Origin of the sequence: Streptomyces sp. NPDC050546 (assembly GCF_044457425.1) — a bacterium.
Classification (GTDB): Bacteria; Actinomycetota; Actinomycetes; order Streptomycetales; family Streptomycetaceae; genus Streptomyces.
On sequence record NZ_JBITGX010000003.1, the window covers coordinates 54613 to 109178 of the forward strand.

Genomic DNA, 54566 nt, shown 5'->3' on the forward strand with positions numbered 1-54566 from the left:
CTCCCTGCCTCGCCGCAGGTGCCCTGCCCCCTGGAGGCGGTTGAGGGCCGTGCCGAGGGCGCACTGTCCGTACGGGAGCTGTTTGGCCAGCGTCTTTACGGAGATGTCGGCGCCGTCGGGGAGTCGGTCGAGGTAGGCGGCGATGGCGGCTTCGCGGGGTGGGAGGTGGGCGAAGTCGTCGTTCGTACGGGGGTGTTGGTCGGGGGTGGTGCGTTTGCCGTAGCCCGGGTTCGCCATGGGGTGCGCGGACGGGGAGGCAGCACTAAAGTTGGCTTCAGCCATGGGATCGCTGTCCGATCTCGATGGTTAAGCCCCCGCAGGTGTTGGTAGCACCGGGCGGGGGCTGTTACTTGTCCAGGAACGGTAGAGGCATATGACTGTCCGTGGCAAGCCGAACGCATCGCGTCAACTCGCCGGGTGGGAGGGTGGGTTGAGGCCCTCCACCCGTTCCTTGAAAAGAGGGCTCGAAGCTCGGATCCCGAAGCTCAGGCCGTTTCGTCCTTGAGGTTCGCGACGAACAACGCCCAGGCTCCGGCCCGGAACACGAGCTTCGGGCCGTGGGGGGTCTTGGAGTCGCGGACGGGGATGACATCGGGGAATGCCTGCGTGACCTCCAGGCAGTTGTCGCCGGTGCCGCCGCTGTAGCTGGACTTGTACCACTCAGGCATGTTCCTCATGGTCGTAATCCTGCGCCATCGCTTCGAGGACGGCCAGAGACTTCCCAGGCGAGAGTGCCGAAGCTGTGAGGAGTTCGAAGTAGAGCCGGTAACGCGTGACGGTGGCGGGGTCGTCCTCCAGCCGTCCGGTGTCGACTCCTTCGAGGTAGACGAGCGGAGGGGCGTCGTCGAAGTCCATCAACCTGACGCACCCCTGCATCCCCGGGTGGGCTCCCGCGTCGAAGGGCAGGACCTGAACGATGACGTGGTTCTGGCGGATCAGGCCGATGAGGTGGCGTAGCGCCCCTGCCATCACCTCTGGCCCGCCCGTTACGCGGCGTAGTGCGGCCTCGTCAATCACCGTCCACAACAGAGGCCTTGTTGGATCGCCGAGGATCCGTGCCCGCTCCATCCGGCCTGTCACCAGTTCCTCGATGGCCTCTGCTGCCGCTGAGGGCAGGTAAGCGCGGCTGACGGCCCGAGCGTAGGCGGGTGTCTGGAGCAATCCGGGGATCAGCATCGAGGCGTACTCCCTGATGGCCCTAGCCTGCGTCTCCACCTCTGCGGCTTCCGCGAAGTGCTCGCGATACTTCGACTTCGCCGTCGCCCCACAGTTCCGCTGGAAGAAGTCCTCCGTCCCCAACGCCTCGTCCAGCAGCCGCGCGTACTCCCGCTGCAACCTGCGCGTACCCGCCTCCAACTGCCCGATGAACGACCCGCTCACGAACAGCCGCTGCCCCAGGTCCTCCTGGCTCAGGCCGGCCTTCTCGCGGGCGTGGCGGAGTTCGGCGCCCAGGAGGGCCCGAGGGGAGGAGGACGGGTCGAGGTCCCTGGATCCGGGCATGGGCAACTCCCTGTCGTACAGATCGGGTTGTTGGACCGCCGTGTCTGGCCAGGTTAGAGGCGCGTCGGACACGCTGTGTGGTGAATCACAAACTCAGCGTGGAGGTAGGGAAAGGTGCGTTCGACGGAAGAGATCGTGGAGTCGCTGCGGGACGCGCTCAAGGGGGTCGGTGTCGTGCTGCCGTCCCTGGGCGTGGACCCGGTGACGGGCGCGAGTGACGAGCCGTTCGCGTTGGTCGACCTGGGCCGGTGCAACGTACGGACGGCCGAGCATCTGACCGACGTACTGCGGTCGCTGCCCGCGCGGGAGACACTGCGGGCGCGGGTGAGGCAGGTCAACCGGGAGCCGAAGTCGAGGTGAGGTGCGTCGGCTCAGCCGTTGCGGGCCTCCGCGGCCGAGGCGATGTCGTCGAGATCCTTCTCGATGACCTTGCGTACGGCCCGCGCCCCCAGGCCGCCCAGAAGCCTGGCGAGGAGCCCCCGGGCACCGCGGCCCGGCTCCGCGCCGAACGTCATCCGCACCGTGGTCGCCGACGGGTCGTCTGCCCGCAGCTGCCACTCCGAGATGTAGTGGGTGCCCTGCGAGTCGGCCTCCACGACATAGCGTTCGGGTGCCTCGCAGGCGGTGACCCACATCTCCTCGGTGGCCTCCTTGCCGAACATCCTCCGGGTCTCCCGCCACCGCGTGCCGACCCCGAAGCTGCCGTCGGTGATGACCTCGACCCTTGTGACCCCGCTGAGCACGCGTTCCATGCCTCCGAGGTCCGTCAGGGCCTCCCACACGGCACGCTGCCCGGCGGCGATCCGCCGCTCCACGACCACGCTTCTGCTGCTCATGCCTCCATGAAAGCACCGGGGACCGACAATCGGCCGGTGGTCCGGTGGCAGCACACCCTTAGCGGCGGCACGCTTCCAGCGCCGCCCGCAGATGGCCGTCGGATTCCTCCAGCAGGCGGGCCGCCGTCGGGCCGTCGACACCGGCCAGGAGGGTGAGGATCGCGTTCTTGACCTCGCCGTCGGTGGCGGCGAGGGCGTCCTCGATCTCCTTGTCCTCGGCGCCGGTGGCGAGGGCGACGATGCGGTGGGAGCGGGCGCGGAGCTTGTCGTTCGAGGCGCGGACGTCGACCATCAGGTTCCCGTACGTCTTGCCCAGGCGGATCATCGTGATCGTCGAGACCATGTTGAGGACGAGCTTCTGGGCCGTGCCGGCCTTGAGGCGGGTGGAGCCGGTGAGGAGTTCGGGGCCCACGACGATCTCGATGCCGTGGTCGGCGGTGGATGTGAGGGGGCTGCCGGGGTTGCAGGCGAGGCCGACGGTGAGGGCGCCGCGGGTGCGGGCGTACTCGACGGCGCCGATGGCGTACGGCGTGCGGCCGGAGGCCGAGATGCCGACCACCGTGTCGTCCGGGGTGAGGTTGAGGGGCTCCAGGTCGGTCCGGGCCAGTTCGCGGGAGTCCTCCGCGCCCTCGACCGAGGTGACCATGGCCGCCGGGCCGCCCGCGATCAGGCCGACGACCCGGGTCGGGTCGGTGTTGAACGTGGGCGGGCACTCGGAGGCGTCCAGGATGCCCAGTCGGCCCGCCGTGCCCGCGCCCGCGTAGACGAGGCGGCCGCTCCGGGCCATCCGCTCCGCGACCGCGTCGATCGCGGCGGCGATCTGCGGCAGCCGCGCCGCGACCGCCCCGGCCACGGTGGCGTCCTCGCCGTTCATCAGCCGCGCGATGTCGAGCGTGGGCAGCCGGTCGATGTCCGCCAGCTCCGGCCGGAAGGCCTCGGTGGTCAGGGACTCCAGCTCGGTTCTGAGGTCCCGGGGGTCGGAGGTGGAGGTCATGACGGCTCTTTCCGTGCTTCCCGTGTCTCGTCGGTGCGGTTCAGGTTCGGATTCAGGGGCGATGCCGGTGGGCCAGCGCCTCGTACGACGCCGAGAGCGCAGGTGCCGCCGTCTCGTACGTCCGCTGCGCCACTCCTATGAACAGGCAGTCCACCACAAGGAGCTGGCCGGTCCGCGACGACATCGCCGCCGGACGCAGTTCGCTCTCCCGCGCGGTGGACGTGGTGAGGACGTGATCGGCGTACTGCGTCACCGGCCCGTCCGGGCGGCCCGTGATCGCCACGGTCGTCGCGCCGCGCTCGAAGGCGACCCGCAGCGGCTCGATGACGTCCCCGGTCGACCCCGAGTGCGTGATGGCGACCGCCACGTCACCGGCCCGCAGCTGCACCGCGTTCGTCACGGCCAGATGCGGGTCGCTGTGGGCGTGGGCCAGCAGCCCTATGCGCAGCAGCTTCTGCGTGAGGTCCTGGGCGACCAGACCGGACGCCCCGACGCCGTACACATCGGTGCGGCGGGCCGCGACCAGCGCGGTGACGGCGGCGCCCAGCTGGACGGTGTCGAGGCCGGCGGCGGTGTCGGCGAGGGTCTGCTGTTCGTCGTAGGCGAGCTTGGCGACCACGTCGGCGATCGGGTCGTCGACCGCGATGTCCGTCGTGATGGCGGGGGCCCGGCCGGACTGCTGCTGGGCGGCGAGGCCGGCGAGGGCGAGGCGCAGGTCCCGGTAACCCGGATAGCCGAGCAGCCGGGCGGTGCGTACGACGGTCGCCTCGCTGGTGCCGGTGAGTTCGGCGAGGCCGGTGACCGTGAGGGCCGCGCAGCCGGCCGGATCGCCCGCCACGGCCTCGGCGACGCGCTGCATGGAACGCGTCATCGACGGGGCCAGCGTGCGGACTTTGGCCGCGAGGGCGGCGGGGGCGGGCGGGGTGCCGAGGGTGCCGACCATGGCACTCGGGCCGCCCGTGCTTCCGGTGCCGGCCGTGCCGCCGTTCTCCCCGGCGAAAATTTCCTTCACTCTACGGGTCACCACTGAAAGATATTTTCGGCTCGGTGCCGGGGTCAAGAGTGCGCACAATGGGGGGCATGGAGCCCATCACCCCCCTGGAGCAGACGCTGCACGCCGCGCGTGCCCTGGTACTGGCCGACCTCGTCGCGGGACGCGTCGCCGAGGCCGATGTCGTGTCCCTGGTCGAGGAGGCCGTCACACAGCGGCGGTGGTGGGTCGAGCAGTGGCCGGAGGGCGCGCCGTACGTGGCCGGTCTGGTCGCGCAGGACGTACAGGACGCTTTGCTGGAGCGGTACGGCCGCTGGCCGCTGTGCCCGGTGTGCGGCACCGGCGACCCGCACGCGCTGGACGTGGACCCGGTGCTGGGGGCCGACCCGCACTGGGTGTGCGGCGAGGCGGGCGTGAAGGTCGCGGCGGTGGGGTCGCTGAGTGAGGCCCTCGGCGGGGCGTCCGCGTGAGGCCCTGGTGACGATCTACATCGACCCGCCGGCCTGGCCCGGGCACGGCCGGATGTGGTCCCACCTGATCAGCGACGTCTCGTACGACGAACTGCACACCTTCGCCGAACGCCTCGGCGTGCCCCGGCGGGCCTTCGAACGCGACCACTACGACATCCCCGCCCAGCGGTACGCCGACGCGGTGGGCGCCGGGGCCGTGGAGGTCAGCAGCCGCGAGGTGGTGCGGCTGCTGCACGGGGCGGGGCTGCGGCGGCCCAAGGGTCTTTACCGCTCGCCGGGTTCACCCGGCTCGTAGGTCAATCACCTCGTACGTCATTCACCTCGCAGGTCATTCACCTCGTAGGTCGGTCATCTCGTAGGTGACCTGCTCGGTGTCCTCCGCGACGGCCGTGAATCCGGCGCGGGTGAGGACGTTCCGCGAGGGCGTGTTGCCCCGCTCGACGTTGGCGACGACGGTCCGTACGCCGTCCTGGGCCAGGGCCCAGGCCGACAGCGCGCGCAGCGCCTCGGTGGCGTAGCCGTGCCCACGGGCCGTTTCGACCAGGTCGTAGCCGATCTCGACCCGCCCCGCCTCGTCGGGAACGGCGTGGAACCCCATGGCGCCGAGCGCCTGGTCGTCCTCGCGGCGGACCAGCACGTACATGGTCCACTCCGGGCGGTGCACCCCGTCCTCGTACTGCTTGAACATCAGCCCGGCGCCGACCCGGGTGCCCTCGGCCGGGCTCCCTCCGAGCCACTCGAAGCAGCCGCCGTCACCGACCGTGGCAAGGTCGTGGGCCACTGCCGGGGTGACGCCTTCAAGGCTGAGCCGTTCGGTACCGATCACCAGGTTGTTGTTCCACCGCCACTCGGTGACGGGCGCCCGCCCCGGCAGCTCACCCCGGCCGGTGGCCCACAGCAGGGTCTGCCAGGAGGTCGGGCCGGGCTGGACCTGCGGGAAGATCCGCCTGAGGACGAAGTCGCACAGCTCGGAGTCCGCCTCGTACGCCACGCCCAGTCCCTCGGCGATGTCATGCGTGTGCAGCAGCACCTCGGCCACGCCCATCGCCGCGAACCCCTCACGGTTCGCGTCGCGGAACGGATACGGATGGAAGGCCCGCACCTGACGTGGCGTCGTCCGGATCGCGGCGGCGAGCAGGGCCCCCATAGTCCTGATCACCCGCACCGCGCCCGCGTTGCCGGCCCCCTCCTCCAGCGACAGCTCGAACGGCGTGTACCCATCGGGCTCCCGCCCCGCCAACTGCCCCGCGTAAGCGATGAGATCCTCGGCGATGTGCACGGCCGTCTCCCGACAGCTCCACGCGAGCCGCCCGGCCGGTGTCCCCTCCCAGTCCCGGTCGGTGACTTCCCCCAGCAGGCCGACGCACTCGCCGACGGCCTGCTCCACCTGTTCCGCGCCCGTTGTCCACATGGTGGGGAGGTTACGAGGGGGTGGGGGGTTGGGGCGACGTGATTTCCGGGTCGGGGAACCAGTCCTCGATCTCGTGACGCATGCCGAGTTCGGTGGCTTTGAGGGCGGTTTCGCGGAGGGTCTTGGCGGCGGAGAGGGCTACTACGGCCAGGGTGACGAGGGTGAGTGGGGGGTCGTCGGGTTGGGGGGTGACGGGCCAGGCTGTCGTGCCGGTGAGCGTGTGGAGCAGGACTTCTTCGAGTTGGAGTTCTCTGACGTCGTTTTCTGACAGAGGGGCGACGTCGTAGCCGAAGTCGGTGAGGGCCTTGGCTCGGCCGCCCACGGCCTTGAGGGCGGCGGGAGATACCTGGCCGTAGGTGGCGGGGTCGGCGTACGGGCGGTGTCTCAGGACGATGCTGTCGATGTCCTCGGCATGGGAAAGGGCCTCGGCCGTGACCGAGCAGGGGTAGCCCCATCTGGCGAGGATGGAGACGGCCTCGGGCAAGGGGACACCCGCCTGCCGTGCTCCGTAAGCCACGTCGAACACGCTCAAGGGACCGTTCGTGTGCAGCATGAGACTGCCATTGACGAGAGCGGTCTCAGCCGGTGAGGGCAACTGCCCTTCCTCGTCGGGGACGGACGCCACCGCGTAGCCCAGTTCCTCCAGCCGCGCCGCGACGTCGGCGACGGGCCTGTGGAGATGGCGCGCCACAGCCGTCATGTAGAGGATTGATACTTCCCGGTCCACCCAAGGACGTTGGGTGTTGTGCACAAGGAGCGACCGGTCGTCCTCGGTCAGTTCGGGGCCGTCCGTGGCGTCGGGGGGCAGTCGGAAGCCCAGCTCGGACAGGAACTCCGAGGCGCGGAGCACCGTCGCATCCGTCCCATGGGCCACCGAGACCAGTTGCGCCCGGGAGATCCGCAGAGCCTCCTCGGGGGACGGCGCGCCGGCGCACGACGACCACAAGCTCGTGAGGATGCCCCGCTCCTCCTCGGTCCAGTGCTCACGGACCGGCAGGTCATCCGGCACGGTGAAGCCCAGCTCCCGCAGACGCCGCGCGGCTTGCGCCGTGGAACAGGCACGGCGCGCGGCGCTGACACAGACCTGGGGCCCCGATAGCGCCGAGCCGGGAGCCAGCCAGCCCGACGGGTAGCCCATCGGTCGCAGCAGCGGAAGATCCTCGAATTCGGCGGCGGCGCAGTCGGCCAAGGGCTCGACCTGGTACCCGAGAGCGGCCAACCGGTCGGCGACCTCCGCGGGCGGGCGCTCCGCCCTGAGGCTCAGCGCGAAGATCTCGCCGACGCCCAGCGGCTGGGCGGGGTCGTGCCAATCGACGAGGAGACCGAGAAGCAACGCGGGATGCCGGCCGAACCGCTCAGTCGTCCAGTCCTGGTACGCCCTGTCCCAACGCCTTCGCCTGCCTCTGGTGAGCAGCGACAGGTCGGAGGGCCGGGCGCACAACTCGTCGGACGGGCACGGCTCCGGCAGTGACACCGGGCCGCCGAGACCCGCGCGGTACAGCGCCCGCAGGCGCCAACGCAGCACACTCGGCGGCATGGTGGCGAAGAAACGGGCATCCTGGACCGACTGTGGTTCCGGTGTGTAGCTGCCGGTCACCAGCGGGATCAGGTCGATGTCGGGAAGGAAGTAACCGACTCCACGGAAAGGCATCGAGGCGTTCCCGATCCACCATGGCAGATCGGCCAGTTGGGCGTGCTGAGCCACGAGGTCGCCGAACCACATCGCGACCGAGCTGGCCTGCGTCAGCCATGGGTGGGTCGGGAGGGGAAGATCCGGGAGTGTCAGACTCGGCGCCGCGGCAGTGAGGACAGCCCTTACGTGATCGCCGTCGAAAGAACGCACCTTCTTGCGGTCGACGGTGAGGACCGGCGCATGCTCACCATGCAGATTCAGGACGATGCCGTAAGGAAACTGGTGCACCATCTGGAATGAAGGTTCGGGTTCGGTCAACAGGCCGTCGGACAGGATGATGCCCGGGCGGTCGATCCACCAGAGGTCGGGTGAGCCGGACGCGAGGCAGACAGGGTCCTTGACGCGAGGCCCCGGCTTCAGCCTCGACATCTCGATCTCAAGCCCCGTACGGGACAACTCCCCCGGCACCCATCCGAACTCCCGAGACCCATGCACCGCCGAAGTCCGATACGGCGCCACCCACAGCAACCGCTGCAACGCCTCCACGCACGACACATGCTTCCCCTGCCGCGACAGCAACAGCCGCACGGTCGTCCCCGGCTCGGACCCTTCCCCCAGGTCCTCCACCCGGAACAGATTCCCCGGCCCCGCGATCGTCACCTGCAACAACCGCCCGGGCCGCCCGTCCCGCCCCATGCGGCAGGTGCGGACCACGATCTCGTCGGCCAGCATGAAGTAGCTCAGGACGCCGATGCCGAAACGGGAGTTGGGGTAGAGGCGGAGCTTGGGTTCCGGGAGTTCGCTCCAGGCGACCTGTTCCTCGATGTACTCGGGCAGGTCGACGAAGCGGGTGCCGCCCTGGGAGAAGACGCTGCCGAGTTCGGTGAGGCCCATGCCGATGCCGTTGTCGCGGCACTCCAGGTAGGGGCGGCCGTCCGAGCCCACGCCCTGGACGAACTCGATCCGGCCCTCCCAGGGCACCGTCGATCGGCCTGTGCGCTGGAGGTACTGCGTGCGGCAGTCCCGGTAGCGCAGCGCGTCCAGCGCGTTCTGGTACAGCTCGCGGACCGCCAGCTCGCGGTCGCCGTAGAGCTGTTCGCCCATGAGGAGTTCCTGGACGCGGTCCTCGGCGAGCTGGAAGCGGATGCCGTCGGAGAGCTGGTCGGGGGTGTTGCCGTCGAGGCGGACCCGGCTGCCGTCGGCGTAGGGCGGCAGGGATCTGAGCGGGGCCAGGGCGTTGTCGTCCCGGTTGATCTCGCGCAGGAGGGTGTCGACGCGGGTGGCGTGTTCCCGCAGGGCGATCTGGACGGCCGGGTGGGTGCAGACCGCGTTCAGGGAGCGGCCGACTCCGGAGTGGCGCCAGTCGGAGCGGCGCACGGTCGTCCTGAGTTCGCCGAGGTCGACGCTGTCGTAGATGCCGAGGTGCTCCACGACGATCTCGGGCAGGTCGACGGGGTCGACGGCCATCGCGTAGGCCGCCTTGAGCAGGGCGGATACCAGGGGCGGGCGCACCTCGTGCTCGTCGCCGGTGGTGGCGGCGATGACGTCGTGGTCGTCGAGGGCGCCGGAAGGGCGGCCGACGGCGGCCCGGCGGACGGAGAACGGGGCCGTGCGGTGTTCCTTCAGCAGCCGCATCAGACGGTCCGCGGAGAGGGCGTCGGTCACCCACGGCGGCTGATCGGAGCCGCCGGTCACCTCGCCGAGGAGGGACTTGAGTTTCTCCGCCGCGTACAGCTCCGGCTGCTGGATCAGCCAGCGGTGGAAGAGCCACCAGCGGATGCGCTGCACGGAGTCGCGGGCCGCGGTCTGATCGTGCAGGGTGCGCAGTCGGCGCTTGAGGCGTGGGAAGCCCTGGCCGAACTTGCGGAAGCGGGTGTGGTCGGGGCCGGTGGCGCACTGGTCCGTGGCGAGTACGCCGACGCGCTGTGCGGCCTCCTGGGTCCAGAAGGCCTGCTCGACCAGGGGCAGCAGGACCGCCAATGCGGCCTCGGTCGGGGACAGAGCGACGTTGTCGGCCAGCCGGCTGGTGAGGAAGTCCAGTCTGACGTGGGTGCGCCGGGCCAGTTCGGCGTCGTGCCAGGGGTCGTCGCGCAGGGCGTGGGCCGCGCTCTCGTACGCCGCGGCCAGCCGGGACGCCAGGGCGGCACAGGTCTCCTGGAGGTGCCGGCGGGCGGGGCCGTCGGGCGTGCGCTGCCAGATCGGGTGCTGTTCGGCGGAACGGATCCACGGGTGCGCCTCGGTGCGCCGGTCGGGGCCGGGCAGCAGCGGGAAGTCCTCGCCGCCGGGGGTGGCCGCGGTCTCCGTGACGACGGTGACCTCCTGCACGGGCCGTGTCTTGCCGTAGGCGCGGTGGAGTTCCCCGACCCGCTTCTGCACCCGCGCCGCGAACTCGCGCAGGCGCAGGGCGTGCGGGTCCGCCGCGATGGTGTCCGCGAGGGCGCGGGAGAAGAGGCTGAAGGACTCGCCCGGCTGCGTGCCGGGGTCGAAGCCAGGCCGGACCGTCTCCTTCTCGCCCACGAACAGGGCCAGTTGGGGCGCCTTGCAGGCGTGCACGTACGCCACCTTGCGGCGCAGCGCGTCGGCGACCTTGCGCCGGGGCCAGGGCTGGACGCCGGGCAGCGCCGCCATGGTGTCGCGGTCGATGCCCTCGCGGCAGGCGTCGACGAGGAAGACGACATGGCCGGCGGGGGAGTCCTCCAGCTCCCGTTCCCAGCCGATCTCGATGCAGCTGTCAGCGAAGACCCCGACGTCGAAGGTGGCGTCCTCGGGGATCAGGAAGTCCTTGCCCTCGAAGTGCTGGCCGTGTCCGCTGAGCAGGATCAGCAGGGTGTCGCCCCGGCCGGCGTCGCGCAGGAAGGCGCGGATGCGGCCGTTGACCGTGTTCGGTGTGATGCCGCGCTTGCTCTCGACGATCTCCGCTGCCTGGAAGCCGCGTTCGATGAGCACGTCCCGGATCCGCTGAAGGTCGTCGCGGACGAAGGGCAGGTTCTGGATGTGCTGGTCGTCGTACTCGCTCGCTCCGATGAGCAGGGCCTTGTGCTGGACCTTGTGCTGGGGCATGCGCGGCGGGTCAGGCGGGGCAGGCCGTCTTGGCTGTACTGCTTCCGTTCGCCGCGCTGCCGCTCATGCCGTCCCCCTGACCCTCGGCCGTTCGTCCGACAACTTTAGTTCACAAAGGGGTTGTTGCGTCCCCTCGGGAAGTCCCCTGGAAGCCTCGGAAGTCTCTGGAGGGCGCTAGGAAGGCCGCTTGAAGACCAGTGTCAGTCCGCGGGTGCCCTGCACCTGGCCGGTGCCGAGGAGCTGGACGCCGCCGCTCGCGGTGACCTGGAAGGACAGCTGGGCCTCGGCGAGCGGCAGGGTGCCGCCCCGGGCCGCGGCGTCCTCGAACAGCTGCTGGAGGGCGTCGACGGTCTCGGCGAGGTTCTTGCGGAGGGGGCCGAGCGGGACGGACCGCAGGGCCGGTTCGCCGCCGCCGTTGCCGAACAGGCCCATCGAGTCGTCGTCGCCCTCCTCGGCGACGGTGACCCAGAACGGCAGGCTCGGCTCGATGACCTCGGGCTCGGTGGTGTTGTCCATGCGTGTGCCCCTCCCTGTGGTGCGGTGGGGCCAACCCTAGGACCCGGGGGCCGCTCCGGAGGGCGATTCCTCCAGCAGCTCCAGCTCCGACCGCAGGTTGTAGCGGGCCGTCGCCTCCCACTCCTTCGCTCCGTGCGGGGTCCTGAACAGCCTCGGCAGGGCGAGGAGTTGGCGGAGGATGGTGGCGCGGCCGGTGCGGAAGGCGTCGTTCGGGACGAAGTGGTACTCCTCGCGGACGGCGGTGGTGTAGGCCGCGTACGCCGACGGGGGCGAGGCGAGGATCGCCAGGTCGGCGTCGCACAGGACCTGGCCGTCGGCGTCGTCGTCGGCGGGGTCGTGGGTGACGGTGAGGCGGACCAGACGGGCCACCTCGGCGGTCCTGGCGGCGGGGACACCGGCCTCCGCGAGGGCGCGTTCGGCGAGGCGGGCGGAGCGTTCCTCGTTCTCGGAGCGGTCGGGCAGGTAGACCGCGTCGTGGAACCAGGCGGCCAGCCGCACCACGTCCGGGTCGTGCGCGTGCCGCTCCAGTGCGTCGACGTGGTCGAGGACCGCCGTGAGGTGCGCGACCGTGTGATAGCGACGCTGGGGCTCCTGCCAGCGGGTGAGCAGGTTGTCGGCGTACGGCGCCGGGTCGGGGCCGTCGGTGGCCGGGCCCCGGGCGGCTTCCAGGGTGCGGGTGAAGCGGGTGCGCAGGGTGTGCAGGGTGCGCGGGGTGTCGGGATCGGCCATGGCGTCATTCTCCCGCCGACCCGGGGTTGGGATCTAGCGTGGGTTCCATGACGACTCCTGCTGATGTGCACGACGTACGGGACCCCGAGCAGCCCGGCCGGCTGCTCACGATCGAGCGTGACGCGCTGATCCCGCTGCTGCGGGGCAGGGCCGAGGAGGACTTCGCACGGCCCGTGGCCGCGTGTCCCGGCTGGACGGTGCGGGATGTGCTGGCGCACTGCTCGTCCGCACTGACGCGGGTGGCGGAGAGCCGGTTCGAGGAGGGTGTGTTCTCGCCGGAGTCGAACGACCGCGACATCGCGGAGCGGGAGGGGTGGAGCAACGCGCAGGTCGTGGCGGAGCTGGAGCGCGGGATGAGCGAGGCCGGACCCGTGATCGCCGGGGCGGACGGGAAGCTGGACGGTCTCGCGCTCGGGGAGTGGGTGCACGCCGGGGACGTGCGCGAGGCGCTCGGGGAGCCGGGGGCGTACGGCGGGGCCGGGCTGCCGGACGCGCTCGCGCTGCTCGCCCGGCTCACCCGTGAGCGGGGGCATGTGCCGCTGCACGCCGACCTCGACGACCTGGACGAGCCGCTGCGGCTGGGCGAGAGCGACGGGGAGCGGCCCCCGGGGCGTTTCATCGGGGACGGGCCGACCCTCGTACGGCTGTACGCGGGGCGGCCGGTCGACGGGGCGCCCGCGTTCGAGCTGGCGGGGGTGGAGGCGAAGGAGCTGAACATCTTCGGCTGAGGCGCCTCACCGGGGCGTGGGAGGCGGCGGGGATGGGCAGCGTAGTCTTTGATTGGACTAGACCTGTCGCAGAACGCCGATCCCATGCCGACGAAGGGACCCCATGAGCAAGCGTGCAGTCCTGGAGGTGATCGCCCTCGGGGTCGAGGACGCGGTCGCCGCCCAGGCGGGAGGCGCTGACCGCCTCGAGCTGGTCACCGACATGGCGGCCGACGGGCTCACCCCGTCGGCCGGGACCGTCGCCGGGATCCGCAGGGCCGTCGACCTGTCGCTGCGGGTGATGCTCCGGCTCGCCGACGGTTTCGCGGCGGGGGACGCCGACCGCCTGGTCCGGGTGGCGGGCGAGTTGCGGGAGGCCGGGGCCGAGGAGTTCGTGCTCGGGTTCCTCGGCCCGGACGGCGGCGTGGACCTGGCGGCGGTGGAGCGGGTCGTCGCGGTGCTGGACGGCTGCCCCTGGACCTTCCACCGGGCGATCGACCGGGCCGCCGACCGGGACGCCCTGCGCAAGCAGCTGGACGGGATGCCCGGGCTCGACACGTATCTCACCGCCGGATCGGCCGACGGGGTCGACGACGGGCTTCCCGTGCTGCTCGCCGAGGCGGCCCGCCGAGGAGAGCCGGGGTACGAGCAGCACCTGCTGGTGGGGGGCGGGCTGCGGCTCGACCACGTGCCGACGCTGCTGGCGGCCGGGGTCGACGGCTTCCACATCGGCGGGGCGGCCCGGCCGGAGGGCTGGGAGGCGCCGGTGTCGGCGGAGGCCGTAGCGCGGTGGCGGACCGCCCTGGACGCCGCCCGCGCGTGACCCTCCCGGCAGGACACGGGGAAGCAGGGGATCCGCCCGTGCGTTGAGCCGTTGCATGAGCCTGCGCTTCTCACTGATGGGTCCGGTACGAGCCTGGCGCGACGAAGAGGAGGTCGCACTGGGGCCGCGCCAGCAGCGGGCGGTGCTGGCGGCGTTGCTGCTGAACAACGGCATCCGGCTGAGCAACGACCAGTTGATCGGCATGGTCTGGGACGACCCGACGCCGAGCGCGGTGATGGCACTGCGGACGTACGTGTACAAGCTCCGCAAGACGCTCCCGGAGCTGAACCTGACGTCCAGGGACGGCGGGTACACGGTCCGCGCTGAGATCGTCGACGACTGCCGCGGCGAACCCCTGGAAGGCCTCCGGAGCGCCTACTTCGATGCGCAGCGTATGCGGCTCGGCGACCACCGGCTCAAGGCGCGGGAGGACTGCCTCGAACGCGAACTCGACGTGCTGGAGCTGCAGAAACACGTCGCCGCCTTCCCGCTCAGGGAACGACCGCGCGCCCTCCTGATGCGCGCGCTCTATCTGGAGGGCAGGCAGGGCGAGGCACTCGACCACTTCCACCAGGTGCGCGCACTCCTCATCGAGGAGCTCGGCCTCGAACCAGGGCCGGAGCTGCGCAGGGTGCACGCGCAGATCCTCGACGGCGACCTCACCCCGCCGCGCAGGCCGGAGCAGCTGGTGCCGGATCTGGTCGACTTCACCGGTCGCGCCGAGGAGATCGCGCAGGCTCTGAGGACGTTGCCGGGCACCGTCGGCATCACCGGTATGCGGGGCAGCGGCAAGACCGCGCTGGCCACCCGGATCGGCCACCTCGTCAAAGGGCGCTTCCCGGACGGGCAGATCTTCGTCAGGGGCAGGGACGTCGCCGACGAGCTGTTGCGCGCGGTCGGCGTGGAGAACCCCGTCGGCGACAGAGCCGCGCTGTGGCGGGAGAAGGCGCGCGGCAAGCGGTTCCTGGTCGTGGTCGACGACGTGCAGGACGCGGCGAGCGTGCGCGATCTCGCCACGCCCGGCTCGGCGATGATTCTCACGAGCGTCCGCCGGTTGCACGAGCTGCCGGGGGTGACCTGGCTGAAGATCGCCGGGCTGGCCGAGCCGGAGGCGCGGGAGTTCCTGCGCAAGACCGTCGGCCCGCTGCGCGCGGACGCGGAACCCGAGCAGGCCGAGATGCTGCTGGAACACCTTTCGCGACTGCCGCACCCGATCAGGGTGATGGGCGGCAAGCTCAGCGCGCGTCCGCACTGGACGATCGAGATGGCCTTGCGGCAGATGGAGCGGGACCGCAGGCTCGCCGACGTGATCCCGTCCGACTGCGCCGCGATGATGGCCCCGTTGATCGCGGCCGAGCAGCAGCTGAGCGATCCGGAACGCCGAATGCTCATGTGCTTCGCGAGCCAGGGCGTCGAGGTGATCGACAGTCAGAAGGCGGCGGAGCTGTCCGGGGCCGACGCCGGTGAGATCGAGCTGGTGCTGGAGTCACTCGTGGGCGTGCACCTGATCGAGCCGCTCGTACTCGGCCGTTACCGGCTGCCGAGGTTCGTGCGCCTCTGCTTCGGGCTGCGCACGGCGGCCTCCTCGCGACCTGAACAGGCCGTACCTGACCAGGCCGTATATGCGGAAATTATGCTCTGACGATCTGGCGCGGCCACGTTGGCAGACATGACAACCAAGGAACTTCAGGGCAAGAAGGCACTCGTCACCGGCGCCACGTCGGGCATCGGCCGCGCGATCGCGGTCAAGCTCGCGGAGGCGGGAGCCACCGTCTACGTGACCGGGCGCCGGGCCGAGCTCGGCAAGGAGACCGTCGAGCTGATCGAGCAGGCGGGCGGGACGGGCCACTTCGTCGTCGCTGACGTCGCGGACATCGACGACGTCCGCAAGCTCGCCGAGGAGGTCGGCGAAGTGGACGTGCTCGTGAACAACGCGGGCGTCTTCCCGTTCTCGACGACCCTCGAGCAGCCGCTCGACAGCTACGAGCAGGTGTTTGACATCAATGTCCGTGCGACCTACTTCCTGACGGCCGCGCTCGTGCCGGCCATGGTGGCCAGGAAGAGGGGTGCGATCGTCAACGTCTCGTCGGTCGCCGGGCAGGTCGGCACCCCGGTCGGCTCCGTCTACAACGCCTCCAAGGCCGCGATGGACGCGCTGACCCGGTCGTGGGCCGTCGAGTTCGGCGGGGCGGGCGTTCGCGTCAACTCCGTGGCGCCCGGCCCGATCCGTACCGACATGGCCGTCGAGACGGTGGGCGAGATGTTCGAGGAGTTCAGCCGGAACACCCCGCTCACCCGCGCCGGCGAGCCCGAGGAGATCGCCGAGGCCGTGGTGTTCCTGGCCTCCGACAAGGCCAGTTACATCACCGGCGCGGTGCTCGCCGCCGACGGGGGCTACGTCGCGACCTGAGCGGTCACGCCAGTTGTGGCGGCAGCGGCGCCGCGTGCGTGACGATCAGACCCGACACCGCTCGCGTCAGCGCCACGTACAGGCGCCGCAGCCCCGTCCGTTCGTCCGGCTCGCCGTCGACCACCGCCCGTGGCTCGTCCAGGACCACGTAGTCGTACTCCAGACCCTTCGCGAGCGAGGCCGGGACCAGGGTCAGCCGGGTCTCCCGGGTCGTCTCCTCGCCCGGGCCGAGGTACGGGATACCGGCCTTCGCCAAGGCCCTTGCCAGCTCCGGGATCCGGGCGTCCGCCGCGATCAGGCCGGTCGAGCCCTCGTTGCGCAGTAGTTCGCGGCAGGCCTCGACCACGTCGGTGGTCCCGGCGACCTCCCGGACCTCGAAGTGGCCCGGGTTCTCGCGGATCGACACCACCGGGGTGAGACCCGGGGCGATGTGCGGCAGCAGCCGGGAGGCGTAGGTGATGACGTCCGTCGGCACGCGGAAACCGGCCGTCAGCTCCTCCACCACCGCGTCCTGCTTGCCCAGGTGGGTCAGCGCCTCCTCCCAGCCGCGGGTCGCCCAGGGCGTGGTGCCCTGGGCCAGGTCGCCGAGGACGGTCGCGCTGCCAGTGGTGCAGCGGCGGCCGACCGCCCGGTACTGCATGGGGGAGAGGTCCTGCGCCTCGTCGAGGATGACATGCCCGAGGGAGTGCGTGCGCTGGATCAGGTCGGTGGCCTCGTCGATGAGGACGGCGTCGGCCGCCGCCCACTTGGCCGCCTTGACGCTGCGCGCCGGTCGCGCCCACAGGATCGCCTTCTGCTCCTCCTCGCCGAGGATCCCCGCCGCGTGTTCGGCGAGGAAGTCCGCGTCCGACAGCAGGCGCAGCACCAGCTTCGCCGGATCGACGGCGGGCCACACCGTCTTCACGGCCGCCTTGACCGCGCTGTTGCGGGCCACCGCGTCCTGCACCCGGTCGTCCGGCGCCTCGCCCGAGCGCTCCATCTGCACCAGCACGGCGTGCGCGATGCGCTGCGGCAGGGCCTCGCGGGCGGCACCGTAGCGGATGTCGCGGTCGAGCAACTCTCGGACGATGTCCTCCAGTTCGTACTGCGCGACACGCCAGCGGCGGGAGCCTCGTACGACGACGACCGGCTCGGTGGGCAGGGTGACGTGCGCGTAGAGGGCCTTGCGCAGTACCTGGGCCATGCGGGCGTCGCCCTTGACGACCGCGGCCGTCGCGTCGTCCGTGCCCTTGATCTCGACGTGCGCCACCAGGTCCTCGACGGTGGCCTGCTGGACGGTCAGCTCGCCCAGCGCGGGCAGGACCTGCTCGATGTAGTGCAGGAAGGACCGGTTGGGTCCGATGACCAGGGTGCCGGTACGGGCGAGGCGCTCGCGGTGGGCGTAGAGGAGGTAGGCGACCCGGTGCAGGCCGACGGCGGTCTTTCCGGTGCCCGGGCCGCCCTGCACACACACCGAGCCGGAGAGCCCGGAGCGCACGATCTCGTCCTGCTCGGGCTGGATCGTCGCGACGATGTCCCGCATCGGGCCGACACGCGGGCGTTCGATCTCCTGCTGGAGCAGTCTGCTGGTCTTCACCGCCTCGGCCGGGTCCGAGAGGTGCTCGTCCTCGTACGCCGTGATGTCGCCGCGGGTGTACCCGAAGCGGCGGCGCAGCGCGATGTCCTGCGGGTCCTTCTTGGTGGCCCGGTAGAACGGCTGCGAGACCGGCGCGCGCCAGTCGATCACCATTGGGTCGCCGTCGGCGTCGTGCACATGCCGCCGCCCGATGTAGAAGCGTTCTCCGTCCGCGCCCTCGGCCTGCTCGGCGCCCGGGGTGTGCAGATAGTCGAGCCGCCCGAAGAACAGCGGGGTGTCGCTGAGGTCGGCCAGGGCCTTGACGCGCTCCTCGATCTGGCGGGCCAGCACCTCGGCGTTGACCCAGTTCGCGGTGACGTCGGTGATGTCGAGGGCCTCGACGTCCTCGCGCATGGCACGCAGGGCGGAACGGGACGAGGCGAGGTGGGAGCGCTCACGGGAGATCGGGTCGTCGACGGGCGTGGACAAGGGGGTGCCTCCGGAGGACCTGCTGAAGAGATGGCGGTGAGATGCGGACCGGTTTCCGTCCGGTCCACGGCACTCCGTGAGGGAGGCGGGCAAGAAGCGGAGATCTTAGAGGAGCGGGGGAGACGCCCGCCAACGCTTTTTCCGCCCCCCTCTCCCTCATCCCCTAGGGGATGAGGCCCTCCTTCCTGAGGGGCAGGAGTCGGTCCGCAGGCGTACGAGCGGAGTACGCGGGTTCGGTCCCGAGACCGACGCGGGCCTTATGGGCGAAACCGCACCATGGAGACATGAGCGCAGCAACCCTCTCTCCTGCCCCCGCACCGGGCCGGCCGCCGGGTGCCACCGCCGTGACCGGCAGCCACCGCCACCGCCTCGGCGACGCCCTGCGCGCCGTCAAGGTCTTCGCGGGCGCCGCCTTCGACGTGATCGTCCTCGGCCAGTACGGCGAGGAGGTCGGCGTGGTCCGCCGCAAGTGAGCCGACGGACCTGCCGCAAGTGAGCCGGCGGACCCGCCGTTCTCAGCTCTCGGCGAGCAGCTCGTCCGCGTCCACGATCCGGTACGCGTACCCCTGCTCCGCCAGGAAGCGCTGCCGGTGGGCCGCGAAGTCCTGGTCGATGGTGTCCCGGGCGACCACGGAGTAGAAGTGGGCCTGGTGGCCGTCCGACTTGGGGCGCAGCACCCGGCCGAGACGCTGGGCCTCCTCCTGGCGGGAGCCGAAGGTGCCCGACACCTGGATCGCGACCGTCGCCTCCGGCAGGTCGATCGAGAAGTTCGCGACCTTGGAGACCACCAGCACGCTGATCTCGCCCTCGCGGAAGGCGTCGAAGAGCTTCTCGCGCTGCGCGTTCGACGTCTCGCCCTTGATCACGGGCGCCCCGAGATGTTCGCCCAGCTCGTCGAGCTGGTCGATGTACTGGCCGATCACGAGGATCTGCTGCCCGGCGAAGCGGCGGACGATCGCCTCCGTGACCTTCCGCTTGGTCGCGGTCGTGGCGCAGAAGCGGTACTTCTCCTCCGTCTCGGCCGTGGCGTACGCGAGCCGCTCGGAGTCCGTCAGATTGACCCGGACCTCGACGCAGTCGGCGGGCGCGATATAGCCCTGCGCCTCGATCTCTTTCCACGGCGCGTCGAACCGCTTGGGCCCGATCAGGGAGAACACGTCCGACTCGCGGCCGTCCTCACGGACCAGGGTGGCCGTCAGGCCGAGCCGCCGCCGCGCCTGGAGATCCGCCGTGAACTTGAAGACCGGCGCCGGCAGCAGATGGACCTCGTCGTAGACGACCAGGCCCCAGTCCCGTGAGTCGAACAGCTCCAGGTGCGGATAGACGCCCTTCCGCTTGGTCGTCAGCACCTGGTACGTGGCGATCGTGACGGGCCGGATCTCCTTGCGCGTCCCGCTGTACTCGCCGATCTCCTCCTCGGTGAGGGAGGTCCGCTTCACCAGCTCGTGCTTCCACTGCCGCGCGGAGACGGTGTTCGTGACGAGGATCAGCGTCGTGGACTTCGCCTGCGCCATCGCCCCGGCCCCGACCAGCGTCTTCCCGGCGCCGCAGGGCAGGACGACGACTCCGGAGCCGCCGTGCCAGAAGTTCTCGACGGCCTGCTTCTGGTACGGCCGCAGCGCCCAGCCGTCCTCGGCCAGCTCGATCGAGTGCGCCTCGCCGTCGACGTACCCGGCGAGGTCCTCGGCCGGCCAGCCCAGCTTCAGCAGGGTCTGCTTGATCTGCCCGCGCTCGGAGGGGTGCACGGCGACGGTGTCCGGGTCGATCCGGGCGCCGACCAGCGGCGTGATCCGCTTCGAGCGCAGGATCTCCTCCAGCACCGGCCGGTCGGTGGTCGTCAGGACCAGGCCGTGCGCCGGGTGCTTGGACAGGGTGAGCCGGCCGTAGCGGTCCATCGTCTCGGCGATGTCGACGAGCAGCGCGTGCGGCACCGGATAGCGGCTGTACTCCACCAGCGCGTCCACGACCTGCTCGGCGTCATGGCCCGCCGCGCGCGCGTTCCACAGGCCCAGCGGGGTCACCCGGTAGGTGTGGATGTGCTCGGGCGCCCGCTCCAGCTCCGCGAAGGGGGCGATGACACGACGGCAGTCGTCGGCCCGCTCGTGGTCGACTTCCAGGAGCAGGGTCTTGTCGGACTGGACGATCAGCGGACCATTCACACGCGGCACCCTTTCTGCGGCCAAACGTCCAGTGTGCCTGATCGACGCCCCCCGAGGGTGTGATCTGCGCTGCTGGAACGACGCCGGTCCTACAGAATGCCTTTTCATCCCAACGTGTGGTGTGAATTCAGTTTTTCCGCGGTGGCCCCGAAGAATGGCGAACCGTGCAGAATACGCCGACGACCACGCTCGGATACGCCCTGTTCGCCACCCGCTGGCTCCAGGCCCCGCTGTACTTCGGGCTGGTGGCCGCCCAGGGCGTCTACGTCTACAAGTTCTTCAAGGAACTCTGGACCTTAATCCTCATGTGCGTGAGCGGGCACGCCACTGAGACATATGTGATGCTCGCCGTGCTCAAGCTCGTCGACGTCGTCATGATCGCCAACTTGCTGATCATGGTGATCGTCGGCGGCTACGAGACCTTCGTCTCGCGCATCGGCCTCCAGGGCCACCGCGACCAGCCGGAATGGCTCTCGCACGTCAACTCCAACGTACTGAAGGTCAAGCTCGCCACCGCGATCGTGGGCATCTCCTCCGTGCATCTGCTCCAGATGTTCGTGGACGTCCACCACACCTCCCATCACGCCCTGCTGTGGGGGACGGTGATCCACATGGCGTTCATCGCCTCGGCGGCGATCCTCGCGTACATGTCGGGCCCGATGGCCGCGCAGAGCGACCGCGGACACACCGACCGCGGACACACCGACCGCGGACACACCGACCATGCGCCGGCCGGGCACCCGCAGGCCGTGCTGCCGCGGCCGGGCCAGGAGACCCCGGCGGTCACGCTGCCCTCACCCCGGCAGCCGGAGCCGGACCCCGTGTCGGAACAGGACGCCGACGCCGAGGCCCGGATCCGGGCGGCAGGCTTCCCGGCCCGCAAGCAGCTGGAGGACTTCGACCAGCAGCACCCCCGGGGCTTCGACCGGGAGACCGTGGCCCGGCTCGGCAAGGCGGACTTCGTCGCCGCCCGGCGCAACGTGGTCTTCGTCGGCCCGACCGGCACCGGCAAGACGCACCTGGCGGTCGCCCTGGGCGTGCGGGCCTGCCAGGCCGGGCACCGGGTGCTGTTCGCGACCGCCGCCGAGTGGGCCGCGCGGCTGTCCGACGCCCGGGCCGCCGGCCGGCTCGACGCGGAGCTGGCCGCCCTCGACGAACACCCCCTCCTGATCGTCGACGAGATCGGCTACACGCCCTTCGACGGGGCCACCGCCGCCCTGTTCTTCCGGCTGGTCGCGCACCGCTACGAGCGTGGCTCGCTGATCGTGACCAGCGACCGCCCGCTCGGCCGCTGGGACGAGGTCTTCGGTACCTCCGCACCCGCGATGGCGGACCGCCTCGCCCATCACGCCGAGGTGGTCCGGCTGGAGGGCGACAGTTACCGGACGCGCCGCGCTACCGCAGCGTGGACAGACTGATGGTGTTGACCAGCGGGCCCTCGACGGAGACGCCCTCGCCCACCAGGGACTCGGCGTGGGCCGCCGGGATCGGCAGCGGCAGCGCGGGCGGTGCCGCCGCGGCCGAGGGCGCGAGCACGGCCACGAGGGCGGCGGCGGAGAGTACGACGGCGGGAAGCTTTTCACGCATGGCGGCAGGGCCTTTCACGGGCTGAGCGGTGAGGGACACAGCACCGCGGGCCGGCCCGGAACGCGGGGCCGGCCCCGGCAGGTGCGCGGAGGCGGATCAGATCTGCGGCGTCTCGAGGACAAGGCCGGCGACATCGATGCCGACCGCCGCGGCCGGGGTGGCGAGACCACCGAACATCATCAGGACGGCGGTGGCCAGGACGGCGGTGACTCGACGTACAGCGCGCATGCTGGGACTTCCTTTCGGCAGTGCTCACAGGAACACCCGGTGGCTGCCCCCGGGCACAGCGCGTGATGCGGCACGCCCGGCAAGGTCGCCCATGGGTGGGACATCCCCGGCGTGGCGTGCATGAACGGCGGCGTGCACCCGAACGGGTGAGAAACGACCCCGCCCAGGAGGGGTCAGCCGGAGTCGTCCGCCAGCTCCGCGACCCCGGTGATCCGGTGCAGCGGATACGTACGGACCTCGTCCGCCGTGTGGTCGTACGCCGTGACGAAGCCGCCCTCGACGCGGACGGGCGCGATGACCCGCTGGCTGGCGGTGCCCTCGGCGTTGACGTAGCCGATCCACAGGGCCTCGCCGGTCAGGACGGCGGCCTGCATGGTGGCGAGGGTCTCGGCGGAACCGGTGCGGGGCAGCTCGCCGTTGACCGCCGGAGCGGCGCCGGGCTTGCGCGGGGCGGTGGAGGCCAGGTCGCCGGCCCGGATGGCGCGCAGCGCCGCCGCGAGGAGGACGTCGTCGGGCACCGGCGGGCCGTCCGGCACCGGCTCGGGCGCCGTACGGGGCGGGGTGCGGTGGGCGAGGGCGCGGGTGATCAGCACATCGCCCTCGGCGGACTCGGCGGCCGGCGCGAACCCCATCGACCGCAGCCCTTCGAGGAGCCCCGCGGGGTCGGCCTGCGCGGCCAGCACGGTCGGGGCGAGCCGGCGCAGGCCCAGCCCCGCGGCCCGCTTGTCGGCGAGGATCTCGTTGAGCACCGCGTCGTCGTCGCAGCGCACATACGCCGAGGCCGCGCCGACCCGCAGCTGGCCGTGCCGCCGGGCCACGTCGTCGATCAGGTAGGCGAGCGGCTGCGGCACCGGCGTACGGGAGTGGGCGGTGAGGAAGGCGTGCAGGTCGGAGGCGGCCTGCCCGGCGTCGAGCGCGCGCCGCACCGACCCGGGCGTGAACCGGTAGACGGTGGCTCCGCCCTTGGACTCGACGTCCGCCAGCACCCCGAGCATGTCGGCGAGCGGGCGCCGCAGGGGCCCGGGCGCCACCGCCGTCAGGTCGGCCTGGAGCAGCACGTGGTCCAGCGGCTCGGGCAGCTGGGGCGTCAGGAGCCGGGCCGCGGCGGCGGAGGCGACGGCCTGTTCGGCGGGGGAGAGGGGCGCGACCGGGACGGGGCGATGGTGGTGATGGTGGACGGGGAGCTTGTCTCCCGGACCCGCCGAAAGCCCCGCTGACGGACCCGCCGATCCGGAGGGCTCCGCCTCGGGGTGCTTCACGGCCGCCGCAGGCCCCAGCAGGGCCCGGCCATGCCCCGACAGCGCGCCCCGGCCGGTGACGCCCAGCAGCTCCGCCTCGGACAGCGCCCACCGGGCGAGGCGCGCACGCGGGTCGTCCTCGAGCCGGGCGCCGCGCAGGGGGCGCTCCCAGCGCAGCCGGGCGAGCACCGACTCGGCGTCCGGCGCGGCCCCCTCCGGCAGCCCGGCCAGCAGCGCCAGCACCCGGTGCCGTACCTCGGGCGCCGCCGAACGGTCCAGGCCCGGCCCGAGCGCCGACAACGTACGGTCCTTCGCGTCCCGCCCGCCCACCAGACCGGCCGTCCGGGTCGCCGCGAGCCATGCCGTGGCCAGCCGCGACCAGCGCTCGGCGGCGGGCGCCTCCAGCCACTCGTCGTAGGCCGGGGTCGCCGCGTACCGCTCGTCGGCCTCACCGTCCGAGGCGATCAGGCCCGCCGCGTAGGCCAGTTCCACCCAGAACGCGGCGACCGGCTCGGGCGCGTCGAGGGCGACGGCGGTCCGCTTCAGGTCCCGCACGCTCAGCCCGCCGGCCCGCAGCACCGCGGGCCCGCCCTCGTCCCAGTCCTTCAGCAGCTCCTCGACGGTCGCCAGCGCGGTGTACGCCTGCCCGGCCGCCGTACTGTCCACAACCTGTGGACGGTGCACGGCGGCGGCCTCGACCACCGGCGGCACCGGCTCCGGCGTCCGGTGCGCAAGACCCCGCCGCAGATGCAGGGCGACCTCGCGCGGCAGGACGACCGTCCCCGGCGCCGTCGGCAGCAGCAGCCCCCGGTCCAGCAGCCAGCGCAGCCGCGCCGCCGGGTCCGGGGTGACCTGCCCGTACGGCGGCCCCCACACCAGGCGTTCGAGCACGTCCAGCGAGTCGGCCGGGGCGTCGGCGAGCAGCGCGGTCATCCGGGCCCGGTCCGTGAACAGGCCGGTGAGGGCGGTCACAGCGGAGACCGAGTCATGGGTCGAGGCCAGCCCGGCGGCCATGACGATCTCCTGGATCCGCCCCGGGGACATCCCGGCGGTGGCCTCCTGGACGGTCGGGCCGAGACCGGTCGGCGAGGGGTGCTGCGGCGCGGGTGCCAGCAGCTCACGTGCCGTACGGACCAGCCGCAGCCGGTCGTCGCCGCCCCAGACCAGGGCCTGCTCGCGCAGGATGTCCACGGCGTGCGGCAGGGCGGCGACGACGGCCGGGTCGCCGTCGTCCCCGGCGGTGAGCCCGAGCAGTTCGTCGTAGGTCGCCGGGTCCGCCGCCACGGCCAGCGCCTCCGCCGTCTGCAGCGCGAACCGGTCCAGCCGCTCCAGGGCGCGCACGACCGAGGCACGGGTGCCGGCCCGGGTCGCGAGCTGCGTGATGTCGGTCGGCACGGGCGTGATGAGATCCGGGCGGCCGCGCAGCAGCGCGCCCAGCGCGGCATCGCCCCGCGCGCGGAGCGCTTCGGCGAGGGAGCGGGGGGCCGGGGACCTGTCCTCGGTGCTCATCCGGTCCACGGTAGCGGGTGGTCGTCGTCGGCTGCGGGCAGTCGGGTGCGCGGCCGCTCCTGGGGGGCTGCGCCCCCAGCCCCCCCCTTCGGCCTGGACGGCCTCGTCCTCGAACGCCGGACGGGCCGGGTCGGGGAGGCCAGTGGCGTTTGGCCGACCCGCCGGTCCTCGCGATACCGTCGTCCGACGGCGTCAGCCAACGCACCCGCCCCGGAGGGGACTTCGTGGGGATTGAGAGCGACCAGGTCGTTTACGAGTATCTGAGCCGTGTCGGCGACGTGGCCCAGCAGCGGCAGTTGTCCTCGGCCACCCGGATGCGCCTGGTCGCGGACCTGCGGGGCGAGATCGACCGGAGCCGCGCGAAATCCACCGTCGACTCACCCGCCGCCGTCCGCCGCATCCTGACCCGCCTGGGCAGCCCCGACGAGGTCGTGGCGGCGGCAGCGGAGGGCACCGGCGGCGCGCAGCGGAGCGCCGCCCCCGCTCCCCCTTCCGTCCCCGTGCAGCGCGACGCCGAGCCGGAGGAGCGGGCGAAGGGGGTGCTGCGGCGCGTCGTCCCGCGGCCCCGCCCGGCCCGGCCCGCCGACGAGCCGCACCCGGCGCCCGCCGAGGGCCCGGCCCCGCCGCACCTGGCCGCCGGGCACGAGCTCGGGGACAGCGTCGTCCAGCCCGACTGGTGGCGGGTGGACAGCAGCCCGTTCGGCGTGGGCGAGGAGGTGCCCGGCTTCGTGGGCGGCGTGGAACTGCCGGACCTGCTGAAGCCGCCGCAGCCGAGGAAGCCGGAGCCGGAGAAGCGGGCGGCCGAGGAGGCCGAGCCTGCCGTCGAGGCCGTCGAGGAAGCGGCCGGGACCGGCGCCCGTCGCCGCCTCCCCCGGCTGCCGGGCGGCAGCTGGAGCAACCCGCTGCTCCTCGCCGCCGCTGCCCTGCTCGTCGCGGGCGCGGTGCTCGGCAACTGGTTCGTGCTGCTCCTCGGCTGGCTCATCGCGTACGCCTCGCGCCGTCTGACCCAGGCGGAGACGAAGTGGGCGGTCATGGTCCTGCCCGGGCTCGCTCTCACGTCGGGTCTGGTGTGGCTCTGGGGCAGGATGAACGGCCGCTGGGGCACACCGATCGCCGAGGGGCACATGAACGACGCCGTCTCCGAGACCTGGCCCTGGGTGGTCCGGGGCGCGGCGGTGGCGTCGGCGCTCTTCCTGGTCTGGCGCTCCCAGCGTCAGAAGTAACCGGCACCCCGGGGACGTCTGCCCGTCACCCGCCCTGGGCACAATGGCCCATATGGCACTCACCGTCGGTTTCGACCTGGACATGACCCTCATCGACTCCCGTCCCGGCATCCGCGCCTGCTACCTGGCGCTGTCCGAGCGGACGGGTACGTACATCGACGCCGATCTGGCGGTCACCCGGCTCGGGCCGCCGCTGGCCGAGGAGCTGGTCAACTGGTTCCCGGCCGAGGAGGTCGCGGACATGGCCGATCTGTACCGGGAGATGTACCCGTCGATCGCCATCGCCGCGACCCCGGCGATGACCGGCGCCGGTGAGGCCATCACGGCCGTACGGGAGGCCGGCGGCCGCGCGATAGTGGTCACCGCCAAGTACGAGCCCAACGCCAAGCTGCACCTCGCCCACCTCGGCATCGAGCCCGACGCGGTGATCGGCGATCTGTGGGCCGAACAGAAGGCGGAGGCACTGCGCGAGCACGACGCGGGCGTCTATGTCGGCGACCACGTCGGAGACGTGCGCGGCGCCCGGACGGCCGGCTCGCTGTCCGTCGCGGTGGCCACCGGCCCCTGCTCCCCGGAGGAACTGCGCGCGGCGGGCGCGGACGTCGTCCTCGGGGACCTGACCGAATTCCCCGGGTGGCTTTCGGACTACCGCCCCGCACGCGCCTGACGCCGGCCGGCCGCCACGGAACGCAGTACTCCCGCGCCGGCCATCAGGAATCCGACCGCCATGAGCATGCTCAATCCGAACATGTACGTCGGAAAGGGCGTCGTCCCGAGGAACAGCGGGGCGACCGTGACCAGTGTGGCCACGGCACCGATGAAGAAGACGATGGCACCGGCACGGACCAGACGGTCACCGGGCGCGGCGGAATTCGTTTGGGTTTTGTCAGGCACCGGACCAGGGTAGTTCCCAGCCCGAAGGAACAAGCCGGTGACGTCTTGTCACCGGCCTGAAGAGCATTAGCCTTGGTACCGGCGGGTCCGTGCGGCCCGCCCGAGTGCTATCAAGAGCCGTTTCCAGAAGCAGTTTTCCGACGAGTACGAGGACGAGGACAGACGTGCCTACCGGCAAGGTCAAGTGGTTCAACAGCGAGAAGGGCTTCGGCTTTCTCTCCCGCGACGACGGCGGTGACGTCTTCGTCCATTCCTCGGTCCTCCCCGCCGGAGTCGAGACGCTCAAGCCCGGTCAGCGAGTGGAGTTCGGCGTGGTCGCCGGGCAGCGCGGCGACCAGGCACTGTCCCTGACGATTCTGGACCCGACCCCCTCGGTCGCCGCCGCGACGCGCAAGAAGCCGGACGAACTCGCCTCGATCGTCCAGGACCTCACGACCCTGCTGGAGAACATCACCCCGATGCTGGAGCGGGGCCGCTATCCCGAGCGGACCTCCGGCAAGAAGATCGCCGGACTGCTGCGGGCGGTCGCCGACCAGCTGGACGTCTGAGACTCTCGGGGGTCCTCAGGGAAAGCGCAGCGCGTTCGGGCCGAGGGGCGGTACCAGTCCCTCGGCCGCCGCGCGTGTCAGCAGTCCGCGTACGGCGGCGTAGCCGTCCTCGCCGAGGCCGGCCGTGAACTCGTTGACGTACAGCCCGATGTGCTGGTCGGCGACGGCCGGGTCCATCTCCTGGGCGTGCTCCATGACGTACGGCCGGGACACCTCGGGGTCGTCCCAGGCGGCGCGCACGGATGTCCGGATGGAGTCGGCGAGCAGCCGCAGCTTCTGCTCGCCCAGCGACCGCTTGGCGATGATCGCGCCCAGCGGGATCGGCAGCCCGGTGGTGTGCTCCCAGTGCTCGCCCATGTCGGCGAGCTTGTGCAGGCCGTAGCCGGCGTAGGTGAAGCGCGCCTCGTGGATCACGAGTCCCGCGTCGACCTTCCCGTCCCGCACGGCCGGCATGATCTCGTGGAACGGCATGACGACGATCTCGCCGACCCCGTCGGCCAGGGTGTCGGCGGCCCACAGCCGGAACAGCAGATACGCGGTGGACTTCTCACTGGGCACGGCGACGGTACGCCCGGTGAGGTCGACGTCCGCCTCCCGCGTCAGCACCAGCGGCCCGCAGCCCCGCCCCAGGGCGCCGCCGCAGGGCAGCAGCGCGTACTCGTCGAGGACGTACGGCAGCACCGCGTACGACACCTTCAGTACGTCGAACTCGCCGCGCTCGGCCATGCCGTTGGTGACGTCGATGTCGGCGAAGGTCACGTCGAGGGCGGGGGCGCCGGGGACGCGGCCGTGGGCCAGGGCGTCGAAGACGAAGGTGTCGTTCGGGCAGGGGGAGTACGCGATCTGCAACTGGTCACTGGTCATGCCGGTTCCAACTCTCCAGTACGGGCACGAGCTTCCCGAAACCCTCGGTCAGCGCGGCCAGCGCGTCGGGGATGCGCCAGGCGGCACGGTCACGCGGCCCGACGGGATTGGAGACCGCCCGGATCTCCAGCACGGGCACCCCGTGCGCCCCTGCGGCCTCGGCGACACCGAAGCCCTCCATGGCCTCGGCGAGAGCGGTGGGGTGCCGCTCGCGCAGCGCGGTGGCCCTGGCGGCCGTCCCGGTCACGGTGGACACGGTGAGCACGGCCCCGGTACGCGCCCCGGCGGCGTCGGCGACCCGCCGTACGAGTTCCCCGGGCGGCAGGTGACGTACGGTCCCGAACCCGAGCTCGGTGACCGGCACGAACCCGTCGGGCGTCTCGGCCCCCAGATCGGCCGCGACGATCTCGTCGGCGACGACGAGCGCCCCCACGGGCGCCTCCGGCTGGAAGCCGCCACCGATCCCGGCGGAGACGACGAGGTCGTACGGCGTGCCCCGGAGGGAGGCGGCGGTGAGAGCGGAGGCGACGGACGCGGCGGCGAGAGCGGGCCCGACACCGACGTCGATCACGTCGATACAGCCGCGCACGATCGTGCCGCTGCCGCTGCCGTGGGCAGTCGTTCCGCTGGGGCGGAACGGGTGGGCACGGCCCGCGGCGCCGAGCGCCTCGCTATCGGACGCCGGCGAATACCCACCAAAGGCCCGGGCCACCGCGTCCCTCTCCACAGGAACAGCGGTGGCGATCAGCACCCTGCCAAGCCCAGCGGCAGCGATTACGCGTCCTTCTCCAGCTTGAAGTTCCACAGGCCGGACGTGTCCTTCTCGCCCTCCTTGATGGACACCAGCGTCGAGTCGCCCTGCGCGCCGTACTGGGCGTTGAAGAACACGCTGCCCGGGATGGTGCGGTACGTCTTCGTGCTGTTGTCGGTCAGCGGCTGACCGTTCATCAGGATCGTCCAGCCCTTGTCGGCGATCTCCGGGTCGACGCCGAAGCGCACGGTCTCGTCCGGGTCGACCGAGATGGACTTGATGCCCTTGTCCTTCAGGCACTGCGTGAGGTCGGCGGGCTTCAGGGCGTCGCCCTCGCCGCCACAGGTGGCCTCGGAGTTCACCGAGTCGCTGCCCACGGTGACCGTGGCCATCGGCGTCGGCTTGTCACAGGCCGACAGGACGAGCAGTCCGGCGGATACGACACCGGCGACAGCGACGGCGCGGCGGCGTCGCACTACGGATTGCAACGTGTTCATGGGCGAAGGTTATCGGGCACACGACCGGGAGTGCCCACGCGGGGTACGGCGTGCCCCACGGCTACGCCACGCGCGCCCGCGTCGCACCGCCGCGCCGGGCCGAGGCGATCAGCCCCCGTACGGTCGTCAGCCACCCCGTGCCGATGATCGCCGCGCCCACCGCCAGCCCGACCGGGCCGTTGAGCGGCAGCACGATGCCGACCGCCCCGCCGAGCACCCAGGACATCTGCAGCAGGGTCTCGGACCGGGCGAAGGCCGAGGTGCGGACCAGTTCGGGCACGTCCCGCTGGATCAGCGCGTCCAGGGACAGCTTGGCCAGGGCCTGCGCGAAGCCCGCCATCGCCGCCAGGCAGGCCACCAGGACCGCGCTGAAGAACACCGAGGCCAGTACCGCCACGCCCACCACACACGCCACCACCGTCACGATGATGATCTCCGGTGCCCGGGAGCGCAGCCATGCCCCGACCGCCGTGCCGAGCGCGTTGCCCACGCCCGCCGAGACGCCGACGATCCCCAGGGACACGGCGGCGCTCTGGCCCGAGACCGGGTGCTCGCGGAGCAGGAAGGCCAGGAAGAAGATCAGGAAGCCGGTGAGGCAGCGGATGGAGGCGTTGGCGGCCAGGGCGTGGGTGACGGCCGGGCCGACCGTGCGCAGCCCGGGGCGCTTGACGGGCCGACGGTGCGGGCCGTGCAGATGCTGTTCGTCCGCGGCCAGCAGCGCGGTGTCCTCGCCCTTGGCGGAGTCGACCTTGGGCGGCAGAGTGAACGACAGGATCGTCCCCGCCACGAAGAGCACGAAGGCGCCGTAGAGCGGCCAGCGCGGCCCGATCTGCTGGAGCCCGGCGCCGATCGGGGCGGCGATGCCGGTGGCGAGGAGCCCGCCGAGGGTGACGCGCGAGTTGGCCTTCACCAGGGAGAAACGAGGTGGCAGCAGCCGGGGCACGACGGCGCTTCTGACCACCCCGTACGCCTTCGACGAGACCAGGACGCCGAGCGCGGCCGGGTACAGCTCGATACCGCCGGTGACGACGGCCCCGGACAGGACGATCGCGAGCAGCGCCCGGGCCAGCATCGCGCCGGCCATGGCCGCCCGGCGGCCGTGCGGGATGCGGTCGAGGAGGGGGCCGATCACCGGTGCGAGCAGCGTGAAGGGCGCCATGGTGATGGCGAGGTACAGGGCGACGCGGCCGCGGGCCTCGTCGGTGGGGACGGAGAAGAAGACGGTCGAGGCGAGGGCGACGGTGACCATGACATCGCCGGCGCCGTTCACGCCGTGCAGCTCGATCAGCTTGCCGAGGCCGGACTCGCCGGCGCCGTGCGCGTGGGTGGCCTTGCGGATGCCGCGGGCGGTTCCGGTCACCGGGAAGTGCAGGGCACGGCCGACCGCGCGGAGGGAGCCGCGCATACGGCCCGGTCCGCTCAGTCGGCTGCTTCCCTTGACGGGCGTCTTCGCGGCTGCCACGACGTCATAGTGCCCCGAGAAGGCTGTGGGTAGTGCCATTACCGCTTGTATAGGGCCTGTGGGGTGACTGTCGGATGACTGCCCGGTCGTCGGGTCATGGGACCGTCGGTGTACGTGAAGAGGGGCGGAAGGGTAGCGTGCGTATCTCAGCCATCCCGCAAAATGGATGAAGGATGTCGACGCGGTCCCCTGGTCCGCTCCGTCCGCCCCCGCGCCGGGAGTGGCGCACTCGTGAGACGGCGTATGGAGAGAAGCGATACCTGTGAGCGCAGCGACAACGCGAAGCCGCACCCCTGACCGTCTGTGCGCCGAGGCCGTCGACCTCGCGCGCGCCGCAGCCGAGGAGGCCGCGGCGCCAGGGATCGTCGGCGAGCACGTGGGGACGGTCTCCGAGGGGGACCGCGTTGTCACGCACTTCTTCGAGTGCCGGGAGCTGGGGTACCGGGGCTGGCGCTGGGCCGTGACCGTGGCCCGGGCGTCCCGGGCGAAGATCGTCACGGTGGACGAGGCGGCGCTGCTGCCCGGCCCGGACGCGGTGCTCGCGCCCGAGTGGGTGCCGTGGAGCGAGCGGCTGCGCCCCGGCGACATGGGGCCGGGCGATCTGCTTCCCACGGACGCCGAGGACCTGCGTCTGGAGCCCGGCTACTCGGGCGAGGACGAGCCGGCACCGAATTCCCCCGTGTCGCACGAGATGGCCGACCTGGTGGAGGCCGAGGACGCGGACGTCACCGCGGGACCCCCCTCCGGCTTCCTCCCGGTCACCCCGACCCGCGGCTCCATCACCGGAGTGGCGGAGGAGCTCGGCATGCGCCGGGCCCGCGTCCTGTCCCGCTACGGCCTGTACACCGCGGCCGACCGCTGGGAGGAGGCGTTCGGCCCCAAGACGCCCATGGCCCAGTCGGCCCCGGCGGCCTGCGTCACCTGCGGCTTCCTCGCCCCCATCGGCGGCTCCCTCGGCCAGGCCTTCGGCGTCTGCGCCAACGAGTTCTCCCCGGCCGATGGCCGCCTCGTCTCCCTCACCTACGGCTGCGGCGGCCACTCCGAGGCCGCTGTCATGCCCCGCCCCCCGCAGCCGCCCTCCCCGGTCATCGACGAGACCCGGGTCGACCCGTTCCCGCTGCGCCCGGCGCCGGACTCGGGCTCGGTCGCGGCGACGGCGGACGAGAGCGCGGAGGAACTGGGCCACTCGTAGCGGCCTGGTCCCGGAGCCGGTAGCGCCGGGCGGGCACGCACCCCCCGCTCCACAGGCGGTACCTTCGTCCTCACGTCGACGAGGAGAAGGTACGGAACGTGAGCAGCAAGTTCGTGCGGCCCGCCGCCGAGGGGGCCGATCCGTTCGGTACCGCGCGTCTGCGACGCGGTGTCCTCGACGCCTGGGCCACCAGCCCCGCCCGGTTCCGTGAGGACGCCAACGCCGAGGAGGACCTGGTCCTCGGCGGCTACCGGGACCGGCTCGTCGTCGAGCTCGCCCAGAACGCCGCCGACGCCGCGGCCCGGGCCGGGGTGCCGGGACGGCTGCGGCTCACCCTGCGGGACGGCGTTCTCGTCGCCGCCAACACCGGGGCACCCCTGGACGCGGCCGGTGTGGAGTCGCTGTCCACGCTGCGGGCGTCGGCGAAGCGGGAGAGCCAGGAACAGGCCGTCGGGCGCTTCGGTGTCGGCTTCGCCGCCGTCCTGTCCGTCACCGACGAGCCCGCCGTAGTCGGCCGGCACGGTGGGGTGCGCTGGTCCCTCGCCGAGGCCCGGGGCCTGGCCGCCGAGACCGCCCGGCACAGCCCCGGGCTCGGGGACGAGGTCCGGCGGCGCGACGGGCACGTACCGCTGCTGCGGCTGCCGTTCGCCGCCGAGGGCACCGCCCCCGACCCGTACGACACCGCCGTCATCCTGCCCCTGCGCGACGATCCCGCCGCCGACCTCGCCGAGCGGCTGCTGCACGCCGTCGACGACGCGCTGCTGCTCGCCCTCCCCGGCCTCGAAGAGGTCGTCGTGGAGGTCAACGGGGAGAGCCCCAGGACCCTCACCCGCCGTACCGACGGGGCCTTCACCGTCGTCGACGACTCCGAGGGCGGCGTCACCCACTGGCGCACCGCCGTCGCGCACGGCCCGCTCACCCCCGACCTGCTCGCCGACCGGCCCGTCGAGGAGCGGCTGCGGCCGCGGTGGTCCGTCACCTGGGCCGTGCCCGTCGACAGCGACGGCAGCCCCGCCCGGCCCCGCACCAGCCCGGTCCTGCACGCGCCCACGCCCAGCGACGAGCAGCTCGGCGTGCCGGCCCTGCTCATCGCCTCGTTCCCGCTGGACTCGACCCGCCGGCACGCCGCCCCGGGACCGCTGACCGACTTCCTCGTCCAGCGCGCGGCCGACGCGTACGCCGAACTCCTCGGCGACTGGCGGCCGGTGACCGCCGGGATCATCGGCCTCGTGCCCGGCCCGCTCGGCAAGGGCGAGCTGGACGGCGCCCTGCGCCAGGCGATCCTGGACCGGCTGCCGCGGACGTCGTTTCTCCCACCCGCCGCCGAGCCCCGTGAGTCCGACGACGTCGACGACGACCTGCCCGAGTCCCTGCGGCCCCGTGACGCCGAGATCGTCGAGGGCGCGGGCGCGGACACCGTGCGGGTCCTCGCCGAGGTGCTGCCCACCCTGCTGCCCGGCGGCCTTGAGCGGCGCGCGGAGCTGCGGATCCTGGACGTCGCCTGCGTCCCGCTGACCGACGCGATCGACCGGCTGGCCGGTCTGGAGAAGGACCCGGGCTGGTGGCGGCGGCTCTACGACAGCCTCACCGGCGTGGACCCCGACCGGCTGTCGGGCCTCCCCGTGCCACTTGCGGACGGCCGTACGACGATCGGACCCCGGCAGGTGCTCCTGCCGAGCGCGCAGGCCTCCCGTACCGACCCCGAGGTGCTGGCCCGGCTCGGCCTGAAGGTCGCCCACCCGGACGCCGCCCACCCGCTCCTGGAGAAGCTCGGCGCCCTGCCCGCGACCCCGCGTGCCGTGCTCACCACCCCGCAGGTGAGGGCCGCCGTCGCCGCGTCCCTGGACGACGAGGGCGGGGTGAACTGGGAAGAGGACACCCTCGACGCCGACGAACTGGCCGACACCGTGCTCGCGCTGGTGCGGGACGCGGGCCTGGAGCCCGGTGACGAGCCCTGGCTCGGCGCCCTCGCCCTGCCCGACGAGGACGGCGAACCGGCCCCCGCCTGCGAACTCGTCTTCCCCGGCGGCCCCTTCGCCCAGGTGATGCGCGAGGGCGAACTCGCCGCCGTGGACGCCGAACTGGCCGACAGGTGGGGCGAGCAGCCGCTCGCCGCCTGCGGGGTCCTGGTGAACTTCGCGCTCGTCCGCGCCACCGACGTCGTCCTCGACCCTGACGAACTCGAGCCCCGCGAGGGCGACTTCGCCGAGCCCGACGACGCGGGCCTGCTGGACGCCGTCGACGTGTGGTGCGAGGACATCCTCGACCGCTTCCCCGACAGCCCGGTCCCGCCGGTCGCGACGGAGATCATCGCCGTACGGGACCTGGACCTGGTCGACGAGGACAAGTGGGCCCAGGCCCTGACCCTGCTGTCGCAGCCGCCCTACCGGGACGCCGTCGTCCAGCCCGTGCGGATCCTGCTGCACGACGGGACGCACGAGGCCGTACGGCCGTACGCGGCGTGGTGGCTGCGCGGGAACCCGGTGCTCGACGGCCGCCGCCCGGCCGGCCTGCGCGCCGCCGGTGGCGACCCGCTCCTGCGCGGGCTCTACGACGAGGCCGACGCCACCGGCTTCGAGGACGAACAGGTACTGCGGGCGCTGGGCGTACGGACGTCCGTGGCCGCGCTGCTGGACGAGCCCGGCGGGGCCGCCGAGCTGCTCGACCGGCTCGCCGAGCCCGAGCGCGAGGTGGCGGACGCCCAGCTGCACGCCCTCTACAGCGCGCTGGCCGAGCTGGACCCGGAGCAGGTCACCCTGCCGGACGAGCTGCGCGCGGTCGTCGACGGCCGGGTGGAGGTCGTGGACGCGGCCGACGCCGTGGTCGTCGACTCGCCCGACCTCCTCCCCTTCACCTCGGGCGTCCCCCTGCTGCCGGTCCGCCCCGCCCGGGCCGCCGAGCTGGCCGAGCTGTTCCAGGTGCGGCGCCTCAGCGAGTCTGTCACCGGGGAGGTCGGGTCCGAAGGCGCCGAGCACGACGTACCGGAGCCGGTGCGCGTACTGCTCGGCCGGCTGACCCCGGCCTCCTACGTCGAACACGAGGAACTCGTCGTCGACGGCGTGGAGATCGACTGGCGGCTCACCGACGACGGCGTCCTGCACGCCGCCACCCTGGAGGGCGTCGCGGCGGGCCTGGCCTGGGCGGCCGGACAGTGGCCGCGACGGTTCGAGGTGGCAGCACTGCTGGAGGACCCGTCCCGGACGGAGGAACTGGCACGGGACCGGTGGTTCGACTGAGGTCGACTGTGGACGAACGGCCGCCCTCGGGAGTTCACCGAGGGCGGCCGTCCTGTGTCGCCTAGTCGGCGTCCCGCTCGGCCAGAAAGGCGAGCAGGAGGCTGAACAAATGATCCACGGCGGGTTGTTGCTGGTCCTGGGCCAGGGCCGTCCAGTTCCGAATACCGGCATCCGGGAACGCTTCCTCAAGGACGAGGGCCTGCCAGTCGAGACTGGTCTGCTCGCCCCTGCGTGCGACGAGCCACTCGGTGAACCCCTGCAACAGCGCGCCCGAACGGCCGAGATCGTATCCGTCCAGGAATGTGACCGTCGGGTAGTACGCGCCGATGAGGCCGTAGAGTCCCGGCCTGGCGCGGATCTGCCCGATCAGCTCTCTGTCGTTCACTGCCCCGTCCGTCCGATAGGGAGCGCTCCGCTACGACGCCATGTTTCGGGCCAGGGCCGTCTTCTCCTCATCGAGGGTCGACGCGTCCTCGGGCCGCAGGACGATGGCGCCGCCCGAGCGGTCGAGCAGCACGAGCGAGGTGACGAGCAGCCCGCGTGCCAGGTCCCACCACACCTTGCTGGTGGTGGATGCGCACCGGTCGTACAGCCGCTGGACAAACGCTTGGAACGCATCGCGATCCACCGCACATCCACCCTGTGGCGTGTGCGTCAGCCCGGACGGCACATCGAGGAAACCGGCCGCTCCCTGGGCGAGGGAGGCGTACAGCTGTCCGCTGTGGTAGCCCGCGTCCCAAAGTGTCTTCTCGCCGAACTCGAACGGGTAACTCAATCCGCGATCTCCGGTCTCAGGTCGAGGTCAGGATGGCCCGTCCCTGACCTGGTGAACGGAGCCGTTCGAGCGACGGTGAAAATCTTCGCACAGAGCTTTCACTTCTTGTACAACCATGCGCATCCGTCGCGCATCTGATCACGTGAGTCAACAGACTCCATGATCACTTGGGCCCCAGGAGCCGACGACGAGCGCCGGGGTCCCTCTCCACCTGGAGAACGCATGCGTATCCGAGCCACCGTGGCCGCCGTCACCGGCGCCCTGGCCCTTTCCGCCTTCGCCGTGCCGGCCGCGCAGGCCGCCGAGCCGAAGGTTCCCGCGGACATCGCCGCCGCCAGCGAGGTCGTTCACGCCGGCTCCGGCCGGTCGGCCTTCGTCGGCGCCGTGGACGGCGAGCCGTACGCCCTGAACGCGACCTTCTCCTCGGTCAAGGTCAACAACGGCAAGAACATCTCCGCCGGCACCACCAACCTGGTGAAGGTGCCCGTCTCCTTCAAGCTGACGCACGGCGCGGACGTCGACATCCACGCGGACGACTTCTTCGCGGGCATCGAGCTGTACCGCGGCGCCTCCTTCGAGGACTCCGCCTTCTTCTTCGACAGCAACGACGCGAGCTGCACGGACTCCTCCGCGACCGTCGCCAACTGCAAGACCACCGTCGAGATCGACCCGTTCGCGCTGCTGAACGAGGACGCCGGCTCCTGGAAGGCCGCGGGCTTCGCGGTCGCCTTCAACGGCGAGAACCCGGACGAGCCGAACCTGGACAAGGTCGGTGTCGCGGTGACGGACCCGACCAACTCCTTCAAGCTCCAGCGCTTCTCCAAGCTGACGGTCAACGCCTCGCCCGAGCCGGTGAAGAAGGGCAAGACCATCACCGTCACCGGCAAGCTGTCCCGCGCCAACTGGGACGACAACAAGTACCACGGCTACACCAACCAGTCGGTGAAGCTGCAGTTCCGTAAGAAGAACTCCAACACCTACACCACGGTGAAGACCATCAAGTCGAACTCCACGGGTGAGCTGAAGACCACGGTCAAGGCGTCGACCGACGGCTACTTCCGCTACTCCTTCGCGGGCACGACGACCACCCCGGCGGTCAACGCCACGGGCGACTTCGTCGACGTCAAGTAGGAACGCGCCCCGAAAGGGGCGCGGGGAACTGCGCGACCAGCCACAACGGTCCCGCAGACGACCATCCGGCGGCGGTCTCACGGCCGAAGCCGAGCGCTACGCGGGAACGCGGCGGTCCACCCATCTCCACGTGAGTTCCAGGGTGGCCGCCGCCACCACCGCGATGCCGACCGCGATCCAGGGCATGGTCATGCCGACCAGCTTCAGCGCGAAGAAGTGCTGGAGCCATGGCACCACCAGGACCAGCAGGAACGCCCCGGCCATCGACGCCACCAGGGCGACGCGCCACCAGGTGTAGGGGCGGGCGATGATCGCCAGGACCCACATCGAGATCAGGAAGAGGGTCAGCGTCGCGGCGCTGGTCTCCGCGTCCAGCGCACCCGCGCCCGTGTAGTGCTCCCGGGCGATGAGGTACGTCGCGAACGTCGCCAGCGCGGCCACCACTCCGCCCGGGATCGAGTACCGCATGACCCGCCGGACGAAGTTCGGCCTCGCCCGCTCCTTGTTGGGCGCGAGCGCGAGGAAGAACGCCGGGACGCCGATGGTGAGTGTGGAGAGCAGGGTCAGGTGGCGCGGCAGGAACGGGTACTCGACCTGTGAGCAGACCACCAGGACGGCCAGCAGCACCGAGTAGACCGTCTTGACCAGGAACAGGGTCGCCACGCGCGTGATGTTGCCGATCACGCGGCGGCCCTCGGCCACCACCGACGGCAGGGTGGCGAAGCTGTTGTTCAGCAGCACGATCTGCGCTACCGCCCGGGTCGCCTCCGAGCCCGAGCCCATCGCCACTCCGATGTCGGCGTCCTTCAGGGCGAGGACGTCGTTCACCCCGTCACCCGTCATCGCGACCGTGTGCCCCCGGGACTGCAGCGCCCCCACCATGGTCCGCTTCTGCTGCGGGGTGACCCGCCCGAACACCGTGCTGTCGTCGAGGGCGTCGGCCATCCCGTCCTGGTCGGCGGGGAGCCGGCGGGCGTCGATCGTGGTTCCGGAGAGTCCGAGCTTGGCTGCTACCGCGCCTACCGACACCGCGTTGTCGCCGGAGATGACCTTGGCCTTGACGTTCTGGTCGGCGAAGTAGCGCAGGGTGTCGGCCGCGTCCGGGCGCAGCCGCTGCTCCAGGACGACCAGCGCGGTGGGCTTCGCCCCCTCGGTCACCTCGGCGTCGTCGAGGTCGCGTGCGACGCGGACGAGCAGCAGCACCCGTAGGCCCTGTTCGTTCAGCCGGCCTGTTTCCGCGAGGGCCGGGTCGTCGTCGGGCAGCAGGACGTCCGGTGCGCCGAGCAGCCAGGTGCTCGTCTCCCCGCCGGCCTCGGCGAACGCGGCGCCGCTGTACTTGCGCGCCGAGGAGAAGGGCAGCGCCTGGGTGCAGCGCCACTGCTCGCCGTCCGGGTAGGCGTCGATGATCGCCTTCAGGGAGGCGTTCGGGCGCGGGTCCGACTCGCCGAGGGCGCCTAGGACCTGTCGTACGTACGCCTCGTCGGCGTCGCCCAGTGGCCGCAGCTCCGTGACGTCCATGCCGCCCTCGGTGAGGGTGCCGGTCTTGTCGAGGCAGACGGTGTCGACCCGGGCCAGCCCCTCGATCGCGGGCAGTTCCTGGACCAGGCACTGCTTGCGGCCCAGGCGGATGACGCCGATGGCGAAGGCGACGGAGGTGAGCAGGACCAGGCCCTCGGGGACCATGGGGACGATGCCGCCGACCGTGCGGGCGACGGAGTCGTCGAAGGCGTTCTCCTTCACGAACAGCTGGCTGATGATCAGGCCGATCGCGGTCGGGACCATCATCCATGTGACGTACTTGAGGATCGTGGAGATGCCGGAGCGCAGCTCGGACTGGACGAGGGTGAAGCGCGAGGCCTCCTCGGCGAGCTGGGCGGCGTAGGCCTCGCGGCCGACCTTCGTCGCCTGGAACGCCCCGCCGCCCGCGACCACGAAGCTGCCCGACATCACCTGGTCGCCGGGGCGTTTGACGACCGGGTCGGCCTCGCCGGTGAGCAGCGACTCGTCGATCTCGAGGTTGTCGGCCTCCGCGCAGACGCCGTCGACGACGATCTTGTCGCCGGGGGCGATCTCGATCAGGTCGTCGAGGACGATCTCGGAGGTGCTGACCTGCGTGGCGTCCCCGTCCCTGCGGACGGTGGGGCGGGCCTCGCCGATCAGTGCGAGGGAGTCCAGGGTCTTCTTCGCCCGCCATTCCTGGACGATCCCGATGCCGGTGTTGGCGAGGATCACGAAGCCGAACAGGCTGTCCTGGATCGGTGCGACGACCAGCATGATCAGCCAGAGGATGCCGATGATCGCGTTGAAGCGGGTGAAGACGTTCGCGCGGACGATGTCGACGGTGGAGCGGCTGCTGCGCACCGGCACGTCGTTGATCTGCCCGCGCTCCACGCGTTCGGCGACCTGAGCACCGGTCAGGCCGGTCACGGGCGAGGTGACCGTCGCCGGCCGCGCGGAGTCGAGCCGGGCACCCGCGTCGAGATGCGTCATGCATTCGACGGTACGTGCGGATTTGCCGCTTCACCTGCCGAATGCGGGGAAGATCCGACCTGGGGAGGAGGGGTGTCGTGCCCTGGTCGTACGGCAGTTGTACGTCGCCGGACCCTGGTGCCGGGCCTCTGTGTCAGCCTGCTCGGCGGGCGGTGAGCAGGAGGTACTCCCACTCCCGGGCCGCGCCGTCGTGGCCGAGATCCACCAGGGCGCGGTCCAGGGCGGCGACGCGGTCGGGGTCGTCGGCGATGTTCTTGTAGACGGCGATCGTCGGGCCGTAGCGCTCCTTGAAGTAGTCCCGGAACGCCTCGGGCGTCGCGAAGCGGTCGACCCGGGCGGTGCCGCGCTCGGCGTGTACGTCCGTGACCCGGTCGCGGTCGCCGAGGAGGGCGCGTACGTGCTTCTCGTCTCCCCAGAGCGGGGGCGGCTGGGCGCCGGGTGGGGGTGGGGGCGCGTACGGCTTCATCGTGGCGAACATCTGGCCGATGAAGCCCTGGGGTGTCCAGCTCAGGAGGCCGATGGTGCCGCCGGGGCGGCAGACGCGGACGAGTTCGTCGGCGGCCTGCTGGTGGTGCGGGGCGAACATGACGCCGACGCAGGACACCACGGTGTCGAATGCCGCGTCGGCGAAGGGCAGGGCCTCGGCGTCGGCCTCCTGCCAGGTGAGGGTGGCGCCCTGCTTCTCGGCCGCGAGCCGGCCCGCTCCGAACAGTTCCGGGGTCAGGTCGGAGGCGATGACGTCCGCACCTGCCAGGGCCGCGGGGATCGCGGCGTTGCCGCTGCCGGCACCCACGTCCAGTACGCGTTGGCCGGGGTGCACCCCGCATGCCTCGACCAGGACCGCTCCCAGGCCGGGGATGACCTCGGCGGCCAGGGACGGGTAGTCGCCCTGGGCCCACATCGCCCGGTGCTTGGCCTTCAGAGCCCGATCGGCGTCGACCGCGCTGTTCTGCGTCGTCATGGCTGCGCTCCTCACCGGTTCGGCGGTGGTTCCTTTCGAGCGTAGAGAGGGGGCGGGTGGGTGTCTCGTCGGCGCCTGCGCGGTGGGTGGGGGGTCGGGGCCGCGCCGGGTGGTGTCCGTCCTCGGATTGGCGCGATGGTCTTGCGAACCGGCTCACTGTTCGTTGACGCGCCAACCGCTGCGGGCGAACACCCCCCGACACGTCCCCTTGCGTAGTCCCCCAGCTGCGGGCATGCGTGCCGACCCAGCTGCGGGCATGCGTGCCGCTAAGGGCGGCACGGGTGGGCGCAGCGGCACCTCATCGCGCCGAGTTGCGCACCCACCCGGCCTCAGCACCGACGCCGGGCTACTGGGCCGAGGGGCTCGCTGTCGGGGCCTGGTCCTGGGTGGCAGCGGCCCGCTTGATGGCCGCATCGCGCTTGCGGACGTACCAGATGCCGATCAGCCCGAGCCCGGCCCCGGCCAGGCACGTCCACAGCCACCAGGTGCGGCCGTGGTCGTCGAACCAGCCATAGAAGGGAAGCTGAACCAGGAAGAGGAGGAACCACAGAATCGTGCCGCCGATGATGGTGGCGACCACGGGGCCCTCCAGGGGCTCCGGCGCCTCGTGCCTGGGGGTCCACTTCGCCATGGGGACAGCTTACGAGGCGATCAGGTCTACGCGCGGAGATGGTCGTTCGGGGGTTTATATGTTCATACTGAAACGGTTTGTGTCTGACCACTTCTCTTCGTAGGAAACACCAAACACATGTCGTCCTCGGCTCCCGCCCAGGTCCCCGCCCCACCGGGAGCCGGGCCCACATACGGTGCACTCGACCGCTTCTTCCGGATCTCCGAGCGGGGCAGCACCCTGTCCCGCGAGGTCCGGGGCGGTCTCGCCACCTTCTTCGCGATGGCCTACATCATCGTGCTGAACCCGATCATCCTCGGCAGCGCGAAGGACATGTACGGCCACCAGCTGGACAACGGCCAGCTGGTCACCGCGACCGCCCTCACCGCCGCCCTCACCACCCTCCTCATGGGTGTCATCGGCAATGTGCCGATCGCGCTCGCCGCCGGGTTGGGTGTGAATTCGGTTGTCGCGCTTCAGCTGGCTCCGCGCATGTCCTGGCCGGATGCGATGGGCATGGTGGTCCTCGCCGGGTTCGTCGTGATGCTGCTGGTCGCGACCGGGCTGCGCGAGCGGGTGATGAACGCCGTGCCCTTCGGGCTGCGCAAGGCCATCTCGATCGGTATCGGTCTGTTCATCATGCTGATCGGGCTGGTCGACGCCGGCTTCGTCTCCCGGATTCCGGATGTCGCGCAGACGACCGTGCCGCTTCAGCTCGGTGGTGACGGCCATCTGAACGGGTGGCCGGTGCTGGTCTTCGTGCTGGGCGTGCTGCTGACGCTCGCGCTGATCGTGCGCAAGGTGTCCGGCGCGATCCTGATCTCGATCGTCGCCATGACGGTGGTCGCGGTCGTGATCGAGGCCGTGGTCGATGTGCCGAGCTGGGGGCTGACCACTCCGAAGTGGCCCGGGAATCCCGTTGCCAGTCCTGACTTCGGGCTGGTCGGGCAGGTCAGTCTGTTCGGCGGGTTCGAGAAGGTCGGCATGCTGACCGGCGTGCTCTTCGTCTTCACCGTGCTGCTGTCGTGCTTCTTCGACGCGATGGGCACGATCATGGGCGTCTCCGACGAGGCGAAGCTGACGGACGCGCAGGGGCAGATGCCCGGCATCAACAAGGTGCTGCTGGTGGACGGCTTCGCCGTCGCCGCCGGTGGTGCGAGTTCGTCGTCGGCCACGACCGCCTTCGTCGAGTCGACGGCGGGTGTGGGTGAGGGTGCCCGCACCGGTCTCGCCAACGTCGTCACCGGCGGGCTCTTCGCCCTCGCCCTCTTCCTGACGCCGGTCGCCACGATGGTGCCGTCCCAGGCGGCCACCCCGGCCCTGGTCGCGGTCGGCTTCCTGATCCTTTCCGGCTCCGTCAAGGAGATCGACTGGGCGGACTACACGATCGCCGTCCCGGCCTTCGTGACGATGCTGATGATGCCGTTCACGTACTCGATCACCAACGGCATCGGCATGGGCTTCATCACCTTCGCTGTGCTGCGCCTGGCGGCCGGCCGGGGCCGGGAGGTCCCGGCGGCGATGTACGCGGTGGCGGCGGTGTTCGGGTTCTACTACCTGATGCCCGCGCTGGGGCTGACGTGATCGGACGGGGACGGGACGGGCCGGGCCCTCAGGTGACTCCTTGAAGTGCTCTCCCGGCTGAAGCCGGGAGATTCCTGCTTACCTTGCGGTAGCGGGCTTGACGCGCTTGGCGCGCCTGACGACTGCCCTCCCGGCAGCCGGGATGAGCGCGTGGCCCATCCGGTACAGGTGCAAGACGTTGCGGGCTGCGTTGTGGTCGGCGTTGCCCGACCAGCCGCAGTCCGGGTTCTTGCACACGAACACGGCCTGGGACTCCCGGCTGCCGGGTGTGATGAATCCGCACGCCGAGCAGCGCCGGGAGGTGCCGGGGGCGGGGACCTTGACCAGGGTGCCGCCGAGCTGAGCGGTCTTGTACGCCAGCATGGTGACGGTGCGGCCCCATGCCTCCTGGCTGATGGAGCGGTTCAGCCCGGATTTCTGGGCGACGTTTTTCCCCGGCTCCTCGATCGTTCCCCTGGCGGACTTGACCATGTTCGTGATGGTGAGTGCTTCGACCACGACGGTGCCGTAGGTACGGGCGATGGTGGTGGTCGTCTGGTGCTGCCAGTCGAGGGCCCGGCGCTTGGCTTTCGCGCGGAGCCCTGCGATCTGGTCGTAGGTGTGCTGCAGCCGGCGGCTGGTGCGCTCGCCGGGCCTGCGGTGCCGCTTACGCTGCGCGGCGCGCTGCTCCAGGTGCAGGAGCCTGTCCTTCTCCTTGCCGGTCAGCCATTCGCCGTGCTCGTACGTATCGCCGTCCGAGAGGGCGATGGGCACGGTGACGCCCACGTCGATGCCGATGTCCGGCCCCTCATGGGGCTCGGGCCTGCCCTGAAGGGTCTGGACACGGAAGGCGATGTGCCAGCCGAGTGCGTCCTTGATCAGCCGGGCCCCGGTGATCCGGTTCTGGGTATCTGCACGCTTGCCTACCGGAAGGTCTTTGGTCCACCGGAACCGGACCCGGCCCACCTTGGGAATGTTGACCATGCCCCACCGGCGGTGCACGCGGACGATGTTCAGGTCCCGGCCCTGCGGGATGTCCACGGACATCACCGTGCGGAACCGGCCCTTGAAGTTCGGGGCGTCGGAGCGCCCGTCCCAGCAGTTCTTCCACGCCTGGAAGTACGTCTTGAGTACCGCTTGCGCGGCCTGCGCGGGCAGGACGGCGAGAAAACCGATGTCCTCGCGGGCCTGGCGGATCGCGGCGTCCGCGTTCGTGAGAGTCCGCTCTGGCTTCGGCATCATCTGCCACCAGGCGTGCAGCAGGTTCCACATGGTGCGGGCCGCGTGCGCCTGGCTATCAGCCTTCGCCACCCCGGCAGGCGACAGTGCAAGCCGGGCACGGTGCCCGAACTGCCGCTTGACCAGGGTGCCTTGACTCACAATCGAGACCCTAGCGTTGGTTTATGTCACCGCGCTGGAACCCTAATCCCGATGTCAGAACCGGTCGCCACGTTGTCTACAACCTGCACGTTCCCTTGGTTTTCGTCACTAAATACAGGCGGAAGGCGTTCACTGACGCCATGCTGACCCGCACCGAAGAGATCATGCGGGAGGTCTGCGACGACTTCGAGGCCGAGCTGAAGCAGTTCAACGGAGAACAGGACCACGTCCACCTGATCGTGCACTACCCGCCCAAAGTCCAGCTGTCCAAGCTGGTCAACTCCCTCAAGGGCGTCAGCTCCGGTTCCTACTTCGCCGGATCCTGCGGCGGGGCACCCCTGACCGTTGTCAAGCAGTACATCGAGAACCAGCAGCGCCCCGTCTGATCGTCACCACGGAGGCGCAGAGCCCTCCGGCGCTTCGCGCCTCCGGCCCAAGGACGGCCTTCACCCCCGCCCTGAAGCGCGGAGCACTGGCCAAGATCAGAGGTAGAACCTCTCCGTCTCCTCGACGGCGGTCTGGAACCGTTCGTCGAAGTCATCTCGGATGAGCGTCCGGACGACATAGTCCTGGACGCTCATTCCCCTTTTCGCGGCGTGGTGCCGGAGCCGGTCGAGCAGGTCGTGGTCTATTCGCAGGCTGAGCACGCTGGTCCCCATGGGCATGAGGGTCGCGGCATCCTTCGGTGCGGTGGGTCGCGTTCCGCTGTCGCGTCACCCATATGAGTGATGTCACGGGTAAGTGGCCAGGGTCACGGGTGTTTTCGCGCGCCCCGGTGCTCTTTAGCGAGAGTAATGAGTTACGCTAAAGAACATGCCGGACCTCAGCCATGGCGACGACGTAGCCGCCGTGAACTCCCTCCGATCCGCCGTGATGCGGCTGTCCCGTCGGCTCAAGCACCAGCGTGTCGACGAGTCGCTCAGCCCCACCGAGATGTCGGTGCTCGGCACCCTGTCCCTCTGCGGCAGGGCCACGCCGGGCGAGCTCGCCCGCAAGGAACACGTCCAGCCGCCGTCGATGACCCGCATCGTGGCGCTGCTGGAGGCGAAGGGGCTGGTCCGTCTGGAGCCGCACCCCGAGGACCGGCGCCAGAAGGTCGTGACGCGCACCGAGCAGGCCGAAACGATGCTCGAGGAGAGCCGCCGCAAGCGGAACGCGTTCCTGGCCACCCTGGTCGAGGACCTCGACGAGGACGAGTGGGCGAAACTCCGCGCCGCCGCCCCCGTGCTGGAGAAGCTCGCGCATCTGTAAGCCGTAGTCGTCGCAAGGAGGCGAACCCTTTTGAGTACGGGAACCGGAGCAGCTTCCGCACCCGCACCTGATCCCCACGACTCCCCGCCCGCCTCCGACACACTCCCGCGCAAGTCCTCGATGTTCTCCTCCCTGAAGGTCAGGAACTACCGCCTGTTCTTCATGGGGCAGGTCGTCTCCAACATCGGCACCTGGATGCAGCGCATCGCCCAGGACTGGCTGGTCCTCAGTCTCACCGGCTCCTCCGCCGCCGTCGGCATAACGACCGCGCTGCAGTTCCTGCCGATGCTGCTCTTCGGCCTCTACGGCGGTGTCCTCGTCGACCGGCTGCGCAAGCGGCCCACCCTGCTCGTCACCCAGTCGTCGATGGGCCTCACCGCCCTCGCCCTCGCGGTCCTCACCCTCACCGGCCATGTCCAGGTGTGGCACGTGTACGTCGCCGCCTTCGCGATGGGTCTGGCCACGGTCGTCGACAACCCGGCCCGGCAGTCCTTCGTCTCCGAGCTGGTCGGCCCCGGGCAGCTGCAGAACGCGGTCAGCCTGAACTCCGCCAACTTCCAGTCCGCCCGCCTGGTCGGCCCCGCTGTCGCGGGCATACTCATCACCGGCGTCGGCACCGGCTTCGCCTTCCTCTTCAACGGCCTGTCCTTCGTCGCGCCGCTCGCCGGTCTGCTGCTGATGCGCGCCCGTGAGCTGCACGCCGTGGAACGCGCCCCGCGCGGCAAGGGGCAGCTGCGGGAGGGCGTGCGCTATGTGACCGGCCGGCCCGAGCTGATCTGGCCGATCGTCCTGGTCGGTTTCGTCGGCACCTTCGCCTTCAACTTCCCCGTCTACCTCTCGGCCTTCGCGGACGACGTGTTCCACGCGGGCGCGGGCGCCTACAGCATGTTCAACACGCTGATGGCGGTGGGTTCGGTCGCGGGCGCGCTGCTCGCCGCGCGGCGCGGTACGGCCCGGCTGCGGCTGCTGATCGCGGCGGCCATGGTCTTCGGGGCGCTGGAGATCGTGGCGGCGACGACACCGACGCTGTGGCTGTTCGCCCTGCTGATGGTTCCGCTGGGCCTGTTCGGCATGACGGTCAACGTCACGACGAACACCAGCATCCAGATGTCCACGGACCCGGCCATGCGCGGCCGTGTCATGGCCCTCTACATGATGGTCTTCCTCGGCGGGTCCCCGGTCGGCGCCCCGATAGTCGGCTGGATCACCGACACGTACGGCGCTCGGGTGGGGCTGGCCGCCGGTGGTGCGGTGGCGGCGGTGGCGGCGGTCGTGATCGGCCTGATCCTGGCGCGCGTCGGCAATCTGCGGCTGTCGGTCGGCTGGCACCAGGGCCACCCACGGGTACGGTTCGTCCCCCGGGAGCAGCAGGAGGCACTGGCTCCGGCGGCGTAGGGGGCTGGTTGGGGTCAGTCTCGGGGGAACTCGCCGGTCTTCAGGACGAGCCCGACCACGGTTGCGGTCAGGTCGATCTCGTCCTCGAAGTCCAGGCTCAGCTCGCCCCGGTACTCGCCGTCCTTCGGCTGGGTGTGCAGATGCCAGCGGCCGGTGTACGGATCTACGATCAGGTACACCGGCACGCCGGCCGCGGCGTAGGCGTCCTTCTTGGGGCCGTAGTCGTTGGCGGCGGTCTTCCTGGAGATGACCTCGGCGACGAACTCGACGTCCTCGTAGCGCCACAGGTTCTTGGCGTTCTTCGCAGCGCCCTCAGCCATCACGGTGATGTCGGAGGCGAAGCCGTTGAGATGGCCCGGGTAGTCGACACGGACGTCGGACTTCACGCGCTTGCGCGGATACTTGGTGCGCAGCTGGTCGTAGATGTCCGCGATGATGTCCCAGTGGGTGTCCCGCTGAGGCGCCATACAGATGTTCCCCCCGACGATCTCGACCTTGTAGCCCTCGGGGACCGGCATCGTCTCCACCCACTCGAACATCGTGTCGAGGGTGAGTTCACCGCTGCTGTCGGCCATCTCGATCCTGTCTGCAAGGACGGTCATCGTGGCGCTCCTCCCCGGCCGCACCCGCGGATGGAGCCGGCCGCGCAGTACAACGATACGCACGGTGACCGGGACACGCCCGGGCCTGGAGGCCGCCTACACCCTCCGGGCCAGTAGCTGGCCCGGCCAGTTGTTCTCGCCGATCGTGAAGGAGTCGGTGCGGGTGAAGCCGTTGGTCTCGTAGTAGCGGACGAGCTTGCCGTCGTCGCCGGCGTAGCAGTCCACGCGGAGGAGGCCCACCCCGGCCCGGCGGGTCTCCTCGGCGGCGTGTGTGAGGAGCGCGCCGCCCAGGCCGTGGCCCTTGAAGCGGCGGTCGGAGGCCAGCCAGTGGATGTACCGCTCGGGCTCGCCGGGTGGTGAGAGGTGGGACAGATAGGCGCCGGGCGAGTCGGTGAGGGTGAGGGTGGCGGCCGGGACGCCGTCGGCCTCGGCCAGGTACACGCTGCCCTCGCCCATGTACCGGCCGACCGACTCCACCGTCTTCGGGCTCTGGGACAGGGGCTTCGTCCCCCACTGCCCCGTACGACCCTGCGCGACCAGCCACTCCACACAGCTGTCGAGCATGCCGAGTATCGCGGGAATGTCGTCGGGACCGCCTTCTCGGATGGTGATCTCCATGGCCTCATGGTGCCAGGCTGGCCCCATGAGAGTCTTCGCCGCTGTACTGCCTCCCGACGAGGTGACCCGTGAACTCGGCACCGCCGTGGACGCGTTGCGGAAGCTGCCCGGAGCGGACGGGATGCGCTGGACCGGACGGGCCGGCTGGCACTTCACGCTCGCCTTCTACGGGGAGGTCGACGACGAGCTCGTGCCGGAGCTGTCGGACCGGCTGGAGCGGGTCGCTCGCCGCACCCACGTGTTTCCGCTGGCCGTGCGGGGCGGAGGACAGTTCGGGCACGGCCGGGCGCTGTGGGCCGGGGCCGAGGGGGACCTGGCGACCCTGCGGCTGCTGGCCGACCGGGCCGAGGCGGCGGCGCGGAAGGCGGGGGTGCCCATGGGGGAGCACCGGCGGTACAAGGCTCACCTGACGATCGCCAGGAGCCGGGAGGCGCGGGACGTACGGGCGTATCTGGACGCCCTGGCCGGGTTCACCAGCCGGACCTGGACGGTGGGCGAGCTGGCGCTGGTGCGGAGCAATCTGCCGACCTCGGGGGTTCCGGGGGAGCAGCCCCGGTACGAGGCGGTCGGTCGGTGGGCACTCGGGGGTGCCGGTTAGGCTCGGTGCCGTGGACCCGAAAACCCGTAACCGGATCATGGCCGGTGTGCTCGTGCTGATGTTTCTCGTCGTCGCCCTGGCTTCCGCGCTGGGGAGGTAGGCGGCGGGGAACTGCGGACGGCTGTTCGCCGGCCGCGGGCCGGTGGGGGGCTGGTCGCGCAGTTCCCCGCGCCCCTTCGGGGGGCGCTACCAGGCGAAGGCCTCCGGTGACGGGCCCGGGCCCGGGAAGATCTCGTCCAGGCCGGTCAGGAGCTCCTCGGACAGGTCCAGGTCGGCCGCTCGCAGGGCGGAGTCGAGCTGCCCGGCCGTGCGCGGGCCGACGATCGGGCCGGTCACGCCCGGGCGGGTGAGGAGCCAGGCCAGGGCGGCCTCGCCGGGCTCGATGCCGTGCTTGTCGAGCAGGTCCTCGTAGGCCTGGATCCGCGCGCGGGAGGCGGGGTCGGCGAGCGCGTCGGCCGCGCGGCCGGAGGCACGGCGGCCGCCCTCGACCTCCTTCTTGAGCACGCCGCCCAAGAGGCCTCCGTGCAGCGGCGACCACGGGATGACGCCCAGGCCGTAGTCCCGCGCGGCCGGGATGACCTCCATCTCGGCACGCCGCTCGGCGAGGTTGTAGAGGCACTGCTCGCTGACCAGCCCGATGGTCCCGCCGCGCCGGGCGGCGATCTCGTTGGCCTGGGCGATCTTGTAGCCGGGGAAGTTCGACGACCCGACGTAGAGGATCTTGCCCTGCTGGACCAGGACGTCGATCGCCTGCCAGATCTCGTCGAAGGGGGTGTCCCGGTCGACGTGGTGGAACTGGTAGACGTCGATGTGGTCCGTCTGGAGCCGCTTCAGGCTGGCGTCCACCGCCCGCCGGATGTTCACGGCGGAGAGCTTGTCGTGGTTGGGCCAGGCCGGGCCGTCGGCGCCCATGTTGCCGTACACCTTCGTGGCGAGGACGACCTTGTCGCGCCGCCCCTCGCCCTTGGCGAACCAGTTGCCGATGATCTCCTCGGTGCGGCCCTTGTTCTCGCCCCACCCATAGACATTGGCCGTGTCGAAGAAGTTGATACCCGCGTCCAGCGCCGCGTCCATGATGGCGTGGCTGTCGGCCTCGTCGGTCTGCGGTCCGAAGTTCATGGTGCCGAGGACGAGCCGGCTGACCTTGAGTCCCGTGCGTCCGAGCTGCGTGTACTTCATGCTGCCCAACCCAACGTCTTGAAGTGCGCTCCAAGCAAGCACGTACCCGCGTACTGTGCGCCACGATGACCGTCCTTGCCGCCGATCACCTCGTCAGGCTCCTCCACCGCACCCTCCCCGACACCCTCCTCGGTGTCTACCTCCACGGCTCCGCCACCCTCGGCGGACTGCGTCCGTTCAGCGACATCGACGTCCTGGCCGTCGTGCGGGAGTCCATGACGTACGCACAACGCCGGGAAGTGGTCGAGGAGTTGCTCGAGGTGTCCGGTGTGGGCGGGCGGCGGTACGTCGAGCTGATCGTCGTGGTGCGGGACGACGTACGGCCCTGGCGTTACCCGCCCACCTGCGACTTCCTCTACGGCGACTGGCTGCGGGAGGAGTACGAGCGCGGGGTGATCCCGAGGCCGGAGCCCAGCCCCGATCTGGCGCCGCTGCTCACCATGGTGCTGCGCGCCGACGCCCCGCTCCACGGGCCGCCGCCCGCGGACCTCCTCGATCCCGTTCCGCACACCGACCTCAGGCGGGCCGTCGTCGCCGGCGTGCCGGAGCTGATGGACGAGTTGGACTCCGACACCCGTAACGTGCTGCTCACCCTCGCCCGGATCTGGACCACCCTCACCACCGGGGACATCCGCTCCAAGGACGCGGCGGCCGAGTGGGCGCTCGACCGTCTGCCCGCAGAACACCGGCCCGTCCTCGCCCACGCCCGGGCGATCTACCTCGGGGAGGAGGCAGAGCGCTGGGACGACCTCGCGCCCCGGGCCTGCGCGGAGTTCCTGGCCGGGGTGATCAGGGAGAGTTACGCCTCGTAGGGCTCGCCCAGGTCCCATGCCTGGTACATCGCCTCAGCGAACGCCGCCGCGATCTTGTGCTCGCCGCTCGCGCCCGGGTGCGTGCCGTCGTAGGTGTCGGTGGGGATGTCGTACGACGGCGGGGTCGAGGCCAGGAGGACGGGGGAGCCGGGCTCGTCGAGGTCCGCGGCCTCCTTCGCCAGCAGTTCGTTGAAGCGGGTGACCTCGGTGGCGAACGCCGGGTCCGTCTGGGCCCGTACGTTCGGGGTCACCGGCAGCCACACCATCCGCACCCGCCGGTTCGCCGCCCGTGCCTCGGCCGTGAAGGCCCGGACGTTCTCGGCGGTCTGCTCCGCGTTCGTGTAGAAGCCCAGGTCGATGAGGCCCAGGGAGACCAGGAGAACGTCGGCGCGGTGCTTGCGCACCGCCTCGCCGATCAGCGGGGCCATGTGCAGCCAGCCCTCGCCCCACCCGGCCAGATGGGCGCGCGGGAAGTCCGGTTCGGCGTAGGCGTACGACGTCGGGGCCTCGTCGAGCTTGTCGTAGAGCGTCTCGCGCGGGCCGACGAGGGTGAAGGGGCCGCCGTAGGAACGGCACAGGTGCTGCCAGATCCGGTAGCGCCACGTGTGTTCGCCCGTGCTTCCGATCGTCATGGAGTCACCTACGGGCATGAACCTGAGCATCCGCTCATCATGGAGGATCACGGGAGGCTCGGGCCGCCGGACGGCGTGTGAGTCGGGCCACGCGCGACGGCGGCGGACCGGGGGTGCCCCCGGCGGGCGTCCGTGATGCCTCTCGCCTGTGATGCGTCTCGTCCGTGATCCGTTGTGCCGGTGAACCGCGGAGCGGGATGGCAGTCTTGGGGCATGCGCAGACCGTTCGCCTTCCTCGCCGCGGCTCTCCTCGTGGGCGCCTTCGCCGTGCCCGCCTCCGCCGCCGACGGTGACGAGGAGTTCACGATCAAGGATCCGCGCATCACCGAGTCGAGTGGCCTGGCGGCGTCCCGCCAGCACGCAGGCATCTACTGGACGCACAACGACAGCGACGATGGGGCGTTTCTCTACGCCGTCGACAGCGCTACGGGCGAGACCGTCGCCACCATCACCATGGCCGGGGTGGGCAGCCCGCGCGATGTCGAGGCCATCTCCATCGGGCCCGACAACCAGATCTACGTCGGCGACATCGGCGACAACCTCGGCGGCAGCTGGCCGTATGTGTGGATCTACCGGCTGCCCGAGCCGAAGAACCTGCGCGACCAGACCGTCAAGGCCACGCAGTACGTCGTGAAGTACTCCGACGGCGCGCGGGACGCCGAGTCGCTCGTGGTGCACCCGAAGACCGGCCGTGTCTACATCGTCGACAAGAACGAGAAGGGCGGGCATCTGTACGAGGGTCCGGCCGAGCTCTCTCCCACCGGGAGCAACGTCTTCCGGCCCGTCGCGGCCGTCCCCGACCTGGAGGCCACCGACGCCACGCTCTCCCCGGACGCCGAACACCTCGTCGTACGCAGCTACTTCGGGGCGATCGCGTACGACTGGAACGGCGGGAAGATCAAGAAGAGGGAGCGGCTCGGGGTGCCGTTCCTCGGGCAGGGGGAGTCCGTCACCTACACCGCCGACGGGAAGAAGCTCATGTACGGCGCCGAGGGGGCCGACAGTCCCGTGGAGCCGCAGGACGCTCCCGGGGCCGGTGAGTCGGGCTCGCCCTCCGGCAGCGGCAGTTCGGCCGCCTCGGACGGTTCCGGCGGCGAGGGACTGAGCGGCGACCTCAAGACCGGCGCCATCGCCGTCGCCGTGGCCGGTGCCGCGCTGTTCGCGCTGCGGGGGCTGCGGCGACGGCGTCGGTAGGGGGCGAACCTCCAGTACATCCAGTACGCGGGGCTCCGCCCGGCACGCCGAGAGCACGCTCCCCCAGTCTCGGCTGCGCCCAACCGGGAGGCACCCCCACGACGCCGCGGGGCCCGCCCTCCGGGGTGACGACGGGACTTCGCGTGGTTCCCTGGACCGGTCATCAGGATCAATCGCGATTCCGCTGTTCGGGATTGTGCCGACGACGAGAGCCGCAGCGGCTACTGCTTCAACGCCGTCTCCGCTTCACGCGTGCTCCGGAGTCCCCGACCTGTTGGAGTGCTCGCTCAAGCACATCGGTGACCTTCTGGCGCCGCAGAACAGCTCAAGTTCATCGACGAAATCTGCGGCGAGGTCACTGTCGAGCGTCAGCGGACCGGACACCCCGGGCCCCTGGCGAGCCTGGCGTACGGCTGTGCTGCTACCTGGACGTGCGTCAGCTGCCGGCCCTGACCGGCGCCTACCAGCCGACGATCGGCGCCGCGCTCGTTACGGCAACCATCATGCTCAGCGCCCCAACGGCCCAAGCCCTGCCCAGCCAGCTATTCCCGGTCCGGCCCATCGCTCGCAACACCCTGGCCTTCTGGCCGCCTGGCCCGGTCCGGCCCATCGTCCGGAACACCCTGAACCTCTTCCCGCCGGACCCGGTCCAACCGCCCGGCGACGGTGATGGCGGCGGCGACATCACGCTGAACCGACCCGCCCCGGGTGGCCATCGCGGGAGACGGCGATGGCCCACGTAGCCGGGACGTCGCCTGCATCGAGCCGGGGCGGTCGCCACTCTGCAGCGCTGGGTCCAGCGATCCACAACTCAGCCGACACGATCCACGGCGACGTCCCCGCACGCCTTGCCGGGCCTGGTGCGCTCGGCGGGGCTGACGACTCGTCGGTGCACTCGCGGGTCCCGAGGCGCAGAGCGGACAGTGCCGCGGCGATCGCGTCCGGCCCGCACGTCGCCGGCTACGCGGCGGGTGTGAGTTCGGCGCGGCCGAACAGGAGGGCGTAGCCGGTGGGGAGCTGGTGGAGGACGCGGGTGGTCAGGTCGGGGCCGGCGTAGGCGGCGACGGCGGAGAAGACGGAGCCGGTGTCCCAGCGGGTGGTGGCCAGGGAGGCGCCAATGCGGGCGGCGAGGTCTTTGACGAAGGCCCAGCCGGTCAGAGGCTGAGTGTCGGGGGTCTGCGCGGTCAGCACGCGGGCGGCTTCCAGGGGCAGGCAGGCGGCCAGGTCGACGCGTTCGTCGCCGGTCACCTGGCGCCCCAGTCCAGCGAGGACCAGGCGGACGGCTTCGTCAGCTCGCTCGCGGGTGGGGTAGGCGCCCTCGTAGCGGACCTTCTCCAGCATCTGCTCGTATGCCGCCCCGTACGGCTGCTGGTACTCAAGCGATACGGGCTCGTCGGAGATCACTGCAGTGCATGCCTTTCGCCAGGATGGGTGGGGTGGTGCCGGGGTGCGGCATCACGGGTCATGGTCAGGTGGGCTGGGGGCGGCCGAACAGGAGGTCGTAGCCGACGGGGAGCTGAAGCAGGATCTGCCCCAGCAGGTCGTCGCCGGCGGCGTCGGCGACGGTGGACAGCACGGCGCTGACGTCCCAGGCCGCGGTCTGCTCGGTGGCGCCCTCGATCCAGGCGGCGGTCGCCCGGACGAACCGCTCCGGGGGCAGGGGCTCGGCGCTCTGCAGCGGATTGAGCAGAATCAGGGCGAACTCCTCGGGCAGGCGCGTCGCCAGCTGTGCGCGGACTTCGCCGACCAGGTGCGTGCCGAGCAGGGCGAGCACCACCCGGACCGCGCGGTCCGCCTCGTTGCTGCTGTCGTACTCGCCGCGTTCCTTCACGTGGCCGAGGAAGGCTTCGCGTCGCAGAGTCA

The 54566-nt window shown here is 71.2% G+C and carries 56 protein-coding genes (2 of these 56 only partly in view); 23 read left to right on the forward strand and 33 right to left on the reverse strand.

The features are described 5' to 3' along the window. The 3 genes from ACIBK5_RS08155 to ACIBK5_RS08165 all read right to left on the reverse strand — a co-directional run. Positions 1-282, reverse strand: partial view of a hypothetical protein gene (locus ACIBK5_RS08155; RefSeq protein ID WP_399017417.1) — the beginning only. Its footprint begins 576 nt before the window's first position; 282 of the gene's 858 nt are visible here — the first part of the coding sequence; it begins with the start codon at positions 280-282; its stop codon lies off the left edge, out of view. Positions 283-485: 203 nt separating this feature from the next. Further along, a complete protein-coding gene (locus ACIBK5_RS08160; RefSeq protein WP_399017418.1) occupies positions 486-677 on the reverse strand; it encodes a DUF397 domain-containing protein in 192 nt (63 codons plus the stop codon). Further along, positions 661-1500: a Scr1 family TA system antitoxin-like transcriptional regulator gene (locus ACIBK5_RS08165; RefSeq protein WP_399017420.1), complete on the reverse strand. Its 840-nt coding sequence runs from the start codon at positions 1498-1500 to the stop codon at positions 661-663. The genes ACIBK5_RS08160 and ACIBK5_RS08165 overlap by 17 nt, the downstream gene beginning before the upstream one ends. Before the next feature lie 114 nt (positions 1501-1614). Here ACIBK5_RS08165 and ACIBK5_RS08170 point away from each other — a divergent pair, with 114 nt between their 5' ends. Continuing rightward, positions 1615-1860 carry a hypothetical protein gene (locus tag ACIBK5_RS08170; RefSeq protein WP_399018345.1) on the forward strand — a complete coding sequence of 82 codons (246 nt, stop codon included), beginning with the start codon at positions 1615-1617 and terminating at the stop codon, positions 1858-1860. 11 nt (positions 1861-1871) lie between these two features. Here ACIBK5_RS08170 and ACIBK5_RS08175 read toward each other — a convergent pair whose 3' ends face one another. The 3 genes from ACIBK5_RS08175 to ACIBK5_RS08185 are packed head-to-tail and all read right to left on the reverse strand — an operon-like array spanning position 1872 to position 4354. Then, a complete protein-coding gene (locus ACIBK5_RS08175; protein WP_399017421.1) occupies positions 1872-2336 on the reverse strand; it encodes an SRPBCC family protein in 465 nt (154 codons plus the stop codon). 58 nt (positions 2337-2394) lie between these two features. Then, a complete protein-coding gene (murQ, locus tag ACIBK5_RS08180; RefSeq protein WP_399017423.1) occupies positions 2395-3330 on the reverse strand; it encodes an N-acetylmuramic acid 6-phosphate etherase in 936 nt (311 codons plus the stop codon). A 52-nt stretch (positions 3331-3382) separates the two neighbouring features. Next, positions 3383-4354: a MurR/RpiR family transcriptional regulator gene (locus ACIBK5_RS08185; RefSeq protein WP_399017425.1), complete on the reverse strand. Its 972-nt coding sequence runs from the start codon at positions 4352-4354 to the stop codon at positions 3383-3385. 56 nt (positions 4355-4410) lie between these two features. Here ACIBK5_RS08185 and ACIBK5_RS08190 point away from each other — a divergent pair, with 56 nt between their 5' ends. Together ACIBK5_RS08190 and ACIBK5_RS08195 are read left to right on the forward strand one after the other, a co-directional pair. Next, complete coding sequence (locus ACIBK5_RS08190; protein WP_399017427.1) at positions 4411-4791, forward strand: hypothetical protein; 381 nt, start codon at positions 4411-4413, stop codon at positions 4789-4791. Positions 4792-4798: 7 nt separating this feature from the next. Next, the gene (locus tag ACIBK5_RS08195; protein ID WP_391109407.1) at positions 4799-5086 is read left to right on the forward strand and encodes a DUF4031 domain-containing protein; all 288 of its coding nucleotides are present in this window, start codon (positions 4799-4801) and stop codon (positions 5084-5086) included. A 33-nt stretch (positions 5087-5119) separates the two neighbouring features. Here ACIBK5_RS08195 and ACIBK5_RS08200 read toward each other — a convergent pair whose 3' ends face one another. From ACIBK5_RS08200 to ACIBK5_RS08215, 4 genes are all read right to left on the reverse strand, one after another. Continuing rightward, positions 5120-6178 carry a GNAT family N-acetyltransferase gene (locus ACIBK5_RS08200; RefSeq protein WP_399018299.1) on the reverse strand — a complete coding sequence of 353 codons (1059 nt, stop codon included), beginning with the start codon at positions 6176-6178 and terminating at the stop codon, positions 5120-5122. 34 nt (positions 6179-6212) lie between these two features. Beyond that, positions 6213-10895: a caspase family protein gene (locus tag ACIBK5_RS08205; protein ID WP_399017429.1), complete on the reverse strand. Its 4683-nt coding sequence runs from the start codon at positions 10893-10895 to the stop codon at positions 6213-6215. Positions 10896-11069: 174 nt separating this feature from the next. After that, positions 11070-11411, reverse strand: a complete 342-nt coding sequence (locus tag ACIBK5_RS08210; RefSeq protein WP_399017431.1) for a hypothetical protein — start codon at positions 11409-11411, stop codon at positions 11070-11072. A gap of 36 nt (positions 11412-11447) precedes the next feature. Continuing rightward, complete coding sequence (locus tag ACIBK5_RS08215; RefSeq protein WP_399017433.1) at positions 11448-12140, reverse strand: hypothetical protein; 693 nt, start codon at positions 12138-12140, stop codon at positions 11448-11450. A gap of 47 nt (positions 12141-12187) precedes the next feature. Between ACIBK5_RS08215 and ACIBK5_RS08220 the strand changes: the two genes are divergently transcribed. The 4 genes from ACIBK5_RS08220 to ACIBK5_RS08235 all read left to right on the forward strand — a co-directional run bounded on the left by ACIBK5_RS08220 (position 12188) and on the right by ACIBK5_RS08235 (position 16080). Beyond that, a complete protein-coding gene (locus ACIBK5_RS08220) occupies positions 12188-12868 on the forward strand; it encodes a maleylpyruvate isomerase family mycothiol-dependent enzyme (RefSeq protein ID WP_399017434.1) in 681 nt (226 codons plus the stop codon). 103 nt (positions 12869-12971) lie between these two features. Then, positions 12972-13670, forward strand: coding sequence for a copper homeostasis protein CutC (locus ACIBK5_RS08225; RefSeq protein ID WP_399017436.1), 699 nt, complete (start codon positions 12972-12974; stop codon positions 13668-13670). Positions 13671-13725: 55 nt separating this feature from the next. Continuing rightward, positions 13726-15312: a BTAD domain-containing putative transcriptional regulator gene (locus ACIBK5_RS08230; RefSeq protein WP_399017438.1), complete on the forward strand. Its 1587-nt coding sequence runs from the start codon at positions 13726-13728 to the stop codon at positions 15310-15312. A gap of 27 nt (positions 15313-15339) precedes the next feature. Further along, entirely contained in the window at positions 15340-16080 is a 741-nt protein-coding gene (locus tag ACIBK5_RS08235) for an SDR family NAD(P)-dependent oxidoreductase (RefSeq protein WP_399017440.1), read from the forward strand. 4 nt (positions 16081-16084) lie between these two features. Here the strand turns inward: ACIBK5_RS08235 and ACIBK5_RS08240 are convergent, their stop codons facing one another. Continuing rightward, positions 16085-18124: a HelD family protein gene (locus tag ACIBK5_RS08240; RefSeq protein WP_399017441.1), complete on the reverse strand. Its 2040-nt coding sequence runs from the start codon at positions 18122-18124 to the stop codon at positions 16085-16087. 284 nt (positions 18125-18408) lie between these two features. Between ACIBK5_RS08240 and ACIBK5_RS08245 the strand changes: the two genes are divergently transcribed. Further along, a complete protein-coding gene (locus ACIBK5_RS08245) occupies positions 18409-18597 on the forward strand; it encodes a hypothetical protein (protein WP_184599430.1) in 189 nt (62 codons plus the stop codon). 42 nt (positions 18598-18639) lie between these two features. Here the strand turns inward: ACIBK5_RS08245 and ACIBK5_RS08250 are convergent, their stop codons facing one another. Then, positions 18640-20283 (reverse strand): DNA repair helicase XPB, encoded by a 1644-nt coding sequence (locus tag ACIBK5_RS08250; protein WP_399017443.1) that lies wholly within the window; start codon positions 20281-20283, stop codon positions 18640-18642. A 164-nt stretch (positions 20284-20447) separates the two neighbouring features. Between ACIBK5_RS08250 and istB the strand changes: the two genes are divergently transcribed. Next, positions 20448-21701 carry an IS21-like element helper ATPase IstB gene (istB, locus tag ACIBK5_RS08255; protein ID WP_399017445.1) on the forward strand — a complete coding sequence of 418 codons (1254 nt, stop codon included), beginning with the start codon at positions 20448-20450 and terminating at the stop codon, positions 21699-21701. On the opposite strand, the gene ACIBK5_RS08260 is transcribed toward istB, so the two are convergent. The 3 genes from ACIBK5_RS08260 to ACIBK5_RS08270 form a co-directional block, all read right to left on the reverse strand. Next, positions 21679-21870: a hypothetical protein gene (locus tag ACIBK5_RS08260; RefSeq protein WP_189729245.1), complete on the reverse strand. Its 192-nt coding sequence runs from the start codon at positions 21868-21870 to the stop codon at positions 21679-21681. The two genes, istB and ACIBK5_RS08260, sit on opposite strands and share 23 nt — an antisense overlap. A gap of 96 nt (positions 21871-21966) precedes the next feature. After that, complete coding sequence (locus ACIBK5_RS08265; protein WP_399017447.1) at positions 21967-22098, reverse strand: hypothetical protein; 132 nt, start codon at positions 22096-22098, stop codon at positions 21967-21969. A gap of 173 nt (positions 22099-22271) precedes the next feature. Beyond that, positions 22272-24845 (reverse strand): helicase-associated domain-containing protein, encoded by a 2574-nt coding sequence (locus tag ACIBK5_RS08270; RefSeq protein ID WP_399017449.1) that lies wholly within the window; start codon positions 24843-24845, stop codon positions 22272-22274. Between the two features lie 224 nt (positions 24846-25069). On the opposite strand from ACIBK5_RS08270, the gene ACIBK5_RS08275 reads away from it, so the two are divergent. Continuing rightward, entirely contained in the window at positions 25070-26068 is a 999-nt protein-coding gene (locus ACIBK5_RS08275) for a hypothetical protein (RefSeq protein ID WP_399017451.1), read from the forward strand. 43 nt (positions 26069-26111) lie between these two features. Further along, complete coding sequence (locus ACIBK5_RS08280; RefSeq protein WP_399017452.1) at positions 26112-26735, forward strand: HAD family hydrolase; 624 nt, start codon at positions 26112-26114, stop codon at positions 26733-26735. Here the strand turns inward: ACIBK5_RS08280 and ACIBK5_RS08285 are convergent. Further along, positions 26714-26962, reverse strand: coding sequence for a hypothetical protein (locus ACIBK5_RS08285; protein ID WP_184599437.1), 249 nt, complete (start codon positions 26960-26962; stop codon positions 26714-26716). The genes ACIBK5_RS08280 and ACIBK5_RS08285 overlap by 22 nt on opposite strands. A 164-nt stretch (positions 26963-27126) precedes the next feature. Between ACIBK5_RS08285 and ACIBK5_RS08290 the strand changes: the two genes are divergently transcribed. Beyond that, positions 27127-27510, forward strand: coding sequence for a cold-shock protein (locus tag ACIBK5_RS08290; protein WP_189729237.1), 384 nt, complete (start codon positions 27127-27129; stop codon positions 27508-27510). A gap of 15 nt (positions 27511-27525) precedes the next feature. On the opposite strand, the gene ACIBK5_RS08295 is transcribed toward ACIBK5_RS08290, so the two are convergent. From ACIBK5_RS08295 to ACIBK5_RS08310, 4 genes are all read right to left on the reverse strand, one after another. Continuing rightward, positions 27526-28374 (reverse strand): 1,4-dihydroxy-6-naphthoate synthase, encoded by an 849-nt coding sequence (locus ACIBK5_RS08295; protein ID WP_399017455.1) that lies wholly within the window; start codon positions 28372-28374, stop codon positions 27526-27528. Further along, positions 28364-29179 (reverse strand): futalosine hydrolase, encoded by an 816-nt coding sequence (locus ACIBK5_RS08300; RefSeq protein ID WP_399017456.1) that lies wholly within the window; start codon positions 29177-29179, stop codon positions 28364-28366. Before ACIBK5_RS08300 ends, ACIBK5_RS08295 begins: the two co-directional genes overlap by 11 nt. Continuing rightward, positions 29149-29622, reverse strand: coding sequence for a DUF2771 domain-containing protein (locus ACIBK5_RS08305; protein WP_382495151.1), 474 nt, complete (start codon positions 29620-29622; stop codon positions 29149-29151). The genes ACIBK5_RS08300 and ACIBK5_RS08305 overlap by 31 nt, the downstream gene beginning before the upstream one ends. A 61-nt stretch (positions 29623-29683) precedes the next feature. Further along, entirely contained in the window at positions 29684-31084 is a 1401-nt protein-coding gene (locus ACIBK5_RS08310; protein WP_399018301.1) for an MFS transporter, read from the reverse strand. Positions 31085-31346: 262 nt separating this feature from the next. On the opposite strand from ACIBK5_RS08310, the gene ACIBK5_RS08315 reads away from it, so the two are divergent. Then, positions 31347-32276 (forward strand): DUF3027 domain-containing protein, encoded by a 930-nt coding sequence (locus ACIBK5_RS08315; protein WP_399017458.1) that lies wholly within the window; start codon positions 31347-31349, stop codon positions 32274-32276. A gap of 98 nt (positions 32277-32374) precedes the next feature. Then, positions 32375-35512 carry a sacsin N-terminal ATP-binding-like domain-containing protein gene (locus ACIBK5_RS08320; protein ID WP_399017460.1) on the forward strand — a complete coding sequence of 1046 codons (3138 nt, stop codon included), beginning with the start codon at positions 32375-32377 and terminating at the stop codon, positions 35510-35512. A 61-nt stretch (positions 35513-35573) separates the two neighbouring features. On the opposite strand, the gene ACIBK5_RS08325 is transcribed toward ACIBK5_RS08320, so the two are convergent. Beyond that, positions 35574-35897 carry a hypothetical protein gene (locus ACIBK5_RS08325; protein ID WP_399017462.1) on the reverse strand — a complete coding sequence of 108 codons (324 nt, stop codon included), beginning with the start codon at positions 35895-35897 and terminating at the stop codon, positions 35574-35576. Positions 35898-35927: 30 nt separating this feature from the next. Beyond that, positions 35928-36287: a DUF6086 family protein gene (locus ACIBK5_RS08330; RefSeq protein ID WP_399017463.1), complete on the reverse strand. Its 360-nt coding sequence runs from the start codon at positions 36285-36287 to the stop codon at positions 35928-35930. Positions 36288-36509: 222 nt separating this feature from the next. On the opposite strand from ACIBK5_RS08330, the gene ACIBK5_RS08335 reads away from it, so the two are divergent. Next, the gene (locus ACIBK5_RS08335; protein ID WP_399017465.1) at positions 36510-37418 is read left to right on the forward strand and encodes a hypothetical protein; all 909 of its coding nucleotides are present in this window, start codon (positions 36510-36512) and stop codon (positions 37416-37418) included. Positions 37419-37514: 96 nt separating this feature from the next. Here the strand turns inward: ACIBK5_RS08335 and ACIBK5_RS08340 are convergent, their stop codons facing one another. The 3 genes from ACIBK5_RS08340 to ACIBK5_RS08350 all read right to left on the reverse strand — a co-directional run bounded on the left by ACIBK5_RS08340 (position 37515) and on the right by ACIBK5_RS08350 (position 41500). Then, on the reverse strand, positions 37515-39908 hold the full coding sequence (locus ACIBK5_RS08340; protein WP_399017467.1) for an HAD-IC family P-type ATPase: 2394 nt from the start codon (positions 39906-39908) through the stop codon (positions 37515-37517). A 133-nt stretch (positions 39909-40041) separates the two neighbouring features. Continuing rightward, positions 40042-40869, reverse strand: a complete 828-nt coding sequence (locus tag ACIBK5_RS08345; RefSeq protein WP_399017468.1) for a class I SAM-dependent methyltransferase — start codon at positions 40867-40869, stop codon at positions 40042-40044. Between the two features lie 346 nt (positions 40870-41215). Further along, the gene (locus ACIBK5_RS08350; RefSeq protein WP_399017470.1) at positions 41216-41500 is read right to left on the reverse strand and encodes a DUF2530 domain-containing protein; all 285 of its coding nucleotides are present in this window, start codon (positions 41498-41500) and stop codon (positions 41216-41218) included. Between the two features lie 117 nt (positions 41501-41617). On the opposite strand from ACIBK5_RS08350, the gene ACIBK5_RS08355 reads away from it, so the two are divergent. Continuing rightward, positions 41618-43063: an NCS2 family permease gene (locus tag ACIBK5_RS08355; RefSeq protein ID WP_399017472.1), complete on the forward strand. Its 1446-nt coding sequence runs from the start codon at positions 41618-41620 to the stop codon at positions 43061-43063. Positions 43064-43141: 78 nt separating this feature from the next. Here ACIBK5_RS08355 and ACIBK5_RS08360 read toward each other — a convergent pair whose 3' ends face one another. Next, entirely contained in the window at positions 43142-44422 is a 1281-nt protein-coding gene (locus ACIBK5_RS08360; RefSeq protein WP_399017473.1) for an RNA-guided endonuclease InsQ/TnpB family protein, read from the reverse strand. Between the two features lie 23 nt (positions 44423-44445). Here ACIBK5_RS08360 and tnpA point away from each other — a divergent pair, with 23 nt between their 5' ends. Further along, positions 44446-44808 carry an IS200/IS605 family transposase gene (gene tnpA, locus ACIBK5_RS08365; RefSeq protein WP_399017475.1) on the forward strand — a complete coding sequence of 121 codons (363 nt, stop codon included), beginning with the start codon at positions 44446-44448 and terminating at the stop codon, positions 44806-44808. Positions 44809-44904: 96 nt separating this feature from the next. Here tnpA and ACIBK5_RS08370 read toward each other — a convergent pair whose 3' ends face one another. Continuing rightward, positions 44905-45081 (reverse strand): ribbon-helix-helix protein, CopG family, encoded by a 177-nt coding sequence (locus tag ACIBK5_RS08370; protein WP_399017477.1) that lies wholly within the window; start codon positions 45079-45081, stop codon positions 44905-44907. 154 nt (positions 45082-45235) lie between these two features. On the opposite strand from ACIBK5_RS08370, the gene ACIBK5_RS08375 reads away from it, so the two are divergent. Both ACIBK5_RS08375 and ACIBK5_RS08380 read left to right on the forward strand, forming a co-directional pair. After that, entirely contained in the window at positions 45236-45673 is a 438-nt protein-coding gene (locus ACIBK5_RS08375) for a MarR family winged helix-turn-helix transcriptional regulator (protein WP_215120700.1), read from the forward strand. A gap of 30 nt (positions 45674-45703) precedes the next feature. Next, entirely contained in the window at positions 45704-47068 is a 1365-nt protein-coding gene (locus ACIBK5_RS08380) for an MFS transporter (RefSeq protein ID WP_399017480.1), read from the forward strand. Between the two features lie 14 nt (positions 47069-47082). Here the strand turns inward: ACIBK5_RS08380 and ACIBK5_RS08385 are convergent, their stop codons facing one another. Together ACIBK5_RS08385 and ACIBK5_RS08390 are read right to left on the reverse strand one after the other, a co-directional pair. Next, complete coding sequence (locus ACIBK5_RS08385) at positions 47083-47670, reverse strand: Uma2 family endonuclease (RefSeq protein ID WP_399017482.1); 588 nt, start codon at positions 47668-47670, stop codon at positions 47083-47085. 96 nt (positions 47671-47766) lie between these two features. Further along, complete coding sequence (locus ACIBK5_RS08390; protein ID WP_399017483.1) at positions 47767-48288, reverse strand: GNAT family N-acetyltransferase; 522 nt, start codon at positions 48286-48288, stop codon at positions 47767-47769. A 25-nt stretch (positions 48289-48313) separates the two neighbouring features. Between ACIBK5_RS08390 and thpR the strand changes: the two genes are divergently transcribed. Then, positions 48314-48886, forward strand: a complete 573-nt coding sequence (thpR, locus tag ACIBK5_RS08395; protein ID WP_399017485.1) for an RNA 2',3'-cyclic phosphodiesterase — start codon at positions 48314-48316, stop codon at positions 48884-48886. A gap of 186 nt (positions 48887-49072) precedes the next feature. Here the strand turns inward: thpR and ACIBK5_RS08400 are convergent, their stop codons facing one another. Next, complete coding sequence (locus tag ACIBK5_RS08400) at positions 49073-50065, reverse strand: aldo/keto reductase (RefSeq protein ID WP_399017488.1); 993 nt, start codon at positions 50063-50065, stop codon at positions 49073-49075. Between the two features lie 65 nt (positions 50066-50130). Between ACIBK5_RS08400 and ACIBK5_RS08405 the strand changes: the two genes are divergently transcribed. Next, positions 50131-50877, forward strand: coding sequence for an aminoglycoside adenylyltransferase family protein (locus ACIBK5_RS08405; protein WP_399017491.1), 747 nt, complete (start codon positions 50131-50133; stop codon positions 50875-50877). Here the strand turns inward: ACIBK5_RS08405 and ACIBK5_RS08410 are convergent. Beyond that, complete coding sequence (locus ACIBK5_RS08410) at positions 50865-51539, reverse strand: SGNH/GDSL hydrolase family protein (protein WP_399017493.1); 675 nt, start codon at positions 51537-51539, stop codon at positions 50865-50867. The genes ACIBK5_RS08405 and ACIBK5_RS08410 overlap by 13 nt on opposite strands. Before the next feature lie 183 nt (positions 51540-51722). Between ACIBK5_RS08410 and ACIBK5_RS08415 the strand changes: the two genes are divergently transcribed. Continuing rightward, positions 51723-52703 carry a WD40 repeat domain-containing protein gene (locus tag ACIBK5_RS08415; protein ID WP_399017495.1) on the forward strand — a complete coding sequence of 327 codons (981 nt, stop codon included), beginning with the start codon at positions 51723-51725 and terminating at the stop codon, positions 52701-52703. 299 nt (positions 52704-53002) lie between these two features. Next, the gene (locus tag ACIBK5_RS08420) at positions 53003-53446 is read left to right on the forward strand and encodes a DUF6207 family protein (RefSeq protein ID WP_399017497.1); all 444 of its coding nucleotides are present in this window, start codon (positions 53003-53005) and stop codon (positions 53444-53446) included. Between the two features lie 217 nt (positions 53447-53663). On the opposite strand, the gene ACIBK5_RS08425 is transcribed toward ACIBK5_RS08420, so the two are convergent. Beyond that, positions 53664-54107, reverse strand: coding sequence for a DUF2267 domain-containing protein (locus ACIBK5_RS08425; protein ID WP_399017498.1), 444 nt, complete (start codon positions 54105-54107; stop codon positions 53664-53666). Positions 54108-54171: 64 nt separating this feature from the next. Next, positions 54172-54566: the 3' portion of a DUF2267 domain-containing protein gene (locus ACIBK5_RS08430; protein ID WP_399017500.1), read on the reverse strand. It continues 1 nt past the right edge of the window; the window shows 395 of its 396 coding nt (coding positions 2-396); only part of the start codon is in view: it crosses the right edge, with 2 bases visible at positions 54565-54566; the stop codon is at positions 54172-54174.

Coding starts and splice junctions, on each gene's coding strand:
- ACIBK5_RS08390 (WP_399017483.1), bottom strand. CDS start 48,288: ATGGAGATCACCATCCGAGAAGGCGGTCCCGACGACATTCCCGCGATA.
- ACIBK5_RS08375 (WP_215120700.1), top strand. CDS start 45,236: ATGCCGGACCTCAGCCATGGCGACGACGTAGCCGCCGTGAACTCCCTC.
- ACIBK5_RS08210 (WP_399017431.1), bottom strand. CDS start 11,411: ATGGACAACACCACCGAGCCCGAGGTCATCGAGCCGAGCCTGCCGTTC.
- ACIBK5_RS08415 (WP_399017495.1), top strand. CDS start 51,723: ATGCGCAGACCGTTCGCCTTCCTCGCCGCGGCTCTCCTCGTGGGCGCC.
- ACIBK5_RS08205 (WP_399017429.1), bottom strand. CDS start 10,895: ATGCCCCAGCACAAGGTCCAGCACAAGGCCCTGCTCATCGGAGCGAGC.
- tnpA (WP_399017475.1), top strand. CDS start 44,446: ATGTCACCGCGCTGGAACCCTAATCCCGATGTCAGAACCGGTCGCCAC.
- ACIBK5_RS08165 (WP_399017420.1), bottom strand. CDS start 1,500: ATGCCCGGATCCAGGGACCTCGACCCGTCCTCCTCCCCTCGGGCCCTC.
- ACIBK5_RS08385 (WP_399017482.1), bottom strand. CDS start 47,670: ATGACCGTCCTTGCAGACAGGATCGAGATGGCCGACAGCAGCGGTGAA.
- ACIBK5_RS08245 (WP_184599430.1), top strand. CDS start 18,409: ATGAGCGCAGCAACCCTCTCTCCTGCCCCCGCACCGGGCCGGCCGCCG.
- ACIBK5_RS08260 (WP_189729245.1), bottom strand. CDS start 21,870: ATGCGTGAAAAGCTTCCCGCCGTCGTACTCTCCGCCGCCGCCCTCGTG.
- ACIBK5_RS08270 (WP_399017449.1), bottom strand. CDS start 24,845: ATGAGCACCGAGGACAGGTCCCCGGCCCCCCGCTCCCTCGCCGAAGCG.
- ACIBK5_RS08220 (WP_399017434.1), top strand. CDS start 12,188: ATGACGACTCCTGCTGATGTGCACGACGTACGGGACCCCGAGCAGCCC.
- ACIBK5_RS08265 (WP_399017447.1), bottom strand. CDS start 22,098: ATGCGCGCTGTACGTCGAGTCACCGCCGTCCTGGCCACCGCCGTCCTG.
- ACIBK5_RS08405 (WP_399017491.1), top strand. CDS start 50,131: ATGACCGTCCTTGCCGCCGATCACCTCGTCAGGCTCCTCCACCGCACC.
- ACIBK5_RS08370 (WP_399017477.1), bottom strand. CDS start 45,081: ATGGGGACCAGCGTGCTCAGCCTGCGAATAGACCACGACCTGCTCGAC.
- ACIBK5_RS08295 (WP_399017455.1), bottom strand. CDS start 28,374: ATGACCAGTGACCAGTTGCAGATCGCGTACTCCCCCTGCCCGAACGAC.
- ACIBK5_RS08215 (WP_399017433.1), bottom strand. CDS start 12,140: ATGGCCGATCCCGACACCCCGCGCACCCTGCACACCCTGCGCACCCGC.
- ACIBK5_RS08225 (WP_399017436.1), top strand. CDS start 12,972: ATGAGCAAGCGTGCAGTCCTGGAGGTGATCGCCCTCGGGGTCGAGGAC.
- ACIBK5_RS08235 (WP_399017440.1), top strand. CDS start 15,340: ATGACAACCAAGGAACTTCAGGGCAAGAAGGCACTCGTCACCGGCGCC.
- ACIBK5_RS08190 (WP_399017427.1), top strand. CDS start 4,411: ATGGAGCCCATCACCCCCCTGGAGCAGACGCTGCACGCCGCGCGTGCC.
- ACIBK5_RS08305 (WP_382495151.1), bottom strand. CDS start 29,622: ATGAACACGTTGCAATCCGTAGTGCGACGCCGCCGCGCCGTCGCTGTC.
- ACIBK5_RS08355 (WP_399017472.1), top strand. CDS start 41,618: ATGTCGTCCTCGGCTCCCGCCCAGGTCCCCGCCCCACCGGGAGCCGGG.
- ACIBK5_RS08280 (WP_399017452.1), top strand. CDS start 26,112: ATGGCCCATATGGCACTCACCGTCGGTTTCGACCTGGACATGACCCTC.
- murQ (WP_399017423.1), bottom strand. CDS start 3,330: ATGACCTCCACCTCCGACCCCCGGGACCTCAGAACCGAGCTGGAGTCC.
- thpR (WP_399017485.1), top strand. CDS start 48,314: ATGAGAGTCTTCGCCGCTGTACTGCCTCCCGACGAGGTGACCCGTGAA.
- ACIBK5_RS08400 (WP_399017488.1), bottom strand. CDS start 50,065: ATGAAGTACACGCAGCTCGGACGCACGGGACTCAAGGTCAGCCGGCTC.
- ACIBK5_RS08410 (WP_399017493.1), bottom strand. CDS start 51,539: ATGCTCAGGTTCATGCCCGTAGGTGACTCCATGACGATCGGAAGCACG.
- ACIBK5_RS08175 (WP_399017421.1), bottom strand. CDS start 2,336: ATGAGCAGCAGAAGCGTGGTCGTGGAGCGGCGGATCGCCGCCGGGCAG.
- ACIBK5_RS08230 (WP_399017438.1), top strand. CDS start 13,726: ATGAGCCTGCGCTTCTCACTGATGGGTCCGGTACGAGCCTGGCGCGAC.
- ACIBK5_RS08335 (WP_399017465.1), top strand. CDS start 36,510: ATGCGTATCCGAGCCACCGTGGCCGCCGTCACCGGCGCCCTGGCCCTT.
- ACIBK5_RS08345 (WP_399017468.1), bottom strand. CDS start 40,869: ATGACGACGCAGAACAGCGCGGTCGACGCCGATCGGGCTCTGAAGGCC.
- ACIBK5_RS08160 (WP_399017418.1), bottom strand. CDS start 677: ATGAGGAACATGCCTGAGTGGTACAAGTCCAGCTACAGCGGCGGCACC.
- ACIBK5_RS08340 (WP_399017467.1), bottom strand. CDS start 39,908: ATGACGCATCTCGACGCGGGTGCCCGGCTCGACTCCGCGCGGCCGGCG.
- ACIBK5_RS08350 (WP_399017470.1), bottom strand. CDS start 41,500: ATGGCGAAGTGGACCCCCAGGCACGAGGCGCCGGAGCCCCTGGAGGGC.